Below are 56,240 nucleotides of genomic sequence, written 5' to 3' on the forward strand. Positions count from 1 at the left end.
GCGATCGGTCTGCTCGCACGACGCCGCGACGGACGCCGCAGAGACGTCCGCGGGGATCGTCGCGCCACGGACGCCGCGGAGCTCGGCCCCGGCGGACTCGGCGACCGGGCGACGCTGGTCCAGTTCAGCACCGAGCTCTGCGCGCGGTGCCCGCAGGCGCGCCGCGTGCTCGACGGTGTGGCCGCGCAGCGGGAGGGCGTCGTGCGCACCGAGGTCGACCTGACCCACCGCGCGGATCTCGCCTCCCGTCACGGCATCCTGTCGACTCCGACGACGTTCCTGCTCGACCCGGACGGCACGGTGCGCTCCCGCTTCCACGGCGTCCCCCGCCCCGCCGAGGTCCTCGCCGCCATCGACGAGCTGACGCCGGCCCCCGCGCCGACGGCGAAGGAAAGGAGGGCGGCATGACCGTCCCCGACGGCATCGACCCCCGCGGACCGCGCTTCGCCGCCGCGATCACCTCCGCGCTGCTGCTCGTCGCGACCGCGCTGGCCTTGGCCGACGCGTCAACGCCCGCCGAAGCGTCGTTCGGGTGGTTCGCCTACCAGCCCCTCGCCGATGCGACCTTCGTCCCGACGGTTCCGTGGACGGACCGCGCGACCGAGCCCGGCTTCCTCCTCGCGCTCGTCGTGGCGCTCCTGTTCGCCTGGAGCCTGATCTCGCCCCGCACGCAGCCGTGGGCACTGCTGTTCCGCGCCGCCGTCCGTCCGCGGCTGTCTCCCCCGGCCGACCTCGAGGATCCTCGCCCGCCGCGGTTCGCCCAGGGGGTGGGGCTCGTCGTCGTGGCCGTCGGTCTGGCGCTGCACCTGCTCGGGGTTCCGTGGGCGCTACCCGTCGCGACCGCCGCGGCCTTCGTCGCCGCGTTCCTCAACGCCGTCTTCGGGCTCTGCCTCGGCTGTCAGCTGTACCTGCTCCTGCAGCGCGCAGGGGTCCTGGGGCGCCGCGCCGGAGGTTCCTCGGCCGCTGCCTGATCGCTAGGCTGACAGCACATCTGTCCCCGAACCGGAGGAACCGTCATGCCTGTCACGAGCGAAGCCGCAGCCACCTGGACCGGAAGCCTCACGGAGGGGTCGGGCACCGTCTCGTTCTCCTCGTCCCACCTCGGCACCTTCCCCCTCGACTGGAAGGCCCGCTCCGAGGGCTCGGAGACCACCACGACCCCCGAGGAGCTGATCGCCGCAGCCCACTCGTCCTGCTTCAGCATGGCCCTCTCGCACGCGCTGGCCGGCAACGGCACGCCTCCGGAGCGCGTGGACACGACCGCGTCGGTCACCTTCAAGCCGGGCACCGGCATCACGGGCAGCCACCTCAACGTCAACGCCTCCGTCCCGGGGCTGGACGCCGAGACGTTCCAGCGCCTCGCCGAGGAGGCCAAGGCCGGCTGCCCGGTGTCCCAGGCACTGTCCGGCATCGAGATCACCCTCGAGGCCACCCTCGCCTGACCTCCCTCATCGAGTGGTCAGTTTCTGTGGGTTCGCGCGTCGCCGACCCACAGAAACTGACCACTCGATGCGAGGGGAACACGATCAGCGGGCGGAGCGCTCCATCCGGATCGCGGCGCGCACGCTCGCACGGGCCGCCTTGCGGTCGCCCGCCAGATCCTGCACGATGCCGAGACGCAACCGCGCTCGCCAGTCCTGCGGCGCCGCGGACGCCTCGCTCTCGTACCGCTGCACGAGCCCCGAGGCCTCCGCCTTCACGACCCGTCCGCTGGGCAGCATGTGCACGTCGTCGTCCGGGAGCGTCCCCTCGGCACGCAGCGTACGGGTGAGCCGGTCGGCGGAGAACCCGAACTGGAGCTCGCGCACCAGCGCCCACAGCCCGATCAGCGGCAGCACGACGAGAGCCACGCCCATGAGGACCCCCACCGGCTGCCCCGACACGAAGAGCGCGATCGCCCGCTGCCCGACCAGCACGATGTAGAGCAGGAGGCAGGCGGCCATCAGGGCCACCCCGATGCGGGAGCTCATCCCTCGATTCTAGGCGGGATGCCGCACGTCAGCCGCCGTGGCGACGGAGACCACCGACACCGCTCCAGCGGGCAGGGGATCCCCATCCGTCACCCGGACAGCGGCAGACAGCGAAGCGACAGCGCGGCGACAGGGGCGTCGCGCACGCTCGAGGCATGACGAACTCTCCTACCGACTGGGCCGTGGAGGCCGACGGGCTCGTGAAGGTGTTCGGCGACAACCGGGCGGTCGACGGCGTCGACCTGCGCGTGCGCACCGGCACCGTGTACGGCGTCCTGGGTCCCAACGGCGCCGGCAAGACCACCACCATCAACATGCTGGCGACGCTGCTGCGCCCCGACGGCGGCCGTGGCCGGATCTTCGGCCACGACGTCGTCAGGGAGGCCCACGTCGTGCGCCAGCTGATCGGCGTGACCGGCCAGTTCGCCTCCGTCGACGAGGCGCTGTCGGCCAGCGAGAACCTGATGATCTTCTCGCGCCTGCTGGGCCTCAGCCGCGCACAAGCGCGGGCGAAGTCTGCGGATCTGCTCGAGCGGTTCGGGCTGGCGGAGGCCGCCCGGCGTCCGCTGAAGGCGTTCTCCGGCGGGATGCGGCGGCGGCTCGACCTGGCGGCGTCCCTCATCGCCCAGCCGCCGCTCATCTTCCTCGACGAGCCGACGACCGGGCTCGACCCGCGCACGCGGGGCCAGATGTGGGACACCATCCGGGAGCTGGTTCGTACCGGATCGACCGTCGTCCTGACGACCCAGTATCTGGACGAGGCGGATCAGCTCGCCGACCGGATCGCCGTCATCGACCACGGGCGCGTGGTGGCCGAGGGCACCGCGGACGATCTCAAGGCCTCCGTCGGGACCTCCTCCCTGCATCTGCGGGTCCAGGAGGCGTCCGACATCCACGACGCGCTGAGCGTGATGGAGAGGGTGCTCGGCGCCCGCGCCTCCCTCAGCCCAGAGGCGACCCGGATCACGGCGCCCATGACCGACCCCGATCGACTGGCGGACCTCCTGATCACGCTGCGCGAGGCCGGGATCGGCCTGGCGGAGATGAGCGTGCAGAAGCCGACGCTCGACGAGGTCTTCCTCACCATCACCGGCCGCCCCGCGGCCGACGACACCGACGCGGCAGCCGCCGCGGACAAGGAGCAGGTGCACGCATGAACGCTCTCGCCCCCGTCGCCGAACGCATCGTCCCCGCGAGCGACCGGCGCCTGAAGAACCACGCCGGTCTCGGCCTGACCCTCCGCAACACCGTCACGATGGCGGGGCGCGGCCTGGTGAAGATCCGGAGGACTCCCGAGCAGCTGTTCGACGTCACCCTGCAGCCGATCCTCTTCACCCTGATGTTCACGTACATCTTCGGCGGAGCGATCTCCGGAGACGTCGCCTCCTACCTGCCGGTCATCATCCCCGGCATCCTCGTCCAGACCGTCATCACGACCTCGGTCGTGACGGGCACCCAGCTGCGCGAGGACATGGACAAGGGAGTGTTCGCCCGATTCCGCTCCCTTCCGATCGCGCGCATCGCTCCCCTCTCCGGGGCGCTCCTCGCGGACACCGTCCGCTATGGCATCGCGACCGTGCTCACGTTCACGATGGGCTATCTGATGGGCTTCCGTCCCGAGGGCGGGATCGGCGCGGTCATCGTCGCCGGCCTGCTCGTCGTGGTCTGCTCCTGGGCGGTGAGCTGGATCTTCGCCTTCTTCGGAGTGATCGCCCGGACGGCGTCGAGCGTTCAGGGGATCTCGATGATCATCCTGTTCCCGCTGACGTTCCTCTCGAACGCGTTCGTCCCGGTCGACACGATGCCGACGTGGCTGCAGTGGTTCGTGAACGTCAACCCCGTGTCCCACCTCGTCACGGCGGTCCGCGACCTGGTGAACGCGAGCACGTTCGGCGTGGACGCGTGGATCTCGCTCCTCGGCGCCGCCGTCATCGTCGCGGTCTTCGCGCCGCTCACGGTCCGCGCGTACATGCGGCGCGCCTGAGCACCGCCGTCGTGGGGCCGCGTCGCGAGAGCGGGCGTCCCCACGGCCGCCGCCCACCCTGGCCGTGTCACCCGCCGAGCACGGAGACCGCGCGCGGAACGAGGTCGGCGAGCGGGACGCCGGCGATCGCGTCCTGCGCCCGTGCGACCGCATCGGCCCCCACGATGCGCTCCGCGCGCTCCCGGTGACGACGGATCCGCAGGCTGGGCAGGTCCTGGCGCGCGCCGAGCCTCTCGGCCAGCACCAGGGCCTCCACCGCCCTGGCACTGCGTCCGGGCTGCGTCAAGGCCCAGGAGGACCAGCCCAACAGGACCGTTCCGAGCACCGGCCTGTCCGTGGCCTGAGGACGCAGGCGGTAGCCGGCGACGGCCCGGCCTCGCAGGCGTCGCACCCACTTCTCGATCTCCTCGGCGCCGAGATCCAGCCCCTCCGCGGCCGCGGACACGTATCCGGCGACGGCCATGAGGAACCACGGCGACCGGCGCTGCTGCGGAGAGCGGAACATCCGCATGGCGCGGTCGAGGGCCTCCCGTGCATCGTCCATCCTGCCGGACAGCCGGTACACCTCTCCGAGGCCGTACCACCCCACCGCGGAGATCTCCAGGGCGTCGGCGGTCAGCTCTCCTCCGCGCACGAGGGAGGCGAACACCTCCTCCGCCTCCTCCAGCCGGTCCAGGGCGAGCAGGACGCCGCCGCGGACCCACTCCGCCTGCCGCAGCGGCTCCTCGGCGTCGTACTGGCCGTAGCGGTGGTGCGCCCGCTGGAGCCAGACGATCGCCTCGGCGGGCCGGGCGCTCTGGCTGGCGAGCTGCGCGGCTGAGTCGGCCGCCATCGCCGCTCCCCACGGCTCGTCCAGGGATTCGGCGAGCGCCCACGCGCGTTCCGCGGCGGCGAGCGCCTGGCGCGTCTCACCGAGGTTCTCGGCGAAGTGCGACAGGAGGAGCTCTCCGGCCAGTCGGGCACGGGGATCCGTCACCGTCGCGACACGGCGAAGGACGTCATAGGTGTCCGCCTCCCGCGTCGCGGCCGTCACCGTCGCGCACAGCGCACCCCACACCGGGCTCAGCCGCTCCCCCTCGGTCCTCGCAAGCCCGCGCAGACTCACGATTCCGCGGAGGCCGCGGGGATCGTCGCCGATGAGGCATCCCAGGGTCGCGAGGAGGGTGGCGATCGCCCGTTCGTCCACGGAGACGTCCGCCGACACGCTTCGCGCCGCCGTCAGCATCGGGGCGCCCATCGCCGCGATCTCCGCGTACGAGCCCCGCATGAACCAGGACTGTCCGACGACAGCGTAGATCCGCACGGCTTCGGCATGGCGTCCCTCCGCGAGAAGACCCCGCAGCACGTGCACGAGATTGTCGTGCTCGGCGCCGATCTCCCGCTGCGCCTCGGGGCGCAGACCGCCGGGGAACCGGAGCGCGGGCGGCCCGTGATCGGCGATGAGGGCGAGAGCCCATGCGGTGACCGCCTCCTCCGCCGCGGCCACGGCGCCCGAGCCCGCCTCGGCGAGGCGGACAAGGCCGAACTCGCGAACGGTCTCCAGCATGCGGAACCGCATCCCGGTCCGGTGCTCGCTCGCGACGAGGAGCGACTGCTCCACCAGCCGGTCGAGCAGCTCCGCCGGGTCCTCGACGCCCAGCAGGGCGGAGGCGGCGACGCTGGAGAAGCCGCCGGGGAGCACGGACAACGCGGTGAGCGCCGTGCGCGCCCCGTCGTCCAGGAGGTCCCAGCTCCACGAGATCACGGCCTCGAGGGTGCGATGGCGCTCCGGGGCGGACCGGTCCCCCTTGGTGAGCAGCGCGAAGCGGTTCTGCAGGCGCGCCTCGATCTGCTCGGCGGTCATCGTCCGCACGCGCGCGGCAGCGAGCTCGATCGCCAGGGGCAGGCCGTCCAGATGAGCGCACAATCGGGTCACGGTGGCCAACGACAGCTCGGCCCCCGGCCGGACGGCCCGCGCACGTTCGAGGAAGAGTCGGACGGCCGGCGAGTCGACGGACTCGGCGATCGCCAACGGGGCGAGGGGCAGGACCTGCTCGGCCGCGATCATCACCGGCGCCCTGCTGGTGGCGAGGATCCGCAGCGAGGGCACGGTGGCGAGCAGGTCGCTGCACCATGCGGCGACGCCGCCGATCACCTGCTCGCAGTTGTCCAGCACGAGAAGCGCCTCGCGATCGGCGAGGGCCGCGACCATGCGGGCACGCAGATCCGGACGCGCGCGGGGATCGGAGAGGCGTCCGCCCGGCGCGGTCTCGCTGATGCCCAGGGCGGCGGCGACGGCGGGGCCGACATCCGCGTCGGTGCGGACACCGGCGAGCGGGACGACGACCACCATCGACGCATCGCTCCGCGCGGCGACGGCCTGCGCGAGACGGGTCTTGCCCAGCCCGCCCGGGCCGAGCACGGTCACGAGGCGGGCACGCCGGAGCATCTCCTCGGCTTCTCGCACGGCCTCGTCCCGGCCGATCAAGGCGTTCGGCTCGGCGTCGACGCCGATGCGCACGGAGGCCGCGCGCTCCTTCGGCGCGCCGCGCAGCAGCCGGGCGTTCAGCTCGACGAATCCGTCGCCGGGCGAGCTGCCCAGCTCGTCTCGGAGCCGCCGGACGTATGCGGCGAACACCGCGAGGGCATCCGCGGTGCGCCCTGCCGCATCCAACGCCTCGACGAGGGCGATGTGGAGCGGTTCGTCGCGGGGGCTTCCCACCGCGAGCGCCTCCAGGACCGCGACCGCCTCGGCGGGGCGGCCGGCCCCGCGCAGGGCCTCGGCGCGCGCACGGCGGATCCGATCGCGGAGACCGGCCGCATCCCTGACAAGCGCTTCCGCTGCGGGCACATCGGGCAGATCGGCCGCGGGCTCTCCGCGCCACAGCGCGTCGGCCTCGTCGAGGATGTCGAGGATCCGTCCGTGATCGTGCTCCATCGCCTCGGCCGCCTCGAGCAGTTCCCGGGCACGGTCGAGATCGGTGGCGGCGACGCGTGCGTACCCGCCGGGAACGCTCGCGACGATGTCCGCGCCGCCGTGCGCACGCAACCGGGAGACGAGGGTCTGCAGCGCCGCTCGCGGGTTCTGCGGAGGGCGGTCTCCCCACACATCGTCCGCGAGAGAGGCCAGGGACCGTGACTCTCCCACGCGAGACAGTGCCAGCGTCGCGACGAGCGTCCTCATCGCGGCGCCGCCCACGTCGCGCCCCGCGATCCGGATGGGCCCGAGGACCGCGATCCGGTCGGTCATGCGCTCGGGACGATCCCCAGGTCGATGATGCGCTCGAGCCCCACGATCACGCCGCGCGCGTCCCGCGCGTACGGGAGGGCGAGCCGGATCCCCGGCGCGTACGCCTCCGCGGAGTCGACCGTGTCATGCCGGATGGTGAGCGATTCGCCGGGGCCGGAGAGGATGACCTGCTGCTCGGCCACCACGCCGGGACGCCGCAGGGAGTGGATCGGCACCCCGGCGACCTGCTGCCCGCGGGCACGCTGGTCCACGTGCGGCGCGTCGACGGGACCCTGCCCGGCCCGGGCCTCGGCGATGAGCTCCGCGGTGCGGACGGCGGTGCCGCTCGGGGAGTCGATCTTCGTGTGGCGGTGGGCCTCGATGATCTCCGCCGACCCGAAGAAGGGTGCGGCGATCGCGGCGAGCGCCGAGCCCAGGACCGAGCCCACCGAGAAGTTCGGGATGAACACCGCGCCGGTGCCCGCGGCCTCGACCAGCGGGCGGACCAGCGCGATGCGCTCCTGCGACCAGCCGGAGGTTCCGACGAGCACGTTGACCCCCCGCTCCACGGCGGCACGGACGACATCCACGCTCACCGCCGGAGTGGAGGCGTCGACGACGAGATCCGCCCCGTCGAGCTCGCCGAGATCGCTGCGCGAGGTCAGGACGGCGTGCACGTCGAAGCCGTCCTGCTCGTCGATCACCGAGCGGATGATCGCCCCGAGCTTGCCGGTCCCGCCCACCAGGGCCACGCGCGTGGTCATGTCTCGATTCTATTCAGCGCGGCACGCCGGAGGCCCCCGCCGCGCGGCGTACCGTCGAGGCATGCTCGTGTTCCGTCCTGCTTCCCCCGAGGATCCCGACGCCCAGGAGATCCTGTCCGCGTACTTCGCGATGCGCGCCGCGGAGTTCCCCGGCGGCACGTACTCCCCCGTCGCGCCCTCGCCGTCCGCCTTCACCGAGCCCGTCGGGGTGCTGCTGCTCGCGGAGCACGACGGCGGCGTAGTCGGCTGCGGCGGCATCCGCCTGCTGGAGCACCTGGAAGGACGCGTCTACGAGGTCAAGCACGTGTTCCTTCGTCCGGAGACCCGCGGCCGCGGATGGGGAAGGCACCTGCTCGAGGAGCTGGAACGGCGGGCGCGCGCATGGGAAGCGACCGCGCTGGTTCTCGACACGCACCACACGCTCGCCTCGGCAGGCCACCTCTATCTGCGCACCGGCTTCGTCGAGATCCCGGCGTACAACGACAATCCGAACGCGACGCGGTGGTATCGCAAGGACCTGGTCGGCGATGAGCACTGATCGACACGCGGCCACGCGCGCCTTCTATGACACGGTGGCCGAGGAGTACGCGTCGCTCCTGCCCGACCTCCGATACGAGCGCCCGCTGGAGCAGGCGATGCTCACGGAGTTCGTCGATGCGCTGCCCGACGACGACGCCCCGGTGCTCGATGCCGGGTGCGGCACCGGGCGGATGCTCACGCACCTCTCGGCGCAGGGGGTCACTCCTCTGCGCGGCCTCGACCTCTCCCCCGAGATGGTCGCCCACGCCCGCGCCTCGCACCCCGACCTCCCCGTGGAGGTGGCGGACCTCGCCGCCCTTCCCCTCGACCCGCAGACGGCTCGTGGCGTGCTCTGCTGGTACGCGATCATCCACAGCACCCGCGACGAGGTCGGGGCGATCCTGGACGAGTTCGGCCGGGTGCTCCGGCCTGGTGGCGCGCTGCTCCTCGGATTCCAGGCGGGTGCCGGCGAGCGGGTCGTCGACGGACGCGCCTACGGTCATCCCCTCACGCTGCACGGCGTACTGCACGAGCCGACGGAGATCGCACGCATGCTCGCGCAGCGGGGCTTCACGGTGATCGTCACCGCCCACCGCGCCGCACACGGCGAAGAACGCCACGCCCAGGGGTTCGTCCTGGCCCGGCGCTGAGCACGGTCGCCCCCGGCGACCGACGCCGTCCGGCTCAGACCGGAAGCGGATCGGGCATTCCGGTGCGCAGTTCGAACGGCAGGTGGCTGAGGTCGTTGTGGGCGACCAGGCTCCACGGTCGCCCCTGCTTCTGCGAGATGACCGTGAGGCCGCAGTGCGCCTGGTTCAGCGTCATCCAGCGCCACTCCGGGGCTTCGAGCACCTCGCGGACGAGCCAGGAGATGACGAAGTTGTGGGTGATGAGGACCTCGTGGACGTCTCCCTGCTTGCGCACGAGGAACTCGCTCACCGCGTCGCCCATCTGCGCGCGCCCGGCTTCGATCTCCGCCTCCGTGACCGATCCGAAGAAGGGCTCGAACGCGGCCGGGGTGTCCTCGGTCATCCCCGTGGGCACGCAGTCGAAGAGCAGCGCGGACGGCTGCGCGGTCACGGCGGGGAGGCGCTCGGCGATCGCGCGCGCGGTCTCGGCCGCCCGCAGCAGCGGCGAATGCCAGACCGCGTCCAGCGGAAGCCCCGAGAGCCGGTCTGCGATCAGCTCGGCCTGCCTCCGCCCGCGGGGCGAAAGGGGTCCGTCGTCGACGCCGTGCTCGGCGTCCTGATGTTCACCGTGTCTGACCAGGTAGATGTAATGCGTCACAACCGCTCGCTTCGTCGCCGACGGTTCTGTCGGAGCCCTTCCAGCCTACGTCACCCGGCCTCGGCGGCTCCGGAGGGTTTCGGGATGAGACGCTCTTCCGCCCTCAGCTGGCGGCGCGCGCCAGCTCCGCCAGCTGGGCACGGCTCAGGGCCACGCCCACGCCCTGCACGATCTCGTCGACGTGCTGGATCGAGAAGGCGTTGACGATCGGCGCCACGACGGTCCGCTGGGCCAGCAGCCACGCGATCGACACCGCGGCGACGGGCACCTGCAGTTCCTCTGCCGTGAGATCCAGGGCGCGCAGCACCTTGATTCCCCGGCGGTTGATGTTGCTGCGCAGTTGCATGCCACGCACCCCATGGCGCGCGTCCGCCTTCGACCGGTGCCGCCCGGACAGGAACCCGTGCTCCAGGGCATGCGACGGGGTGACGGCGAGGCCCTGTGCGCCGGCGACCAGCCGGAGGTCGCCTTCGAAGACGGTTCGTCGCAGCATGTTGTACGGCTCGTCGATCGCCTCGATACGCGGATAGCCCGCGGACGAGAGGATCCGCGCCTCGACGAGTCTCTCTGCGGAGAATCCGAACGCGCCCAGCGTGCCGACCTTGCCCGCGTCGACGAGCCATTCCGCCGTCGCGAGGGTGTCCTCCAGCGGGCTGCCGTCGTCCTGGCTCGCGTCGAGGTACAGCACGTCGATGCGCTCGACGCCGAGCCGCGTCAGTGATGCCTCGACGGCGCGCACGAGGTTGACCGAGCCCAGACCGGGGTTGTCCGGATGCGCCCCGACGCGCACGGCGAGGACCGTCCGGTCCCGGCGCCCCCGCGTGCGCAGCCAGCGTCCGATGATGTGCTCGCTGCGCCCCGCGGCGAAGCTGTCCGCCGTGTGCACCGCGTTGCCGCCGATCTCGGCGTACCGATCCAGGATGGCCTCGCTGCTCGCGGTGTCGGTGTTCCACCCGAACTCCGCTCCGCCCAGCATGAGCGGGAAGACCTGCAGTCCGCCTTCCCCCAGCGGAACGCGCACGGCCTCGCCGATCCCGGGGCCGATCACGGGGATCGGCGCCGACGGGTGGACCATCGCTGCGCTCTCCTCCGCGGCCGGGCGCTCGGTGGCGCTGCCGGTGCCGACACTGAAGAGACGCATGCGTTCACCCCCGAATGCGCTGCTGCGTTCGTCGCGCACCCCCCGGTGCGCACTTCCGAGCGTAGGGGAGGCATCGGACACTCCCGTTCATTGCGGCCAACGGCAGGCGAACTTCCCATAACGTTTCGGTCACAACAACGACGAAAGGCCCGTGTTGTCCCCCGTTCGGGGGACAACACGGGCCTTTCCGACGACTCAGTCCTCGGACGGCGCCTCCGCGGCGGCCTCACCCTCGGCGGGGGCGTCGTCGAGCACCGGCTCGAGCGACAGCTTTCCGCGGTCGTCGATCTTCGTGATGCGCACGAGGATCTTCTGACCGACGCCCAGCACGTCCTCGACGTTCTCGACGCGCTTGCCGCCGGCGAGCTTGCGCACCTCGGTGACGTGCAGCAGGCCGTCCTTGCCGGGCAGCAGCGAGATGAAGGCGCCGAAGGTGGCGATCTTCACGACGGTCCCGAGGAACTGCTCGCCGACCTCCGGGTTGGTGGGGTTGGCGATCGCGTTCACCTGGGCACGGGCCGCCTCGGCCGAGGGGCCGTCGGTCGCGCCGATGTAGACGGTGCCGTCCTCCTCGATGGAGATCTGCGCGCCGGTCTCGTCCTGGATCGCGTTGATCGTCTTGCCCTTCGGGCCGATCAGCTCGCCGATCTTGTCGACCGGGATCTGCACGCTGATCACGCGCGGCGCCGTCGGCGCCATCTCGTCGGGAGCGTCGATCGCGGCGTTCAGCACGCCGAGGATCGTGAGGCGCGCCTCCTTGGCCTGCGTCAGCGCGCCGGCGAGCACCTCCGAGGGGATGCCGTCGAGCTTCGTGTCGAGCTGGATCGCCGTGACGAACTCGCTCGTGCCCGCGACCTTGAAGTCCATGTCGCCCAGGGCGTCCTCGGCACCGAGGATGTCGGTGAGGGCCGCGTAGCGGGTCTCCCCGTCGACCTCGTCGGAGACCAGGCCCATCGCGATGCCGGCGACCGGCGCGCGCAGCGGCACACCCGCGTTCAGCAGCGACAGGGTGGACGCGCAGACCGAGCCCATCGAGGTCGACCCGTTCGACCCCAGCGCCTCGGAGACCTGGCGGATGGCGTACGGGAACTCCTCGCGGCTGGGCAGCACCGGCACGAGGGCGCGCTCGGCGAGGAAGCCGTGCCCGATCTCGCGACGCTTCGGCGACCCGACGCGGCCGGTCTCACCGGTCGAGTAGGGCGGGAAGTTGTAGTGGTGCATGTACCGCTTGCTCGTCGTGGGCGAGAGCGAGTCGATCTGCTGCTCCATCTTGAGCATGTTCAGCGTGGTGACGCCCAGGATCTGGGTCTCGCCGCGCTGGAAGATCGCGGATCCGTGCACGCGAGGGATCACCTGCACCTCGGCGTCGAGCGGACGGATGTCCGCCAGGCCGCGGCCGTCGATGCGGACGCCCTCGGTGAGGATGCGCCCCCGGACGATCTTCTTGGTGACGGACTTGTACGCCGCCGAGAACTCGCCCAGCGCGGACTCGGGGAGATCCCCGGCCTCGACAGCGGCGGTCAGCTCGCCCTTGACGCGGTCCTTGATCGCGTCGTCGGCATTCTGGCGCTCCTGCTTGTCGGCGATCTGGTAGACGTCGTTCAGCTCGGCGAGGGCACGCTCGGACACGAAGTCGTAGGTCGCCTGCTCGTACGGAAGGAAGACCGGGTAGACGCCCGGCTCCTTCGAGGCCGTCTCGGCGAGCTTCGCCTGCGCCTCGACGAGCTGCATGAGGAACGGCTTGGCCGCCTCGAGACCCTCGGCGACGACGGACTCGCTGGGCTTGGTCGCGCCGCCCTTGATGAGGTTCCAGCTGCCCTCGGTCGCCTCGGCCTCGACCATCATGATCGCGACGTCCTTCGAGCCGTCGGCCTTGGTCACGACGCGGCCGGCGACGACGAGGTCGAACACGGCCTCCTCGAGCTGCGCGGCGGTCGGGAACGCGATCCACTGGTCGGCGGTGTCGCCGTGACCCGGGATGAGCGCCAGGCGCACACCCGCGATCGGACCGGAGAACGGCAGACCGGAGATCTGCGTGGACGCCGAGGCGGCGTTGATCGCGAGCGCGTCGTAGAACTCGCCCGGAGCGATCGAGAGGACGGTGATGACGATCTGGACCTCGTTGCGCAGGCCGTCGACGAACGACGGGCGCAGCGGACGGTCGATCAGGCGGCAGACGAGGATCGCCTCAGTCGAGGGACGGCCCTCGCGACGGAAGAACGAACCGGGGATCTTGCCCGCCGCGTAGGAGCGCTCCTCGACGTCGACGGTGAGCGGGAAGAAGTCGAAGCCCTCACGCGGGTGCTTGCCCGCGCTCGTGGCGGACAGGAGCATCGTCTCCTCGTCCAGATAGGCGGCGACCGCGCCCTGCGCCTGCTGGGCGAGGCGACCCGTCTCGAAACGGATCGTGCGGGTGCCGAAGCGGCCGTTGTCGAGCACGGCCTCCGTGGCGGTGATTTCAGGACCTTCCAAGAGGTCTCTCCTTCTTTGTTTAGACTCGCCCTCCCGTGTGGAGTGCGAGCATCTCGAAGGAGCGGAGACGGGCAGATATGGGCGCACGGGAAGGACCCGCGTCATCCGCCTGCGCTGGCCACCAGTGGAAGGCCACCCGACGGCCACCCGTCGGGGAGTCCACCACAGGGGACCAGCTTCCTGCCGACCCGCTCCGTGAAGGCTCTCTCGTGGCGAGAGAGCCCTGTTCAGTTGTGGATTCCGCAGAGGAATCCTCGTCCAGCCTAGCAGCAGGCCGCTCAGCCCCACAGGCCGCGGGAACGACCCGCCCCGCGGCGTCCCGCTAGACCTCGGCCCCCTCGCGCATCTGCGCGGAGCGCCCGAGCCACACGTAGTCGTCGTGCTTCGCCCGGCGTCCGTCCCCCGCGGCCTTCCCGCGCAGGCGGCGCCACACCCACGGCAGCGCGTGCCTGCGCCACCACTGGCCCCTGGTCAGCCGCTCGTGCGCGTGGAGGACCTCGTCCAGCGCTCCGAGCGCGTCCGCGTGCGGCACACCGAGAGCGTCGCCGACCCGATAGGCGAGGAAGCGGTGCCCCCGCGAGGACAGGTGGACCAGGTCCTCCCCCCAGTTCGCGCGCTCGCCGAGCTGCGGGACGAGATCGGTGTCGATGAGGATCGCCCCGGTGCGCTCTGCGACCCCGGCCAGGGCGTTCGCGAACGCCGCGAAACGACGCGCGTAGATCGCCGACTCCGCGCGTCGTGGAAGGAACGGCGTGACCAGCACCACGTCGGCGCCGTCCGCCCGCAGCTGCGAGACGGCCTCCTCCAGCCGGCGCGCCAGACGCGGGACGTCGACCCGCTGCTTCACGAGGTCGTTGGCGCCGACGAGGATCGACACCAGGTCCGGCTTCAGCGCCCGCGCACGCGGCAGCTGGACGTCGCACACGTCCTCCACCCGCTTGGAGCGGATCGCGAGGTTGGCGTAGTGGAGACCGCCGCGCGCCGCCAGGAGAAGAGCCATGCGGTCCGCCCAGCCTCTCAGGGAGCCGTCCGGGGCGGGATCGCACAGCCCTTCGGTCAGCGAGTCGCCGAGGGCGACGTAGCGCCGCCACCCCGGAGCCGCCGCGACGCGACGCGACGGAAGCTCCGGTCGCCGCTCGCGCGGGGCCCGCGCCGAGGAGTCCGCCGCGCGCAGGACGGCCGCCTCCTCGAAGTGCGCCAGCAGCTCATCGCACACGGCGGTCCACGAGCGCCCTTCGACCGCGGCCCGGCCGGCATCACCGAAGACCCGTCGCCGCCCCGCGTCGGCGACCAGATCCGAGACCCTGCCGCGGAGCTCGTCGAGATCCCCCGGCCGGTAGAGCCAGCCGTCGACGCCGTGTCGCACGAGGTCCCGCGGCCCGCCCCGCCCCGTGGCGACCACCGGCACCCCGCTCGCCTGCGCCTCCTGCAGCGTCTGCCCGAACGTCTCGCTCTCCCCGGGGTGGACGAAGACGTCGAAGGAGGCCATCGTCTCCGCCAGAACCGTGCCCGACAGGTGCCCGAGGAACGCGGCATCAGGGAGCAGCGCCTGCAGCCGCGGCCGGGACGGCCCGTCCCCCACGATCACCAGCCGGACTCCGGGCATCCCCGAGAGCACCCGCAGGTCCTCGACCTGCTTCTCCGGGGCGAGGCGACCGACGTAGCCGACCACGATATCCCCGTGCGCGGCCGGACGCCGTCGGGACGGATGGAAGCGCTCGGCGTCGACGCCCCGCCCCCATCGGCGCACGCGGTCCACGCCCAGCCGCGCGAGCTGATCCGCCGACTCGGACGACGGGGCGAGGGTGAGGGTCGCCCGGCGGTGCAGTCGCGCGATGTGCGCCTCGGCGAGCGCGGTGGTGAGAGCCACCCCGTAGCGCGCCGTGTACGCCGCGACATCGGTCTGGTAGGCGGCGACGGCGGGCACGCCGAGCCGCTCCGCCGCCAGCACGCCCCGCCATCCCAGCGCGAACGGCGACGCGAGGTGGACGACGTCGGGAGCGAACCGCTCCAGCGCGCGGGTCACCCGCAGGGTGGTGGAGGCCCCGACGCGGACGGAGCGATAGCCGGGAAGCGCCATGCTGGGAATCGCCTCGACCGTGGCATGTCCGGACCGTCGCGGCATCTCGCGCGCCGCGGGGGCGATCACGTGGGCCTCGTGGCCCGTGCGCTCCAGATGCCGGAGGATCTGCAGCACGGAACCGGTCACGCCGTTCATATGCGGGAGGAAGGATTCGGTGACGATCGCTACTCTCACGGTCCCAGGATGGCGGGGCGGATGCGCCCCGGACGCGCGAAGCCGGCCGGATCGCCCAGTGTTCACCGGATGCATGCGCGCCGGACACCGGCTATCCGCCCGTTGGTTTCCGTTCACCCGGCGCGACGACAGTGGATCCGTGCTTCCCGAGGGATTGGATGCCGTGCTCACCGGTCCGTGGGGACTGGCGCTCATGGCGCTGCTGGTCGTGGGCGACGCCTTCTTCGTCGTCGTGCCCGGCGAGATCGCGGTGACGGCGCTCGGCGCGCTCGCGGTGTCGCTCGGCTCGCCCGCGCTGTGGGCGGTCGTCCTCTGCGCTGCGGCAGCCGCCGCCGTCGGCGACGTGGCCTGCTATCTCATCGGACGCGGGGTCGGGGTCGAGCGGTGGCGGTGGATGCGCTCGCGCCGGGTCCGGGCGGCACTGGAGTGGGCGCGCGGCCGCCTGGATCGAGGGACCGCCACGGTGCTGTTCACCGCCCGGTTCGTCCCCTTCGCCCGGTTGGCGGTCAACCTCGTCGCCGGCGCGTCCCGGATCCACCCGCCGCGGTACCTGGGACTGGTGGTCCTCGCGGCGACAGGGTGGGCGGCCTACCAGGCGGCGATCGGAGCGGCGATCGCCGCGATCGTCCCGGGCGGGCCGCTGGTGGCGATCGTGGTGTCCGTGGCGCTGGCGGTCGGGATCGGCCTCCTGATCGACGTCGCCGTCACGGGAGCGCGGCGCGCCCGACGGCCCTCCCCTCCGCGGCGGGGCGAACAGTAGGCTGGCGCGCATGAGTACCGAAGACAATGCCGTCCCCTCTGAGGAGATGAAGCGCAAGTTCAAGGAGGCGCTCGAGAAGAAGAACGCGCGGCACCGCAACGGCGAGGCGCACCTCGACGGCGACTCCGCCGTCCACGCGACCGCGGCCCCGCAGATGAAGCGCGAGTTCCGACGCAAGAGCGGCTGAGACACCGTCGGCGAGGAGGGAGGACCGGTCCGTCCGGTCCTCCCTCCTCTCTGTCTCCGGCGGACGGCGAGCGGCCCGGGTGGCGATCCGCGCACGGGAGGATTAGCGTCGAGCGGGTGAGCACTGCACGATCGACCGCCCGCGGGCGTCACGCGCGCGCCGTCGGGGCGCGCCTGGGGAGCGCGCTCGTGCTCGCGGCCGGACTCCTCGTCGCCGCCCCCGTGGCCGGGCACGCCGAGGACTATCCGACGTGGGAGGACGTGCAGAGCGCCCGCGGCGACGAGCAGGCGACCCAGGCGCAGATCACACGGATCGAGACGGCGCTGAGCGCTGCGCAGTCGCAGGCCGCCACTACCTCGCGGACCGCCCTCGACGCGGCCACCGCCGCGAAGACCGCACGCGCCGAGGCCGACGCCGCGGCCCAGCGCGCCGAGTTGCTCGCGGCGCAGAGCGAGGACGCGGCCCGAGCCCTCGACGAGACCCGGAGCGCATCCGGGGCCCTGGCCGCCGGTCGCTATCGCGCCGAGTCCGCCGCGCCGACCGCCGTGCGGCTGTTCACCGCGGCCGATCCCGATGAGCTCCTCACCCGCCTCGGCGTCCTCGACCGTCTCGACGAGACCTGGGCGACGCTCGCCCGTCGCTCGCAGGCCGATGCCGCCCTGGCTTCGACGCTGCGCGATCAGGCGGCCGAGGCCGAGCGCGCCCGCGCCGCTCTCGCCGCCGACGCGGAGAGGGCGGCCCAGAAGGCCGCAGAGGCGGCGGACACCGAGGCCACGACGGTCTCCGGACTCCGGGGACACGTCGACACGCTCTACGCCCAGCTGGCCGCGCTGAAGGACACCACCGCGGAGACGGAGCGACGGTACTGGATCGGCCAGCAGCTCGAGAACGAGCCGCCGGCGGCGCCCCCTGCCGCTCCGGCCCCGGCGCCCGGAGGCGATCCCGCGCCGGCGCCTGCCCCAGCCCCGGCACCCGCCCCGGCACCGGAGCCCGAACCGGCCCCCGCGCCCGACCCGGAGCCCGCGCCCGAACCGGCTCCGGCACCGCCCGAGGTGATCGTCGATCCCCAGGGCGCCCAGGACTACGCGCGCGGAGCCCTCGCCGGATGGGGGTGGGGCGGGGACCAGTTCGAGTGCCTGGTGCTGCTGTGGAACCGCGAGTCCGGCTGGCGCGCCGATGCCATGAACCCGTCCAGCGGCGCCTACGGCATCCCGCAGGCGCTGCCCGGCGAGAAGATGGCGAGCGCGGGCCCGGACTGGCGGACCAACGGGCGCACGCAGGTGGACTGGGGACTCGGCTACATCGCGGACCGCTACGGCTCCCCGTGCGGTGCGTGGCAGCACTCCGAGAACACCGGCTGGTACTGAGTGACACCGGCTGGTGCCGAGCACTGAGCCATGGTGCCGCCGACAGGATCGCACGGTCGCCGGTGGTAGCGTCGTAGCCGTCCTCAGGGCGGGGCGGAAATCCCCACCGGCGGTGTCGCGGCGTTGTCCGCGCGAGCCCGCGAACGGTCCCCATGGCGGGGACCGCCGACCCGGTGCGAACCCGGGGCCGACGGTCACAGTCCGGATGAGAGAGGACGGAAAGAGGTTCCCTCATGTCCAAGATCGCCATCGTCGCCGCGCAGTGGCACGCCGAGATCGTCGACGAGGCCGTGACGGCGTTCATCGCCCGTCTCGGCGAGCTCGGTCTCGACGACGTCGACGTGTTCCGCGTCCCCGGCGCTTTCGAGATCCCCCTGCACGTGACGCGTCTCGCCCGCAGCGGCCGATATGCCGCCGTCGCCACCAGCGCGCTGGTCGTGGACGGCGGGATCTACCGGCACGACTTCGTCGCCGCCACGGTCGTGGACGCGCTCATGCGGGTGCAGCTCGACACGGACGTCCCGGTGTTCTCAGCGGTGCTGACGCCGCACCACTTCCACGGGCACCAGGAGCACAGCGACTACTTCAGCCGGCACTTCGCCGTGAAGGGGCGCGAGCTCGCCGACGCCGTGTCCGGCACGCTCACCAGCCTCGACGCGATCGGCTGATCGGGGTCCGATACCGACGATCGGGGCGCGGGGTGGGGCCGATCAGCCCCACCCCGCGCCCCGAACCACCCGGGTACGCCCCGCTCACTCTCCGGCGAGACCGCCGAGCAAGTGCCCGAAGGACTTCCCCTGGCCGAGGTACGTCGCCGGGTCGAACGGATCCGCACCGCCCGCCGGCTCCCGGCGGGCGATCGCCTCGGCGAGCTCCCGGGCGCCGCGCTCGACCCGCGAGCTCAACGGAGCGACGTCGTCCGCGTTCGCGCCCCAGTCGCTGGAGGCGGCGAACACGCCCGTCGGCACCGGCTCCGCGTGCAGGTAGGTGAACAGCGGACGGATCGCGTAGTCGATCGCGAGCGAGTGCCGGGCGGTGCCGGCGTTGGCCCCGATGAGCACCGGGGTACCGGTGAGCGCATCGGGGTCGAGCACGTCGATGAACGACTTGAACAGCCCCGAGTAGCTCGTCGAGAAGATCGGCGTGACCGCGATCACCGCATCGGCGGAGACGACGGTGTTGATCGCCGTCTCGAGCGCCGGGGGCGCGAAGCCCGTGAGCAGGTTGTTCGTGATGTCGTGGGCGAGGTCGCGCAGCTCGATCACGTCGACCGACACCTCGATGTCACGCTCCGCCAGGGCCTTGGCCGTCTCCGCCGCGAGGCGATCGGCGAGCATCCGGGTCGACGACGGGTTCGACAGCCCCGCCGAGACGACGGCGATACGACGTGCGTCCATGTCAGTTCGCTCCCTTCGTGGCGGCGGCGCCGAACGCCGACCCCGCGGCCGGCGGAACCGCTCCGCCGTCCTGGTACGGCGACCCGGCGGTGAGGTTGTCCCCGCGGTTCGCTCCCGGGCGCGCCTGGCGCGCCGGGCCGTCGCCGTACACGGCCTTCACCCGCGCGGCGTGCGTCGGGGCGTCGGGCACCGTCGCCGGCCGGTTCTGGGCCAGCTCCTTGCGCAGCACCGGGACCACCTCGCCGCCGAGCAGGTCGATCTGCTCCAGGACGATCTTGAGGGGCAGGCCCGCGTGGTCCATCAGGAACAGCTGGCGCTGGTAGTCGCCGAAGTGGTCGCGCATGGCGGCGTAGCGGTCGATCACCTGCTGAGGCGACCCCACGGTGAGCGGGGTCATCTCGGTGAAGTCCTCCATCGACGGTCCGTGTCCGTAGACCGGGGCGTTGTCGAAGTACGGACGGAACTCGTTCACGGCGTCCTGCGAGTTCGGGCGGATGAAGGCCTGCCCGCCGAGTCCGACGATGGCCTGCTCGGCCGTGCCGTGGCCGTAGTGCGCGTACCGCTGGCGGTACAGCTCGATCAGACGCTGGTAGTGCTCCTTCGGCCAGAAGATGTTGTTCGCGAAGAAGCCGTCACCGTAGTAGGCGGCCTGCTCGGCGATCTCCGGCGTGCGGATCGAGCCGTGCCACACGAACGGCGCCACGCCGTCCAGCGGACGCGGGGTGGAGGTGAAGCCCTGCAACGGCGTGCGGAACTTCCCCTCCCAGTCCACGACGTCCTCCCGCCAGAGCTTGTGCAGGAGCGCGTAGTTCTCGATCGCGAGCGGAAGGCCCTGACGGATGTCCTGTCCGAACCACGGGTACACGGGCCCGGTGTTGCCCCGGCCCATCATGAGGTCCATGCGACCGCCCGAGACGTGCTGCAGCATGGCGTAGTCCTCGGCGATCTTCACCGGATCGTTCGTCGTGATCAGGGTCGTCGAGGTGGAGACGATGAGCCGCTCCGTCTGCGCCGCGACCGCCGCAAGGAACGTCGTCGGGCTGGAGGACCAGAACGGCGGGTTGTGATGCTCGCCGATGGCGAAGACGTCCAGCCCCGCCTCCTCCGCGTGCTTGGCGATCGTGAGGGTCGCCTGGATGCGCTCGGCCTCGCTGGGCGTCTTCCCGCTGACCGGGTCCTGGGTGATGTCGCTCACCGACATCAGGCCGAACTGCATGCCGCTGGTGTCGACGGTACCGATCTGCTCGTTCACTGTTCTCTCCGCTCGGGATGCCTCGGCATCCAGTTCTATTCAGATGAATATAACTGGTGAAACGCGGTGGCCCCCTCATTATTCCCGGCGTGCGGACGGCTCTCAGACCCCGTCCCCGACGGCCGCTAGGCTCGTCGGATGCACGGCACAGCGCGGCCGCCGGCCGCACCCCCGGTCCCCCGCGCCGCGGCGGCCTCCCGCCGGGTCCCGTTCTGGGACAACGCGCGCTTCGCCTGCATCGTCCTCGTGGTCCTCGGTCACGCCGTCCAGCGCCTGACGTACGACTCCGACATCGCCCTCGCGCTGTACCTCGCGATCTACGCGTTCCACATGCCGGCCTTCGCCCTCATCTCCGGGTACTTCTCCAAGTCGGGAAGCCCCACGCGCCGTCAGATGGCCCGGGTGATCACGGACATCCTCGTCCCCTACGTCGTGTTCGAACTGCTGTGGTGGCTGACGAAGTGGCTCGTCGAGGGCCGCGCGGACCCGAACCTGACCCAGCCGTCGTGGACGCTGTGGTTCCTGCTCGCCCTCGGGATCTTCCGCCTCGTCCTGCCTTACCTCGCACTGCTGCGCTGGCCCCTGCTGTGGACCGTCGCGATCTCGATCGGCGCCGGCTACGTCCCGAACGTCGACAGCACGTTCTCCCTGTCCCGGACTCTCGGGCTGCTGCCGTTCTTCGCGCTGGGCTGGTGGCTGCGCGAGCACGACGTGGTCCGCCGCCTCCGGATGATCGAGTTCCGTCCGGTCTGGCTGCGCGTCGTCGCGGCCGTCGTGCTCGCCGCTCTGCTGTTCGCGTGCTGGCGGTGGGTGGACGTGTGGCAGGCCATGGATCTGCGGCACTGGCTCTTCTACGAGGACTCCTACGCGGACCTCGGCGGAGAGCAGTGGTGGGCCGGCGGCGTCCGTCTCGTGATCATGGCGCTGGCGCTGGTGGCCAGCGCGGCGTTCTTCGTGCTGATCCCTCGGCGCCAGACCCGGGTCACGCACTTCGGCCAGTACACGATGTACGTCTACCTGCTGCACTCCTTCGTGCTGTACCCGTTCCGCGAGTCCGGGGTGCTGCGCGAGCTGGAGCCGACGTGGATCTGGCTTCCGCTGGTGGTGCTGCTCTCGATCGCCGTCGCCTTCGCCCTCTCGACCGCACCGGTGCGGTCGGTGCTCCGGCCGCTCGTGGAGCCGCGTCCCTCGTGGCTGTTCGCCGACCGCGCCCTCGCCGCCAAGGAGGGGCATCGCAACGACCCGACCGGTTCGCGGCGTTCCGATCCGGAGACCGATAAGAGCGGCCCGAGCGCGTCTCCGCCCGCCGTTCCCGCCCCGCGGCGGAGCGAACCCGCCGACTAGGCGAAGAGGGCCGCGCCGACGAAGGAGCCTTCGTCCGGCCCGGCGGGGATCGCCCAGATGCCGGATCCCACGTGGCGGATGTACTCGTTCAACAGATCCGTGGACAGCCGGCGCTGGAGCGAGACGAACTGCGCGGGCGAGCGCTGATAGGAGAGGAAGAACAGACCGGCGTCGAGTCTGCCCAGCTCGTTGTTCCCGTCGACGTAGTTGTAGCCGCGGCGGAGGATCCGGATGCCGTCGTTGCGCGTCGGGTGGGCGAGGCTCACGTGCGCGTCGGCGTCGATGGCCGCCGTCGCGAACGACGGCGCGGTGAACTCGTCGCCGCCGGACAACGGCGCCCCGCTCCCCTTCTCCCGGCCGATGATCCGGTCCTGCTCGGCCAGGCGGACGCGATCCCACGTCTCGATGAGCATCGCGATCCGGCGGGCGACGAGGTACGACCCTCCGACCATCCACGACGGCTCGTCCTCCCGGCCGACCCAGACGTGGGCCTCGAGCGCCGCTCGGTCGTCCGCGAGGATGTTGGCGGTGCCGTCCTTGAACCCGAAGAGGTTCCGCGGCGTCGCCTGATCGCTGCTCGTGCGGGAGGTCTTCCCGAAGCCGAGCTGGGACCAGCGCAGCCGGGCGCGCCCGAACGCGATGCGGCTGAGATTGCGGATCGCGTGGACGGCCACCTGGGGATCGTCGGCGCAGGCCTGGATGCAGAGGTCGCCGTCGGAACGCGCCGGATCGAGATCGTCGCCGAGGAACGCCGGCAGGCGCTGAAGCTCCGCCGGCCGCCGGTCCGCGATCCCGAACCGGTCGCCCTCCTCGTTCTCGAAGAGCGTCGGACCGAAGCCGATCGTGATCGTGAGGTGCGACGCGGGCAGGCCCTGCGCCTCCCCCGTGTCGTCCGGCGGCGCCTCGGGAGACCCGCCGACCGCCCCGGTCGCGCTCACCTCCAGTCCCTGGGTCATCCGGGATGCCGCATAGCTCCAGTCCTGGAGCAGGGCGATGAGGTCGTCGCGATCGGCCCTCGGCATCATGTCGAAGGACGCGAAGTGCAGGTGGTCCTGGACCGGGGTCGTGATCCCCGCCTGATGGGCGCCGAAGAAGGCATGCGCCTGCGCGGATCCGGATTCCCCGTCCGCCCGGACCGCCCCGATCGCGGCGACCGCTCCCCCGCCGACGGCGAGCCCGGCCACCCCCGAACCGAGGGCGAGGCCCAGCAGCCCCCGCCGGCTCAGGCCGCGCGGCCGCGGCGGGGTCGCGACGTCGGACTCGACCGCGTCGGTCCCGTCCTCCCCGCTCACCGCCCCGGGTTCGTTCCGCGCGGTCACGTCAGTCGAGCACCGTGGTCGTGAGCTTCGACAGCGGCTCGGCGAGCGCGTTGAGCAGGTCGGTGAACTCGCGCTTGTCGTCGTCGGTGAGTGTCGAGTAGGCCGGGAACCCGTCCGTCAGGGATCCGTGCGCGGCGAGCGAGGCCTCCAGGTCGGCGTACCCGGCCTGGATGTCCTTCACGAGCGCGGTGCCGTCCTCGCCCTGCGCGGCGGCGAAGTCCTGCACGAGCGAGAACGCCATCTTGGACCCTTCGACGTTCGCGGCGAAGTCGTACAGGTCGGTGCCCGACCACCAGTCCTCCTCGCCGGAGATCTTGCCGGTCGCCACCTCGTCCAGCAGCGCGATGGCGCCGTTCGAGATGCCCGCGATGCCCTGCGCGTCCAGGGCCTCGGTGAACTCGTCCGAGTGGACGTAGTCGTAGAGCTCCTGCACGTCGGCGAGGAGCAGATCCCCGAACTCTCCGCGCTGGGTCGTCGTCGACGGCGTCCAGTCCTTGTCCGCGGGAGTCTCCCCGTCCGCGTTCAGCGCGCCCGGCGCGGGAACCCACAGGTCCTTCTCGATGCGGTGGAAGCCCGTCCACTCCAGCCCCTCCGCGACCGCGTCGACCTCGCGGTAGTCGATCCGAGGGTCGAGGTCGCCGAGCGCCTCGGCGACCGGCTCGATCCGCTCGTAGAACGCGCGGACCTGCGGGAACTGCGCGCGGGCGGCGTCGTCGTCACCGGACTGGTACGCGGTGACGAAGCTCTCCACCGCGGGGACGAGCCGGCCGACCTGGTCCTTCACGAACGCCGCGTAGAGGTCCACGGCCTGCTGCTTCTGCTCCGCGTCCTCACCGGTGAGCGCGACGGCCTCCCCGGTGACCGAGAACCCGGCGCGACCGACGCCGTCGCCGATCATGCCGGGCTTGCAGACCGTGACGTAGTCGCCGGGCTGCGCGACGACGGTGAGGCTGCGGGAGGCCCCGGGCGCGATGTTCTCCACCTCGCCCACGATCCGCAGCCCGTCCTCGGCGAGGAGGTAGAACTCGGTGACCTGCTCGCCCTCGTTCGTCACCTCGAAGGCGAGGGTTCCGCTCTTGGCCGTGCTCGCGGAGACGGTGCAGGCGTCGGCGGTCGATGTCACCTCGAGCCGGTCCGCCGCCGTGGCGTCGGCCTTGGCGACGCAGCCGGTGAGGACGAGCCCGAGGATGGCGGCGGCTCCGCCGAGCGCGAGCGCGCGACGAGGGAGAAGGCGGGAGGTGGTCATGCTGCTCCTTGCTGTGCGAGGGAGTCGTCACGGCTCGGTGCGCCCGGGACCGCGACGGCGCCGGCGCGTGGCCGGCGGGAGCGGCGCAGTCCTCGGAGGAACAGCGCGCCGACGATGAGGAGGTACGCCGCCCAGGCGAGCACCTGCAGCCAGGTCATCCGCGGCATGAAGCCCACGGTCGCCTGGAGGATCACGGCGATCGGGCCGTCCGGGGCGATCGCCGTCGAGACGTCGAACGCCCACCCGAACGGGAAGCCCGCGCCGCCGCTGAACGGCCCCGGAAGGACTGCCGCCTCCTGGAGGTCCATGACGGCGTAGGCGAGGACACCCGCGGCGACGATCACGAGGAATCCGCCGGTCCACTGGAAGAAGCGCGAGAGATCGAGCCTCACCGCGCCGCGCGCGAGCAACCAGCCGACGGCGACCGCGCAGAGCAGCCCGCCGACCGCACCGAGGAGGGCCGAGGGGGCGTCGCCGAAGGACTGGACCATCGACCACAGAAGGAGGGTGGTCTCGATCCCCTCGCGGGCCACGGACACGAATCCGACGACGACGAGCGCCCAGAGCGTGCCCGATTCCAGCGCGCGGTCGATCCCGCCCTGGAGGCTCGACTTCATGGTCCGCCCGGCCTTCTGCATCCAGAAGATCATCCACGTGACCATGCCGACGGCGACCAGCGACAGCGTCCCGCCGATGATCTCCTGCGCCTGGAAGGTGAGGGCGTACGCGCCGAACGTCAGCACGGCCCCGATCCCGAGCGCGAGCACGATCGCCGCGGCGACACCGGTCCAGAGCCGGGGAAGGACGTCCGTCCGGCCGAGACGGCGGAGATACGCGACGAGGATACCGACGACGAGGGCGGCTTCGAGGCCTTCACGCAGGCCGATCAGGAACGTGGCGAGCACGGCGGGGACTTTCTCAAGAGATCAGGTTAGGCAAACCTCAGAAAGTGTACATCTCCTCCCCTCGGTCGCGTGCACGCTGCCGAGACCCCCTCTGCACGTCGAAACCCCCTCGGAGGTGAGGGGGTCTCGGGGTGCAGAGGGGGTCTCGGCGGGGACACTCCACAGAGACCGCCCCGCGGTAATCCTCGGCAACATTCCGTCGGCCGCGCGACGGCCGTCCTAGCCTCGACGCATGACCGATCTGACCCTCCCCATCCTCGACCTGTCCCGGCTCGACGACGGCCCGGAGGCGGCCGCCGGATTCCGCGACGACCTGCGCGCGGCGACCCACGACGTCGGGTTCTTCTACCTCACCGGCACGGGCGTGCCCGCCGAGCTCGAACGCCGCCTGCACCGCGCGGCGAAGGACTTCTTCGCCCTGCCGGAGCAGGACAAGCTCGCGATCGAGAACGTGCGGAGCCCTCACTTCCGCGGCTACACCCGCATCGGAGGCGAGCGCACCCAGGGCGAGATCGACTGGCGGGAGCAGATCGACATCGGCCCGGAGCGTCCGGCGGTCGAGGACGGACCGGCGTTCAACCGGCTGATCGGCCCGAACCTCTGGCCGGCGGCCCAGCCCGAGCTCCGCGAGGTCGTCGAGGAGTGGCACGCGCACCTCTCCGGCGTGGCCCGGAAGCTCCTGCGCGCCTGGGCGCTCGCCCTGGGCGCCGAGGAGTCGTACTTCGAGGAGAACTTCGGCGAGCCCTCGACGCTGATCAAGATCGTGCGCTATCCCGGCACGCACGAGCCGGAGCCCCAGCAGGGGGTCGGCGCACACAAGGACTCGGGCGTGCTCACGCTCCTGTGGGTGGAGCCGGGCAAGGGCGGCCTGCAGGTGGAACGCGACGGATCATGGGTGGACGCCCCGCCGGTCGACGGCGCGTTCGTCGTCAACATCGGGGAGCTCCTCGAGTACGCCACCGGCGGCTACCTGAAGGCCACGAACCACCGGGTCGTGTCGCCGCGGGCCCCCGACGAGCGGATCTCGATCCCCTTCTTCTTCAACCCCGCGCTGGATCGGCGCCTGCCGATCATCGACCTGCCCGCCGATCTCGCCGCTCAGGCGCGCGGGGTCACGGAGGACCCGACGAACCCGATCCACAGCCTCTACGGGGAGAACGCGCTGAAGTCGCGTCTGCGCGCCCACCCGGACGTCGCCGCGATCCATCACGCGGACCTCGTCGCCAGCCGGGCCTGATCCGTCTCCGCCGCGGTCATCAGCGAGAGGCGCCGACCGCCGCGTCCACCTCGTCGAGGCTCGCCCCGCGCCGGTCAGGACTGAGACCGAGCGCGATGAGCGTGATCACAATGGTGACGCCCATGTAGATCGCGATCGGCACCCAGCTGTCGAAGGCGTCGAGCAGCGCCAGCGAGATCACGGGGGCGAGGCTTCCGCCGTAGATCCCTGAGAGCTGGTATCCGACCGAGATGCCGGTCGAGCGGATCGGGGTCGGGAAGAGCTCGGCGAGGTAGCTCGCCTGCGGGCCGAACATGAGGCCGTGGCAGAACAGCCCGACCGCCACGGCCAGGGAGGCCAGCGGGATGGTGCCGAGGTTCAGGAGGGGGAAGAAGGCGAACGCCCAGACGAGCGTCGCGAGACACCCGGCGACGTAGAGCGGCTTTCGTCCGAAGCGGTCCGAGAGGTGCCCCGCCAAGGGGATCCCGACGAGCCAGGCCACCGAGCCGACGGCGACGCACAGCAGTGCTTCGTTGCGCTCGAACCCGACCACCTTGACGAGATAGGTGATGACGAAGGTGAGGAACACGTACACGACCACGTCCGGCCCGAATCGTGCGCCCAGCGCGAGCAGGAGCGGCTTCGGGTAGTCGCGGACGAGCGTCCGCACCGGGCGAGGCTCGATCCCCTCGGTCGACGCCGCGACCTTGGCGAACTGCGGGCTCTCCGCGATGCTCATCCGGATGTAGAGGCCGACCAGCACGATGACCCCGCCGAGGAGGAAGGGCACCCGCCAGCCCCAGGCCAGGAACGCGTCCTCGGGGAGCACCCCCGCGAAGACCGCCAGCACACCCGTCGCCAGGAGGTTCCCCAGCGGAGCGCCCGCCTGGGCGAGACTGGCGGTCAGGCCGCGGCGTCGGTCGTCCGAGTACTCGGCGAGCATGAGCACGGCGCCGCCGAGCTCGCCGCCGGCGCCGAGCCCCTGCAGCAGCCGCAGCAGCACGAGGAGGATCGGCGCGAGCACCCCGATGGCCTCGTAGGTGGGCAGCACGCCGATGAGCGCCGTCGCGGTGCCCATGATCGCCATCGTCCAGAAGAGCACCGGCTTGCGCCCATATCGGTCCCCGATCGACCCGAACAGGATCCCGCCGAACGGACGAGCGACGAAGCCGACCGCGAAGGTCGCCAGCGAAAGCAGGGTTCCCGTGACCGGGTCGAAGCTCGGGAAGAACAGTCTGTCGAAGACGATCGATGCGGCAAGGCCGAAGAGGAGGAAGTCGTACCACTCCATGACCGTGCCGAACATGCTCGCGGCCGCGACCCGCGCACGCCGGCCCCGCGAGACGGACGGCGGCGAGGACACGGCGCTCATCGCGGCGCCTCCGGTCGGCGCACCTCGACGGCGAACCCCTCCACCTGTCCGATCAGCTCGACCAGGTCCCGGACCATCGCGCGGTGCAGGGTCTCCCCGCGCTCGGCGTCGCCCCAGGACGGCCGCCCGCTGCTGCCGTCGCCGCTCGCGACGAGCTCGGCCTCGGTCGACGGCCACCACGCCGCGCGGGTCGAGGCGATGCTCGGATCGATCGTCCGCAGGGATTGCGGGTGCGCGGGAGCGGCATCCTCCGGCACGGCGCTCGCGTCGACGAGGTCGGGATGCAGGTGCAGCATGTGTCCGGTCTCGTAGCCGTCCGCGTGGCCGATGAAGGTCCCCACGGTCTGCGCCCAGTGCGCGTACTCGGGCTGGGCGAGGTGGGCCAGGTCGGCGACCACCACGGCCGCTCCGGTGTCGGCGCGCAGTCGCGTGGCGGCGATCGCGAGGGGCGGCAGGTTGGCGAGACGGTGCCCGTTGACGACGATGATGCGGCGGAACCCGTGGTGCAGCAGGGACGAACCGAGGTCCTCGATCAGGTGCGTGAGCGTCTCCGGACGCAGCGTCACCGTGCCGGCGAACCCCATGTGGTGCGGCGACCAGCCGAACCACACGGGCGGGGTCACGATCACGCCGGTCTGCGCGGCGGCGTCCTCGGCCACGGCGATCGCGGTCATCGCGTCCACGCCGAGCGGGAGGTGGCGTCCGTGCTGCTCCGTTGCGCCGACGGGGATGATCGCCGTGTCTCGGGTGGTCAGGTAGTCCGCGATCTCGTCGACGCGCAGCTCTGCGAGACGGCGGGGTTGCTGGGAGGATGTCGGGGAAGCCATTCCCTCAGAGTTCCAGACCGTCCGCCGGCCGAGGAATCGACAGACGCCGAGACCCCGGACGCCCGATTTCGACAATCGTCGCAAGAAGGGACCCCATGCCGTCCGAGCTGCAGTCGGGCATCGAGCGGTGGTCCGCGAGCCTCGCCGCCCCGCTCGCGCTGTTCGACGTCCACGACGAGCTGGTCGTGCACAGCTCGCACCACGGCGAGGTCGACGACGTCCGCCGCGAGTCGATCCTCACCCGCACCCCGGTCGCGGAGATCCGTGCACTGATGCCGTCCCTGCGTCTCGCGGAGCGTCACACGCCGTTCCCGGCGCCGGTTCCCGACGGGCTGCAGATGCTGCCGCGCGTCGTCGTTCCTCTGCATTCCGCCGGTCGTTTCCTCGGGTCGGTCTGGATCAGCGATCCGGAGCAGACACTGATCCACGACCCCCGCCTGGCGGAGGCCGCTACCGAGCTCGCCGGCCTTCTGGACTTCCACCAGCGCCCCACCGCGCGCACGGAGCTGACGCGCCGCCACCGTGCCGCGGCGACCCTGCGCGGCCTCCTCGGCGAGGGCGGGCGCGGGGACGAGGCCTGGCAGGAACTCGGCACGACGACGGGGCGCACCGGCGCGGAGACGACGCTCGTCGTCGCGCATCCCACGACTCCCGCGCTCACCGGAGGCGTGGTCGCACGCAGTCATGGCCGGGACGGCGTCCTCCTGCTGGAGGACGCCGCGCACACGGCCGTCTGGGCTGTCTTGAGCGATGGGGCGCAGACCGCCGAACTGGTTCGCGGGGCCTTGGACATCATGTCCTCCGGGCAGGCCGGCCCGCCGCTGGGCGCATCCGCGCCCGTCGCCTGGGGCGGCGACCTGCGCCCGGCTCTCCGCGAGGCCCGGGACGCGGCCCGCGCAGCCGCGACGTTCACGGAACTGCGCGGGATCGCACACTGGCCGCGGCTCGGCGTGGTCGGTGCCGCGCTGCTTCTCGAGAGGGCCACCCCGCGTTTCTGGGAGTCATTCGAGGCCCTGCGCGGGCTGGCCGCCGTCCCCGCTCCCCTCCGTCGCACCGCGGAGACGTTCCTCGACCTCGCCGGCGACGCGTCGGCGACCGCGCGTGCGCTCGCCACCCACCGGGCCACGATCTACTACCGGTGGGGACGCCTCGAAGCCCTGCTCGGGCATCCGCTCCGGGACGGCGATCTGCGGACGAGCCTGCATCTCGCCCTCAAGGCCCTCCGGCTCCAGGAGGCCGCTCCTCCGCCCGTCGCCTGAACGAACACGCCTTCCGGTCGATTTGGTATACCATTTGACGATCGATCGAAAGAGGGCCGCATGATCATCCGCAACGTCCGTCCGTGGGGCGGTTCCGCCTCCGATGTCCGCCTCGACGGCGACCGGATCGCCGACGTGGTGCCGCATGACGAGACCCGCCCGATCGACGCCGAGGAGGTCGACGGCCGCGGGCGCCTGCTCCTGCCGTCCTTCAGCGACGTGCACGTCCATCTGGACTCGACCAGGATCGGGCTCCCGTTCCGTCCGCACACCGGCAGACCCGGCGTGTGGGGGATGATGATGAACGACCGCGAGAACTGGCGCGACGCCGAGGTGGACCTCCCCACGCGGGTCGCCGGCACGCTGGAGCGGATGATCGCCCGGGGGACGACGCGCGTGCGCACCTATGCCCAGGTCGACGTCGACTGCCGCCTGGAGAAGTTCGACGCCGTCATGGCCGCGAAGGAGAGGTTCGCGACCCGCGCCGACGTGCAGGTGATGACCTTCCCGCAGGCGGGCATCCTCCGGGAGCCCGGCACGGTCGAGGTCCTGGAGGAGTCGCTGAGGCAGGGAGCCGATGTGATGGGCGGGATCGACCCGTCACAGCTCGATCGCGATCCCGCCCGGCACCTCGACATCGTGTTCAGGCTGGCGGAGAAGTACCAGGTGGAGATCGACGTCCACCTGCACGAGCCGGGCGAGCTCGGCGTCTTCAGCACCGAGCTGATCCTCGAGCGCACGCGTGCGCTCGGCATGCAGGGCAAGGTCACCCTGTCCCACGCCTACGACCTGGGGTCCGTCGATGAGGCGACGAGTCGTCGCCTCATCGACGCCTTCGCCGAGCTCGACATCGCCATGACCAGCGTCGCCCCGTCGGGGCACCGCCCGCTCCCCCTCGTCCCCCTGGTGGAGGCGGGCGTCCGCTTCGGACTCGGCGAGGACGGCCAGCGCGACTACTGGAGCCCCTATGGCAACTGCGATCTGCTGGATCGCACGTGGCAGCTCGCCTTCACCAACGGCTTCCGGCACGACGCGCACATCGAGATGTGCCTCGCGATCGCGAGCATGGGCGGCGCGAGCATCATGTCGCACGGAGTCCCGCGCCTCACCGGCGTGGACGACCGCCCGGGCACCGCGGCCGGCGACCGCGCCGACCTGCTGCTCGTGGACGGGGAGACGCCGACGAGCGCCGTGATGGATCGGGGCACCGACCGCACGGTGATCCACGACGGCCGCATCGTCGCCGACGGTCTGGTCGTCCTCGACGCCTGACCGCGCCACCCCGCACACAGAACGAGGGCCGCCCCACACCTGGGACGGCCCTCTCAAGAATGTTCTGCGCGATTGAACGCTGGCTGCTCCGCTTAGCGGCGAAGGCCCAGGCGCTCGATCAGCGAGCGGTAGCGCTCGATGTCGATGTCCTGGAGGTAGCCGAGCAGACGACGGCGCTGACCCACGAGCAGGAACAGGCCACGACGCGAGTGGTGGTCGTGCTTGTGCTCCTTGAGGTGCTCGGTGAGGTCCTTGATGCGCTGCGTCAGCATCGCAACCTGCACCTCGGGGGAACCGGTGTCACCGGGGTGCGTCGCGTACTCTTCGATGATCGCCTTCTTGACGTCTGCATCCAGTGCCATAGAACCGATCCCCTTTCTCCCGTTGCGCGGCGCCCGACGCCTGATGCGTGGGCTCTCTTTATCCGCGGCCGATCTAACGGCAACCTCCAGAGTCTATCAGCCTTCCCGATGTCGCGCCGACCACGTCCGGGACGCCGATAGCCTCGGATGGTGAGTCATCTGATCGACCTTCGTCCGCTGCGCGCCAGCCCCGCCTTCGCCCGGATGTGGATCGGATCGGCGCTGAGCGGCATCGGCGGACAGCTGACGATCGTCACGGTGATGCTGCACGTGTTCGCCCTCACCGGCAGCACCTTCGCCGTGTCCATGATCGCGGTCGCCGGGCTCGTCCCGATGATCCTCGCCGGGCTGTACGGCGGGATGCTCGCCGACGCGTTCGACCGGCGTCGGGTGGCGTTGATCGCGGCCACCGTGACATTCGCGTCCACGCTCCTGCTGGCCGTGCTCACGTGGACGGGGACCGAGACGATCTGGTGGCTGTACGTGCTGAGCATGACCAACTCGGCGGCCAACTCGGTCGGGATGGCCACCCGGACGGCCATCGTGCCCCGTTTGATCCCCCGGGACATGCTCGCGCCCGCGTCGGCGCTGAACGGCGTCTCCTTCGGCCTGACCGTCATGGTCGGCCCCGCCCTCGCCGGTCTCCTGGTCGCGCTCACCGGCTACGGCTGGACCTACACGATCGACGTCGTGCTGATGCTCTCGATGTTCCTCGGTCTGTGGACCCTGCCCGCGCTCCGCCCGGAAGGCGAGATCGTCCGGCCGGGGCTCGCCTCGCTCGTCGACGGCGCCCGGTTCCTCCGGCGGGCGTCCAACATCCGCATGCAGTACATCCTCGACATCATCGCCATGACCTTCGGGCAGCCGCTGGCGCTCTTCCCCGCGCTCGGCACGGTGCTCCTGGGCGGCGGCGCGGTGACGACCGGGCTGCTCACCGCCGCCGTCGCCCTCGGCACGTTCGGATCGAGCCTGCTGTCCGGACGGGTGGTCCAGTACCGGTGGCACGGCCGCGGCATCGCCCGCGCGGTGCAGGCCTACGGCGCTTCGATCGCGCTGTTCGGGGCGATCCTGCTTCTCGGCGTCTGGCTCCCGGGGGCCTCCGAGTCGACACCGAACGTCGGTCTGATCGTCGCGGCCTGCGTCGCCCTCGCGCTCTCCGGCGCCGCCGACAACGTCAGCTCCATCTACCGCAACACGATGATGCAGGCCGCGGTCCCCGACACCATGCGCGGGAGGCTCCAGGGCGTGTTCGTCATCGTCGTCGCCGGAGGACCCCGCCTGGGAGCCCTCTACGCCGGCGCCCTGGCCTCGATCACGACTCTGTGGTTCCCTCCCCTGCTCGGCGGGTTCCTCGTGATCGGGCTGGTCGCGGTGCTCGCCAGGACGAGCCCCCGCTTCCGCGCCTACGACGCCCTCGATCCGGTCCCCTGACCGGACGCACAGCGCGATCCCGGCCACGCATCGGCGGATTTCGGACGAGGCATTCCCTCTCGCCGCTGCGCGTCCGACCCCGTCGCTAGAGTTCCCCCGTGCCCCTCACCGCCCCCGCTCGTCCGCGCACCGCCGCCGTCGCGGTCCAGTTCGTCCTCACCGGGATCGTGTGGGGCTCGAGCTTCCTCTTCATGAAGGTCGCGCTCGAGGGGATCTCCCCCGCGCAGGTGGCGTGGTCCCGCCTGATCCTCGGCGCGCTCGCCCTCGGCCTCTTCGTCGCACTGCGTCGTGAGCGGCTTCCGCGGGCGCGGGGCGTCTGGCTGCACCTGACCGTGGTCGCCGTGACGTTCTGCGTCGTGCCGTTCCTCATCTTCGCGTGGGCGCAGCAGCACGTGAGCTCGGGCCTGTCCAGCATCTACAACGCCACGACGCCGATCATGACCGCGATCATGGCCTGGGCGGTGTTCCGGGTGGAGCGCCTCAGGGCTGTGCAGATCGCAGGCATCGCCGTCGGGATCCTCGGCGTCATGGTCATCATCGCGCCGTGGAGCGGCCTCGATGCGAACCAGAGCGTGGGGGCGCAGCTGGCGATCCTCGGCGCCACGGCCTGCTACGGCTTCAGCTTCGCGTACATGCGCCGTTTCCTGTCCGACACCGGCGTGAGCGCTCTGGTGTTCTCGTTCCTCAACATCGGCCTGGCGGCGGCCGTGATGCTCGTTCTCACGCCCGTGCTGGTGCTGACCCCGGTCCGTCTCGACGGCGCCGTCGTGGTCGCCGTTCTCCTGCTCGGCGTGCTCGGGACGGGGGTCGCGTACGTCTGGAACCAGAACGTCCTGCGAGCGTGGGGACCGACTCGCGCGTCCACGGTCACCTACATCACCCCCGTCGTCGGCGTGACCCTCGGCGTGCTCGTCCTCCACGAGACCGTGAGCTGGAACGAGCCCCTCGGCGCCCTCATCGTCTTCGCGGGGATCCTCATGGCTCAGGACCGTCTGCGCGGGCTGGGGCGACGTCGATCCTGAGGACGCGACGAGACGCACGAAGGGGTGCGGACGCCCGCTGGCGTCCGCACCCCTTCGCCGACGAGATCAGTCCTGCTGCAGAGCGCCCTGCAGGTCCAGGTTGATCGTGATGTCCTTGCCGACCAGGACGCCGCCGGTCTCGAGAGCGGCGTTCCAGGTGAGGCCGAAGTCCTCGCGGTTGATGACCGTGGTCGCGGACGCGCCCGCCTTGTAGTTGCCGTACGGGTCGGTGCCGAAGCCGCCGAAGTCGAACGCGAAGCTCACGGGCTTGGTGATGCCGCGGATGGTCAGGTCGCCGTCGACGAAGAAGTCGCCGTCCTCGACGCGCGCGCCCGTGGACACGAACTCCATGGTCGGGTGGTTCTCGACGTCGAAGAAGTCGGCCGAGCGCAGGTGGTTGTCGCGGTTCTCGTCGTTCGTGTCCACCGAGGTGACGTCGACGCTCGCCTCGACGGTGGCCTCGAGCGGGTTCTCCGGCGCGACGAGCGTGGCGCTCTTGACGCCGAACGTGCCGCGCACCTTCGAGATCATCATGTGCCGGACGCTGAAGGTCACCTCGCTGTGGGCGGGGTCCAGGACCCAGGTGCCTGCACGGTAGCCGGGGATGTCGATCGTCATGGGTGTCTGCTCCTCGTGAAGTCGTCGCCGCGCTCGCGGCACGTGTGATGCAACCTTCCATGCGCGTGAATGTATTCCCGTGCATGGGAAGTTCTTCGTCACGCAGAAGGACCCCGCTCGATCGCAGGGATCGAACGGGGTCCTCGGCGTCGGGCCGGTCAGCCCACGGCGACGAGATCGATGATGAAGATGAGGGTCTTGCCGGCGAGGAAGTGCCCCGATCCGGCGGGCCCGTAGGCGAGAGCCGGCGGGATGACGAGCTCACGGCGCCCGCCGACCTTCATGCCGGGGATGCCCTCCTGCCATCCCTGGATGAGGCCCCGGAGCGGGAACTGGATGGTCTCCCCGCGGCCCCAGGAGGAGTCGAACTCCTCGCCGGACTCGAACTCGACACCCGCGTAGTGGACCGTGACGGTGTCGCCGGGCTTCGCCTCGTCGCCGGTCCCCTCGATGATGTCGCGGATGACCAGCTCGGTGGGAGCCGGTCCCGTCGGTGCGTCGAACTCGGGCTTGGTGCGCTCAGTCATGTCTCCATCCAAGCCGAGGTCGCCCGGAGCGGTCAACGCGGTCGGTGCGCTGAGGGCGAAATCCTCTCCCCGCGTCCGTCCGCCTCCCGGAGCGGACCCGCGCACAGGCCTCTTGACATCGCTCGGCGAGCGGGTGCACCCTGTCTGTAGATCAACTCAGCGCCCGGGAGATACGCAGGCATCGCCGCGACACCGGGCGCTGAGTCTGTCCGCGCTCAGTAGGCGAGCAGCGCAGCCCTCGCGGCCGCGGTCCGGGCCAGAAGCGCCCGCTCGTCCTGCGCCGCGAGCGGATCCGTCCCCGCGATCGCCCGCTGACGGACGGCGGCGAGCGCCGTCGCATCCTTGATGAACCCGCGCATGATGGGACGACGGTCCTCCCGCAGCGACGCCGCCCACGCGAGCGCCGCCTTGCGTCCGTCCCTCGTGGCGAGCATCGTGACCTCCTGCGGGGTGAACCACCCGGCCCGCGCATAGTCGTCGAGACGTGTCCTGGTCACGCGCTCCTCCTCCCTGCGGAGCAGGATGATCGCGATGATGAACCCGATGAACAGCGGCACCTGCAGGGTCGCGTAGAGCGCGAAGAAGTCGCCGAACATCGCCGAGCCGTTCCAGAGGGCGTGCAGCAGGACGGCGCCCAGCATGCCCAGCGCGGCAGCGCCGACCACACTGCCGGCCGCCCGGCCGCGCCGCGCGGCGAGGCCGATGGCGAACCCGGTCACGGCCGTGAACATCGCGTGCGCGAAGGGCGAGAGCAGACCGCGGAGCACGAACGTCATCGTCAACGAGGCGCTGTCCCCCTCGATCATGCTCACGGCGAAGTACTGGATGTTCTCGGTGAAGGCGAAGCCGGCGCCCACGAGGGCGCCGTAGACGACCCCGTCGATCGGGCCGTCGAACGCGCGACGGGCCACCGCGAAGATCAGCAGGACGCCGAGCCCCTTGAAGAACTCCTCCACGACCGGGGCCTGCACCACGCTTCCGAAGCTCTCGCGCAGCGGGCCGCGGATCACGAAGCTCAGTCCGAGGTCGACCAGCAGCGACAGGCCCACCGCCGCGATCGCTCCCCAGGCGAGGGCGAACGCCATCACCCCCTTGGGCTCGGGCTCCCACCGATCGATGAGGTGCACGCCGAACAGCACGATCCCGAGCGGCACGAGGGCGAGGACCAGCCCCACGACCGACGCGGCCGTCCCGAGGAAGGTCACGAAGTAGCCGACCAAGCCGATCAGGACGACGGCGAGGATCCCGAAGAGCCAGATCGAGACGCTCCGCCCCTTGCGAACGGGCACGGGCACGACCGGCACCTGCGCCGGCGGCGCGACGGGTGCCGGAGGTGCGTACCGAGGCTGAGGGTGTTGCGGTGCGCCGTACGTCATGCCTCAGAGCCTAGACGGCGACCGACGCTCCCTCTGGTCCCGCCCCCGGCCCGGTCCGGCGCCGTCGGGTCCGGCCGCTCCTCCGGTAGCGTTGAGGCATGCGGTTCGCTCATCTGCGTTCCCCCGACTCTCCTTCCCCGGTCCTGGCCGTGCTGGACGATTCGGGGGCGATCCTCGTCCCCTCGCTCTTCACCGGAGCCCCGTCGACGCTGCAGCAGCTGATCGACGGCGGATCCGCGCTTCTCGGCACCGTGCGCGACGCCGCGCGCACGTACGGGGGTGAGCGTCTTCCGCTGGAGGGGCTCGCGTTCGCCTCGGCGGTGATCGCGCCGCCGGCCGTGCTCGCGGTCGGCCTCAACTACGCCGCGCACTCCAGCGAACTCGGCCTGAAGACCGACACCGCGCCCACCGTCTTCACACTGTGGCCGAACTCGCTCACCGGTCACGAGCAGACCACCTCCTGGCCGCGGTCGCTGAGCGAGTCCGTCGACTACGAGGCGGAGCTGGGGGTGCTCATCGGCACCGCCGCCAAGGACGTGAGCGCCGACGACGCCCTCGCGCACGTGTGGGGCTACACCGTGGTCAACGACATCACGGCCCGCGACATCCAGTTCGCGGAGGCGCAGTGGTCGCGCTGCAAGTCCTTCGACGGGTTCACGCCGACCGGCCCGGTCGTGGTGACGGCGGACGAGATCCCCGACCCGCAGGACCTCCACATCTGGACGGTCGTCGACGGCCACACCGTCCAGGACGCGACGACCGGGCAGATGGTCCGTTCCGTGGCGACCTTGATCGCCCATCTGTCGCAGTCCCTGACGCTGCTCCCGGGCACGCTGATCTCGACCGGCAGCCCGGGCGGCGCCGGCTACTCGCGGGACCCGCAGATCTTCCTGCGCGACCGCTCCACCGTGACGGTGGGGATCGACGGGATCGGCGAGCTCACCACGCACTGCCGCATCCTGGACTGACCCGCTCCACGCAGAACGCCCCGCCGAGTCCGGCGGGGCGTTCTGCGTGCTCGGGGGATCAGTCGTCCGCGAGGTCCTCGGCCGCGATGACCGGGATCGCGGCGGTGACGGTCTCCAGCCCCGACAGGCGGGCGGGCGAGAGCTGCTTCGTGACGTCCTCGCGCGACATCAGACCGGCCTCGACCACGAGGTCGGCGACGCTGCGGTGCGTGAGCAGGGCGGTCTTCGCGAGCGCCGCCGAGGCGGCGTAGCCGATGAAGGGCGTCAGCGCGGTGATGACCCCGACCGACGATCCCACCATCGCGCCGAGCCGATCCCGGTTCGCCGTGATGCCGTCCACGCAGTTGACCCGCAGGGTCCACATCGCCTGACGCATCCACGTGATCGACTGGAAGATCGAGTGCGCGATCACCGGCTCGAATGCGTTCAGCTGGAGCTGACCGCCCTCGACCGCCATCGTGACCGTCATGTCCGCGCCGGCGACGGCGAAGGCGACCTGGTTCACGACCTCGGGGATCACCGGGTTGACCTTGCCCGGCATGATGCTGGATCCGGCCTGCATCGCCGGGAGGTTGATCTCGCCGAGCCCGGCCTGCGGACCGGAGGAGAGCAGACGGAGGTCGTTGCAGATCTTGGAGAGCTTGATCGCGTTGCGCTTGAGGGATGCGGAGAACGACATGAAGGAGCCGGTGTCGCTCGTCGCCTCGACGAGGTCGTCGGCGGTCACCAGGTCGAGGCCCGAGATCTCCCGCAGGTGGCGCAGCACCGCGGCCGCATAGGCGGGGTGGGTGGTGATGCCGGTGCCGATCGCCGTGGCGCCCATGTTGATCTCGAACAGGAGCGACGCGTTCTCGGTCAGACGCGTGTGGTCGTACCCGAGCGTCGTCGCGAACCCGTGGAACTCCTGCCCCAGGGTCATCGGCACCGCGTCCTGGAGCTGCGTGCGCCCGACCTTGAGCACGTCGTGGAACTCGGCGGCCTTCGAGAGGAAGGAGCGGCGCAGCAGGTCGAGCTCGTCCAGCAGCGCCACGAGGTTGAGGGAGAGCCCGATCTTGACGGCCGTCGGGTACACGTCGTTCGTCGACTGGCTGCGGTTGGTGTGGTCGATGGGCGACAGGAAGTCGTAGTCGCCCTTCTCCCGGCCGGCCATCTCGAGGGCGATGTTGGTGATCACCTCGTTGGCGTTCATGTTGGTCGACGTCCCCGCGCCGCCCTGGATCACGCCGACCACGAACTGGTCGTGGAACTCGCCGTCGATGACGCGCTGCGCGGCGGCGTCGATGAGGTCCGCGCGATCGGCGTCGAGCACACCGATCTCCTTGTTCGCCCGCGCACTGGCCTGCTTCACCATGGCCAGGGCGCGGATCAGGTCGGGGTACACCGAGATCGGGCGCTTCGTGATCGGGAAGTTCTCCTCCGCACGGAGCGTGTGGATCCCCCAGTACGCGTCGGCGGGGATCTCCTTGCTGCCGAGGGAGTCGGTCTCAGTGCGGGTCAGGGCAGGCGCGTCAGCGGCCATGGACACATCCTTGTGGGTGGTGACGAACGGGAGGAAGGGGGATGCGACCAGTCTATCGTCGTGCGCTCAGCGCTCCGGCTTCCGCGAGAACGCCTCCAGCCGCGCCTCGGGGCTCAGCGCCGCCATGCGCGCGACCCACTCCGCGCTGAACGCGTCCACCGTCTCCGCCTCGACGACCGGCACGACGGTGTGCGTGATCGTTTCCGGGCGCACGTGCACGAGCTGGAACGCCTGCGCCGCGTCCCGTCCGTTGACCTCCGGCGCCGGCAGGGCGACGTCCATCGTGTAGCAGGTCGCGGACGCGACGCTCACCGGGATTCCGGCGAACGTCCCGCTCAGCGAGTAGTGCAGGTGCCCGGCGAGGATCCCGCGCACGTCGGTGCCGGCCAGCACCGCGGCGAGCTCCTCCTGATGGCGCAGCTCCAGGATGTCGAAGAACGGCAGGTGGCTCGGGACCGGCGGGTGGTGCATGGCCAGGAGCGTGCCGTGCGGCGCCGGCTCCCGCAGCACGTCGGCCAGCCACGCGAGCTGCTCCGGGTCGATGTCGCCGTGGTGCCATCCGGGAACGCTCGTGTCCACGGCGACGAGACGAAGGCCGCCGAGGTCCCAGACGCCGGTGACCGGCTCCTCCGTCGGCTCCGCGTCGAGCAGATGCGCGCGGAACTCCGGCCGCTCGTCGTGGTTCCCCGCCACCCAGACCACCGGCGCGTTCAGCCGCTCCGCCACCGGCTCGACCGCGGCGCGCAGCCGCCGGTACGCGTCCGGCTCGCCCAGGTCGGCGAGGTCGCCGGTCACGACGATCGCGTCGGGGCGGGCCTCGACCCGCTCGATCGCGGCCAACGTGCGCGCGAGGGTGGCGTCGACGTCGAAGCGATCCCCGAGCCGCGCCCCGCCGGCGAGGAGGTGGGGATCGCTGACGTGGATCAGGGTGTGCGTCGGAGGGGCGTAGCGGCCGAACCGCACTGCCGCGGACTCTCCCGTGGACATGCCGTCAGGCTATCGTCACCCGCGGACGATGAGGACGATCCCCGCGATCACGGCGAGCGCGCACAGCGTGAAGCAGACGTACGCGGCCACCAGGGCGAGACGCTTCTGCCCCTCGGTCAGCGGGCTCTTGCGCGCCGCCTTCTCCGCCTGCTTCGCCGCGCGACGGATCTCCTTCTCCGACACGACCGCGATCGCATCCGTGAACTCGGCGGGCGTGACGACGGGGACCTTGCCGGCACGCACGAGCAGACGCAGCCCGAGCGCATAGAAGCCGACGATCGCGACCGCCCCGACGAGGGCGGCGAGGAACACGCTGACGAAGGCCGACCAGTCGATCTCGACGCTCATCGCTTCTCCTCCCCTTCGGTCGTGCCGTCCCATTCGGCCAGCTCCGCGCGGGCCCGGCGGCTCGCGCCGAGCCGCTCCCACTCCTGTGCGGCGACCTCGGCCTCGGCGAGCTTGCGCGCCGCGCGCTCCGCGGCCTTGCGCGCCGCCTTCACCTCCGGACCCTTGCCGACCGACTTCTCGAGCTTCTTGGCGCGCTTGGCCGCCTTCTCCGCCTCTGCGGCCTTGCGCTCGGCGCGCGCCTGTGCCCGTGCGAGCTCGATCCGGGTGGTCCGCCGGGTCGGCCCGGGGTTCTCGGGGAGCTCCACGGCGAGGCCCGACTCCGCCACATCGCTCATCGCGTTGGCATGCGTCACCGCGTTCTTTCGGGAGCGGAGGTAGAGACCGACGATCACCACGAGCGCGAGGATCGCGTCCACGATGACGCCCGCCGTCCCCAGCCACACCACGATGACGGCCGCGACCGCGCCGACCGCCCCGGCCGCGGGAAGGGTGAGCAGCCACCCGATCGCGATGCGTCCCGCCGTCGCCCAGCGGACCGTCGAGCCACGGCGCCCGAGTCCGGAGCCGATGACCGAGCCGGACGCCACCTGTGTCGTGGACAGCGCGAACCCGAAGGCGCTGGAGGCCAGGATCGTCGCCGCGGTGGAGCTCTCCGCGGCGAAGCCCTGCGCGGGCTTGACCTCCGTCAGCCCCTTGCCGAGCGTGCGGATGATGCGCCATCCGCCGAGATACGTGCCGAGGGCGATGGTCACCGCGCAGGCGACGATCACCCAGAGGTGCGGGTCCGCCTGGGACGAGCTCTGCCAGCCGACGGTGATGAGCGCGAGCGTGATCACGCCCATGGTCTTCTGCGCGTCGTTGGTGCCGTGCGCGAGCGCCACCATCGACGAGGTGAAGATCTGCCCCCAGCGGAAGCCGGAGCGTCCGTCCGGCCTGCCGTCGTACCGGCGGGTGATCCCGTAGGCGACCTTCGTCGCGGCGAAGGCGATCAGCCCGGCCGTGACCGGCGCGATCAGTGCCGGGAGGATCACCTTGGACAGCACCGCGCCGAAGTTGATGCCGGCGAACCCGACACCCACCACGGTCGCGCCGATGAGCCCGCCGAACAGAGCATGCGACGAACTGGACGGCAGACCCAGCAGCCAGGTGAGCATGTTCCAGGTGATCGCGCCGATGAGCCCGGCGAAGATCATCGGCAGGAAGATCTCCGCCTGCCCGCTGATGCTCTCCTCGTTGATGATCCCGTGCGACACGGTCTGCGAGACCTCGGTGGAGAGGAACGCACCGACGAGGTTCAGACACGCCGCGAGCAGGACGGCCGTCTTCGGCTTGAGCGCCCCCGTCGCGATCGGGGTGGCCATCGCATTCGCGGTGTCGTGGAACCCGTTGGTGAAGTCGAAGAAGAGTGCCAGCAGGATCACCAGCACGACGATGAGGGCTGCGGTTTCCACCGTTCTCTTTCGTTGAGTAGTCGCGTCAGTTGCAGGGTTGCCGACGAGATCGGCGTGACGAACGAAGAGTTCACCGTGGGTTCAGCATCCGTTAACGGGCCCGGGGAAATGATCCCACCGAGCCCCGCGGCGGTCAACTCGACCCCGCGCCCGCGTGCCCGGCGGTCGGATAGCGTGGACGGGTGAACTCCGTCGACGCCGCCACCCGCCCGGAACCCCCTCGCGCCGCCCGCCGCGCGCACACCCGAACCCACCACGGCGACGTGGTCGAGGACCCGTACGAGTGGCTCCGCGCGAAGGACGATCCGGAGGTGATCGCCCACCTGGAGGCGGAGAACGCGTACACCGAAGAGCGCACCGCGCACCTCGCACCGCTGCGCGAGACCCTCTTCGCCGAGATCAAGGGCCGCGTGCAGGAGACCGATCTGTCCGTGCCCACGCGTCGCGGCGACTGGTGGTACTACGGCCGCACGGTCGAAGGCCAGCAGTACGGGCTGCAGTGCCGCGCCCGGATCGCGGACGACGGCGACTGGGTCCCGCCCGTGCTGGACCCGCAGATCCCCGTGCCCGGTGAGGAGATCCTGCTCGACGGCAACGCGGAGGCCGAAGGGCACGACTTCTTCTCCCTCGGCGCCTTCGACGTCTCGGACGACGCCACGCGCCTGCTCTGGTCCACGGACTTCGAGGGAGACGAGCGCTACACCGTCCGGGTGCGCGACCTCGTCTCGGGCGAGAGGCTGGCGGACGAGATCCCCGGTACGTCCGGGGCGTTCTTCACGCCCGACGGCACCGGCATCGTCTACACGACCGTGGACGACTCCTGGCGCCCGGACACCCTGTGGCTGCACCGGATCGGAACGGACGTGACCGAGGACGTGCGCCTGTTCCACGAGCCGGACGAGCGCTTCTGGCTGGGTGCGGGCATCACGCGCAGCCGCCGCTTCCTCGTCATCGGGCTCGGTTCCAACATCACCAGCGAGGAATACCTCCTGGACGTGGACGACCTCACCGCTGCCCCGCGGGTGGTCTGGCCGCGGCGCGAGGGCGTCGAGTACTCGATCGACCACGCCGTCGTCGACGGACGGGACGAGCTGCTCGTGCTGCACAACGACGGCGCGCTGGACTTCGAGCTCGTCGCCGTCTCCCCCGACGACCCTCAGGGCGCGCGACGGGTGCTCATCCCGCACACCCCGGGTCGCCGGCTGGAGGACGTCGATTGCTTCCGCGACGTGACGGCGGTGGAGTACCGCCGCGAGGGGACCAGCCGCATCGCGCTGCTGGACGTCGGCAGCGGTGCGCTGGACGAGCTCGAGTTCGCCGAGCCGCTGTACTCGGCGGGGCTCGGCGGCAACCCGGAGTGGGCCGCGCCGACGCTGCGCCTCGGGTACTCGTCCTTCGTCACCCCCTCCACGGTGTACGACCTCGACCTCGCCACGCGTGAGCTCCACCTCCGCAAGCGCCAGCCGGTCCTCGGCGGCTACGACCCGGCCGAGTACGCCCAGGCCCGCGACTGGGCGACCGCCGAGGATGGGACCCGCGTGCCGATCTCCCTCGTCTGGAAGCGCTCGGCCGGATCCCCTGTCGGTCCGGACGCGGTCGGCGACCGTCCCGTCCACCTCTACGGCTACGGCTCGTACGAGCACTCGATCGACCCGGGCTTCTCCGCCATGCGCCTGTCCGAGCTCGACCGTGGCGTGGTGTTCGCCGTGGCGCACGTGCGGGGCGGGGGCGAGCTCGGCCGCCAGTGGTACGAGGACGGCAAGCTCGGCAACAAGCGCAACACGTTCACGGACTTCGTCGTGGTCGCGCGTCACCTCGTCGACGCCGGCATCACCTCGCCCGGCCGCCTGGTCGCCGAGGGCGGCAGCGCCGGCGGTCTGCTGATGGGCGCGGTGGCGAACCTCGCGCCGGAGCTGTTCGGGGGGATCCTCGCCTCTGTCCCCTTCGTCGACGCGCTGACCACGATCCTCGACCCGTCCCTGCCGCTGACCGTGATCGAGTGGGACGAGTGGGGCGATCCGCTGCACGATCCGGAGGTGTACGCGTACATGAAGTCGTACACGCCGTACGAGAACGTGCGCGACGGGGTCGTCTACCCGCCCATCCTCGCCGTGACGTCGTTGAACGACACGCGGGTGCTCTACGTCGAGCCGGTGAAGTGGGTGGCGCGACTGCGCGACGCCGGAGCGACGGACGCGCTGCTCAAGTGCGAGATGGTCGCCGGCCACGGCGGCGTCAGCGGGCGCTACAACGCCTGGCGCGAGCGCGCGTTCGAGCTGGCCTGGATCCTCGACCGCCTCGGCGTCGCCTGACCCGCGGGATGCGGCGCCTCCGGCGGCGCGCGCCTCGCGCCCGGTGATCCGCCCCGCGGGGCGGCGAACGGCGTGAAGTGCGCCCCAGGCCTCGAACGCCGATTCAGGCGATCGCGCGGATTCAGGCATCCATGGGCGCGCCCTGCCTGAATCCGCGCGTTCGCCTGATCCCGCGTCCCTCCCCTTCGCCCTGCACGGCCGCGGGTTGCCGCCGTTCCTCCACAGATCACGTCGCGCCGACCCGAGGACGACGCGCGCTCGGGACGATCGACGGATGCCGACCTCAACTGCCACCGACTGGGTCCGCCGGCGCGGCGGCGCCGTTCACTCGTCGACGCTGCGCGCCGCCGGGTTCACCGACCACCGGGTGCGGGAGGCGGTGGCTCGCGACGAGTTGCGCCGCGTCCGCCGCTCCTGGCTGGTGACCCCGGACTGCGATGGCCGGCGGGTCGTCGCGGCGGCCGCCGGCGGACGCGTCACATGCGTCACCGCTGCCTCGCTCCTCGGGCTGTGGGATGTGGCGTCGCACGACGTGCACGTCGCGCTTCCGCGCACGGCTTCCCGGTTCGACCCGTCCGGACTGCGCGTGCATTGCGCGCAAGGACCTGTCCCGGTGCCTCCGCGCGCCCATGAAGAGCCGATCCTGAACGTCCTCTTCCACGTCGCGTCGTGTCTTCCCCGTGAGGATGCCTTGGCGATCTGGGAGTCCGCGATCCGGCGCGACCGAGTCGACGTCGACGTCCTGGAGCGGGTCAGGTGGCGAACGCGTGCCGCCGCGGATCTCGCAGGACTCGTCGGCTCGCGGTCCGATTCCGGCCCCGAGTCCTCGTTCGTCGCCCTGATGCGCGAGGTCGGAGTGGCCGTCCGGCAACAGGTCTGGATCGATGGCCACCCGCTGGACGGGCTGATCGGCGAGCGACTGGGCATCCAGGTCGACGGCTTCGCCCACCACAGCACGGCGCGAGAACGTCGTCGGGACATCCGTGCCGACGCACGGCTGGCGCTCAGGGGCTACACCGTGCTGCGCTTCGATCCGCACCAGGTGCAGCACCGCGGACACGAGGTGCAGGCGACGGTGCTCACCGCGATCGCGCAGGGCCTTCACCGCGCCTGATCCCACGAGATCAGGCAGACGCGCGAGAACAGGCAGACGCGCGACAACAGGCATCCACGCGACAACACCGCCTAGACCCCACGTGACCGCCTGACCCCACGCCGTGGCCAGCGCCCCACGCCAGAACAGGCAGTCGCGCCAGACCAGGCAGTCACGCGACAACACCGCCTGACCCCGCGCGACTGCCTGAGCCCGCGCCGTGGCCAGCGCCCCACGCCAGAACAGGCAGACGCGCGAGAACAGGCGGGTGAACGCCGTCGTCGCCTGATCCCGCGCGTTTGCCTGAATCGAGGCCGGGAGACGGCGGGACGGAACCAGGGTCAGCCGAAGAGGGCGGCGGCCTCCTCGTAGCGGCTCAGGGGCACGGTGTTGAGCTCGCCGAGGGCCTCGGCGAACGGCACGCGGACGATGTCCGTCCCGCGCAGCGCGACCATCTGACCCCACGCCTCATCGACGATGGCGTCGGCCGCGTGCAGGCCCAGCCGGGTCGCCAGGACCCGGTCGAAGGCCGAGGGCGATCCCCCGCGCTGGATGTGCCCGAGCACCGTGGAACGCGTCTCGATCCCGGTGATCCGCTCGATCTCCGGCGCGAGGATCTCGCTGATCCCGCCCAGACGCGGACGGTTGAACGCGTCCAGGCCCTTGTCGCTGTAGGCGTGCTCCATGCCCTTCAGCGTGAAGCCTTCGGACACGACGACGAGCGGCGCCCGGCCGCGGTCCTGCGCGCTGGTGACGAGGGCGCAGATCTCCTCCATGGACATCGGCACCTCGGGGATGCAGATCACGTGCGCCCCGGCAGCCATGCCCGCGTGCAGGGCGATCCACCCGACGTGACGGCCCATCACCTCCGCGACCATGCACCGCTGGTGGGAGTCCCCCGTGGTACGGAGGCGATCCATCGCATCCGTGGCGATGTTCACCGCAGTGTCGAATCCGAAGGAGTAGTCCGTCGCGCGCAGGTCGTTGTCGATCGTCTTCGGCACGCCGAGCACCTGGATGCCGTCGCCGGAGAGGCGGTTCGCCGCGGCGAGCGTGCCCTCTCCGCCGATCGCGACGATGCCGTCGATGCCGTGCTTCGCGAGCGTGCGCGAGATGTTCTCGGGGCCGCCGCGCTCACCGTCGTACGGGTTCGTGCGGCTCGTGCCGAGGATCGTGCCGCCCACCTTGGAGAGCCCCTTCACCTCGTGCCGGGTCAGCGGGAAGACATCGCCGTCGACCACTCCGCGCCATCCGTCGCGGATGCCGACGAACTCCAGGTCGTAGGTGGTCGTCCCCTTGAGCACGATGCCGCGGATGACCGCGTTCAGGCCGGGGCAGTCGCCGCCGCTGGTGAGGATGCCGATCTTCATGCTGCCGCCTTCGGGTGTTCGGGTGGGGGGATCGGCGCCGTTGCCTCTCCCGACCCTAGCGTCGCGGGCCAGCCGGCGCCATTCGACGGTGCCGAAAACCGGACTTCTTGACGCCGCTTCTCCGCGATTCTCCCGTTCTTGCCGTGGTTGGCCGCTCACGGACCGAAATGACGGGAAGGAATGTGACTTCTTGAGCCGAAACGACCGGAAGGCCCCGGCACGAGGTGCCGAGGCCTTCCGATGCCGGATGCCGTCACTCGCCGCCGAGGGCCTCCCGGACGAGATGCATGAGGGCTGCCAGCTGCACGGACTCGCTCGCCGCCTCGTCCACGGCCTCGCCGTCGAGCGCGCGGGCCGCCAGGCCCTGCTTCTGATCGATGAGCTCCGCGATCTTCGTGTCGATCGTGTGCGCCGCGAGGATGCGCCATGCGGTGACCGGCTCGTCCTGACCGATGCGGTGCACGCGGTCGATCGCCTGCGTCTGCTCCGCGGCCGTCCAGCTGAGCTCGGCGAGCACCACGTTGGACGCGGCCTGGAGGTTGACGCCGACGCCCGCGGCGGTCAGCGAGCACACCGCGATCCCCACCTCCGGATCGGCGTTGAAGTCGTCGATCGCCTGCTGGCGGGCGGGCGTCGACTGGTCGCCGCGGATCGAGACGGCCCGGATGCCTGCGGCGGCGAAGTGCGCCTCGGCCTGGTCCATGACGTCGATGTGCTTCGCGAAGAACACGACCTTGCCGACGGACCGCTGCAGCTGGGCCGCGTAGTCGGCGGCCAGCAGAGCCTTCGCCTGGCCGATCCGGCGCACCATCGTGAAGACGTTGTCCCCGCCGGTGCCCGCGGCCTTCGATTCCTCGAGCTCGTTCTGAGCGACCAGGCGCACGATGTCGTCGTCGATCTCCCCCGCTTCGAGGGTGCCGCCCGTGCCCCGCTCGCCGCGCGCCTCGAGGATGCGGCGGTAGCGCGCCGCGAGCCGCTCGCCCAGCTCGCGCTCCGCCTCGCGGATGCTGCGGCCGTACTCGTCGTCGAGCTGGACGGGAAGGTCCGCGATGAGCTTGTCGGGCAGGTCCGCCGCGACGTCGATCTTCTTGCGCCGCACGATCCCCATCGAGATCACCGCGTCGCGCGCTTCCGGGTAGAAGGCCTTGTCCGCGGGGGTCAGCCCGGTCTCGTCGAGCTTCTCCATGAGCGGCGGGGCGGGCTTGTCGCCCGTGGTCCAGCCGAGGAAGCGCCAGATCGCGTCGAAGTCCTCGACGTCGTTGATGAGCGGCGTCCCGGTGAGCGCCATGAGCAGGGGCGCGCCCCCGGGCGTCGTCTCCCGCACCCGCGAGGCGAGCGCCAGCACGTTCTGCGACCGCTGGGACGAGAGGTTCTTGATGAAGTGCGCCTCGTCCACCACCATGCCGCGCAGGCCGATCGCTCCGAGCCAGGACAGGTGGCGGTCGAGGATCTCGTAGTTGACGATGAAGACGTCGGCGAACGCGTCGATGTCCTGCCCGTCCCCCTGGATGACCGTCGCGCGACGCCGGGGGGTCCAGCGCTCGACCTCGCGCGCCCAGTTCATCTTGACGACGTTCGGGACGACCACGAGCAGCGGGTAGGCGTTCGCGACGGACGCGGCGAGCACCGACTGGGCGGTCTTGCCGAGGCCGGGCTCGTCGGCGAGGAGGAAGGAGCGGTGCCCGGCCCGGACGGCCTCCAGGAACCGTGCCTGGTGGACCATGACCTCGAGCCCCTTGGGAGAGATGTGGTCGTACTCCGGAACCGGGGGCAGCTCCATGGAGGCCGCCTGCCCTCCGGCACCGGTCTCGAACGCCTTGTACAGCGGCCCCATCAGCTCCCAGCCGTCGAGACGTCGCCGCGGGGTCGTCGTCGGTCGCGGCGTCAGGTCCGGGGCGAGGAAGGGGTTGGCCATCAGACGGGACTCCACCGACGGCGGCGTCACCTGACGCTCGGCCAGAGCCGCAGGCACGACGGGTGCCTGGACCGGAGCCACGTCGGTGATGACGAGTTCCTCCGGCGGCAGCTCCGCACCCGATTCCAGCAGCCAGTCGCGCCGCATCCGCTTGGCGACCGGGCTCGTGGCTTGGTCGGCTTCCAGCAGCTGGATGAGGGATGTGTCCCGCGCGGCCGTCTTCGCGAGGATCGTCGCGACGCCGTCCAGGCGCTTGAGGAGCTCGGCGCGCGCGGCGTCGGCGATGTCCTCCTGCGCCTTCACCCGGGCGCGCTCCTCTCGCACGAGGAAGGCGATGACCTGGAACTTCACCCGATTGGTCGGACCCAGCTTGCCCCGCTGTGCCTTGGCCTCGATCTCGCGCACCTTGCGCGCGAGGATCGGGATGAGGGGTGCGTCGTCGTCTCGACGCGACGTCTTCTTCCGCCGAGTGGCGGTCGCCGTGGTCGGCATGCTCCTCCTGAGCGTGGATGCCATCTTCGCCGGATGGCGAACGTACGGATGCCCCGCATGCGGCTCACGCCAGGACAGTGCGGGCGGCGGAGTCCTCTCGCGCACGGATCCGCACACGCGAACCGCGTCGGACCGACGCTCCCGATCGATGCACCGGAAAACGTGGCGCAGGGACCGCGGAGGCTCCGCGGTCAAGTCTACGACATCGGAACGCCCCGACGCCGCAGCGCATCACCGCCCCGCGTCGCCCAGGAGAAGTCGTCGTGCCTGCACGACGTCCGCGGCGATGCTCTCCTTGAGCTGCTCGATGCCGGTGAAGGCGGTCATCCCCCGCAGCCGCTGGGTGAACTCGACCACCGCGTCGTGTCCGTAGAGGTCCAGGTCGTCCTGGTCGAGCACGTGCGCCTCGACCTGTCGCTGCGGCACGTCGTCGAACGTCGGGTTGGTGCCGACGGAGATCGCCGCAGGGTGGCGCAGACCCGTGGTGCGGTCCTCCAGCCACCCGGCGTAGACCCCGTCGGCGGGAGCGAGCGCGTCCAGGGCCGGCTCGAGGTTGGCGGTCGGGAAGCCGAGCTCCCGCCCCCGCTTGAGCCCGTGCACGACCTCGCCGCGGACCGTCACCGGACGACCGAGGACGGCGGCCGCCAACGACACGTCGCCGGCGGCGAGCAGCTCACGGATCCAGGTGGACGACACCCGTCGGTCGAAGCCTTCCAGGAACACGTCCTCGACGAGGTCCACCGTGAAGCCGGACTCCGCGCCCAGCTCGCGCAACAGTTCCGGCGTCCCGGCCCCGCGGTGGCCGAACCGGAAGTCGCGGCCCACGAGGATGACGGCCGCGTGCAGCGCGTCGACGAGGATCGACTGCACGAAGTCGGTGGCCTCCCTCGCCGCGAGCTGCTCGTCGAACGTGAGGACGAGAGTCGCGTCCAGCCCGCACTCGGCCAGGAGCTCGAGCTTGCGCTCCACGGTCACGAGGCTGTCGGGGCAGCGATCCGGACGAAGGATGCTGAGCGGGTTGCGGTCGAACGTGACGGCGACGGTCCGCGCCCCCAACGCCTGCGCGTCCGCGCGGGCGCGTTCGATGACGGCGCGATGGCCGGCGTGGACGCCGTCGAACTTCCCGATCGCGACGACCGTGCGGCCGAAGTCCGCCGGGATCTCGGACGGGTCGCGGAAGACGATCACGCCCGCTCCTCCCCCGCGTGCGCGGACGGGCGGTGCGTGCGCAACCACCACATCCCGAGGATCGGGAGGAACAACGGCACGAGGAGGTAGCCGAGCCCGAACTGCGACCAGACCGTCTGGTGCTGGAAGATCTCCGGCACGAGGAGGCTCAGCGCGCCGACGACGAGGACGCCGGTCATCTCGAAGACGATCGCCACCCACGCCACCGTGTACCAGCCGGGGCGCCCGGCGAGGATCAGCGCGAGCGTCGCGACGATGTAGACCACCGCGGCCGCGGCGGACAGCGCATAGGCGAGCGGGGCCTCGTCGAACCGCTGCACGATCTGCACGAAGGACCGGCCGGTCGAGGCCAGGGCCATCACGGCGTAGACGATGACGAGAACGCGTCCGACGCCGCGCATGCGGCGGGTCGGGGGCGTGTCGGGGCGGGTCGAGACGGTGCTCATATCGCCTTCCATCCTACGGTGCGGGAGGATCGGCGATCCGCGCCTCCGCGCCGCTGACCGGGGGGATCGCGGCGTCAGACCCCGGGGAACGGCGTGGTCCAGATCACCTGCATACGCCAGATCATGACGGCGAGGGACAGGGCGACCACGCCCATGATCACGGTGCTCCAGCGGCTGCGTTCGAGGAGGGCCCAGAGGACGCCGCCGATCGGCAGCAGGACCGCGGAGACGAGATACACCCAGTACTCCAGCGCGTTGCCCAGCGGCGGGTTGCCGACGAACGGCGCGACGATCGCCACGACCACCTGCGCGACCAGCAGCAGCTCCAGCAGGGCCAGCGCGCCGACGGAGAGATCGCTGGGACGACGCCCGGCGAACCCCAGGCCGAGGCACAGCAGACCGCCGCCGATCGCCACCGCGAGCTGGGCGATCGTGAACCCGATGATCATGCGCGTTCTCCCTCCGCCGCGGCGACACCGCCCGGTTCCGGCATGTTCATCGTGCTCTTCAGGTCCGCGCCGCGCGGCTCCACGATCCCCACGAGCGATCCTGCAGGGTCGATGGCCGCGGCGCGCGCGCCGGGGATCCTCTCCCGCTGCCCGACCAGGCGTTTTCCGTGACGCAGATCGCGCGCCTCGTCCGCCGAGACGTCGAGCCGTGGGAGGACGCGAGCCGCCGCGACCGCAGCGGACAGTCGAGGGTGCACGGCCAGCTCGTCGATCCCGCCCGCCTCGGCGACGTCGAACGGCCCCACCCGCGTGCGGCGCAGCGCGGTCAGATACCCGCCGACGCCCAGCCCCCTGCCCAGATCGCGGGCGAGGGCGCGGATGTAGGTCCCGGAGGAGCAGTCCACGATCACGTCGATCTCGATGCCCTCCTCGTCGCGGCGGATGTCGTGCACGTCGAATCGGGAGACGGTCACCTCGCGGGCGGCGAGCTCGACCTCCTCCCCCGCACGGACCCGGTCATACGCCCGACGCCCGTCGACCTTGATCGCCGACACCGCGCTCGGCACCTGCGTGATGGGCCCGGTGAGCGCCTGCACACCGGCGGCGATCCGCGCGTCGTCGGCGGCGGCGAGCGCGGCGGGCGTGGCCGGGTCCGTGATCTCGCCCTCGGCGTCGTCGGTCGTCGAGTGCGCGCCCAGGCGGATCGTGGCGGTGTAGGTCTTGTCGGCTCCCACGATGAACGTGAGCAGGCGCGTCGCCCCCTCCACACCGAGGACCAGGAGCCCGGTGGCCATGGGATCGAGGGTCCCGGCATGGCCGATCTTCCGCGTGCCCAGCGCCCGGCGCGCCCGCGCCACGACGTCGTGGCTGGTCAGCCCACCGGGCTTGTCGACGAGGAGGATTCCGGGGGCGGTCACCTCTCCACCCTATCCGCGCGTGTGCTTCCCTCCCGCCGGGGCGGCGCCCGCGGCCCGGGTTATCGTGGAGGGATGTCCTCCGCCGGTGCCACCGCCCCTGCCGAGGCGGAGCGGACCGCCTCCCTCCTCGGCGACTGGTACCGCCGCCATGCCAGGGATCTGCCCTGGCGGCGGCCGGAGTTCCTCGAGCGCTACGGCGCGTGGGGCGTCCTGGTCAGCGAATTCATGCTCCAGCAGACGCCCGTGAGCCGGGTCATCCCCCATCTCGCGGCCTGGCTCGACCGCTGGCCCACCCCGGACGCCCTCGCGACGGCCACCCCGGCGGAGGTCGTGCATCAGTGGGCGAACCTCGGATACCCCCGGCGGGCGCTCTGGCTGCATCGCGCGGCCGGCGTCATCGCGGCCGAGCACGGGGGGACGGCCCCGCGAGAGGTGGAGGCCCTTCTCGCGCTGCCGGGGATCGGCGACTACACGGCGCGGGCGGTCGCGGTCTTCGCGTACGGCGACCGCCACCCCGTCGTGGACACGAACACCCGGCGCGTCCTCGCCCGCGTGCGGCACGGACGCGCTCAGCCCGGCCCGCCCTCGCGAGGGGATCTGGAGGACATGCGGCGCATGCTCCCGGACGACCGCGAAGCCGCGGCCGTCGTGAACGCGGCGATGATGGAGCTCGGAGCAACGGTCTGCGGGGCCCGCTCGACCGACTGCGGCTCCTGCCCCCTGGCCGATGAGTGCGCCTGGCGAGGGGCCGGGTACCCGCAGGGCGAGGACCGGCGACGCCGGCAGGCGCGCTACGAGGGCTCGGACCGCCAGGCTCGCGGCGCCGCTCTGAGGGCGCTGCGCCACGCTCCGGAGCACCGTCTCCCCGCGGACGCGGTCCTCGCGGACTGGCCGGACCCCGCACAGCGAGACCGGGCCATCGACTCCCTGATCGCCGACGGGCTCGTCGAAGCCGATGACGCGGAGCTGAGACTCCCGCACTGAGTCGCGCGCGGCGCTCAGCCGTGCTGATTCGTCCGGTGCGCCAGCGCGGTGAGCTCGGACCGGGAGCGCACGCCGAACTTGGCGAACAAGCGTCCGATATGGACCTCCACCGTCCGCACCGACAGGCCCAGCGACGCGGCGATCTGGCGGTTCGTCGATCCCTCGGCCACCCGCATCGCCACCTCCAGCTCACGCTCGGTCAGCAGAGGCTCCCAGACGGTGCGACAGGTCCCGAGCGGATCCACCGGCGCGAGATCGATGCCGGAGCCCTCAGGGAGGCGCCGCGGAGCGGGTTCCTCCGCACCCAGGCGTGCGAGCCGCGCCGTGACCGACGCCGCCCAGGCGTCTGCGCCGGCCTCGGCGAACAGAGTGCGGGCGGCACGGAGGTGCCGCAGACCGGCCGAGCGCTCCCCGCGCGCGGCGTTCGCGGCTCCGAGAAGAGCCTCCATCCGTCCGCGTTCGAACGGTGAGCGGACGCGGCGACCGGCATCGGCGGCGGCCGCGTAATCGACGGCTGATCCGCCGTCGACGAGCGTGCGGACGACCGCACGCAGGTGCCGCGCATGCGCCGCGTCCGGAGGCTCGACCGCGGCGTCGACGGTGAGCGGCCCGACCTCGTCCAGCCCGGGGACCGCCAGGCAGGGAGAGGACGCCCCGCGCTCCGACCAGAGCCGGAGGTGAGTGGCCGCCTCGTCGCTGCGACCGGCGAGGTAGGCGGCGACGCCGCGCTCGACCAGACCGTCCGGGCCGGTTCCCGGGGCGAGGCCGGCTGCAAGCGCCTGCGAGAGCGGTCCTGTCCGGCCGTCGACGGCGAGCTCGAGCCGTCGCAGCAGCGTCACGCCGAGGCCGGCGAAGGGGATCTCGACCGGCAGGACCCCGCAGGAAGCGCGCAACAGCTCGGCGGCCGTCCGCACCTCCCCGCGCCAGAAACGCAGCAGTGCCACGGCGACGATCCGGTACGCCTCGGCGACAGGGCTCCGCTCGAGGCCGTCCCAGAGCGCGTCTGCACGCGGCCGTGGATTGCCCGGTGCGAGCAGGAACAGTCCCCCCTCGGAATCCCCCGCGAGAGCCCGGTACAGGGCAGCGCGAAGCGTGTCCGCAGACGGCGCCTCCTCGTCCCGCTCGCGCTCGTAGAGGGCGCACCACGCCGCGGCTGCGTCTCTGATCGTCCCGCCGACGATCGCCAGCGCCGTCGGGTCCCTGGTGAGCGCGAGCAACCGTCGAGACCGCGCTCGTTCGCCACGCTCCGCGCTCAGCGCGGCGCCCACCGCCGCGGCCCGGCTCCACGTGCGCCACCGCTCGGCGCCGTCTTCCGCGGGTCGGTACTCCGCCAGCTCGATCTCCGGCACGGCTCCGTGCAGGAAGGCCGTCGCGGCGAGGTGCTCAGGCAGAGCGTCCAGGGCGATCGCGGGGTCGTCGAGGAGCGGCGAGAGCCACCGGGACGCCTCCTCGGCCCACCCCGCGGCCAGCGCGGCTCTCCCCGCGAGCAGCCGGCAGGAAGCGACATCGGCGGGCGCCGCGTGTCCCGCCGCCTCCCTGGCGACGAGGAACGCCCACTCCGCATCCCCGTCGGTGAGGGCGTCCGCGGCGAGCGTCAGGAGGTCGGGGACGAGGCGCGGGTCTCCGGTCGCATTCGCGCACGCGCGGTGCCACTGTGCGCGACCGCGCTCGCCGACGGCGGCGTACGCGGCTGCCAACCGGTCATGGGCCGCGAGGCGCTCGGCGTGGTCCGCCGAGCCGAGTACCCACGCCCTCAGGCGCTCGTCGGCGAACGCGAAACGCCCCGCGGAGATGGAGAGGTCTCTGCTCAGGCGACTCCCGAGCACCCGATCCGCGCGGCATCCCCCGGCTCGCAGCAGCACCGAGAGGCGGTCGTCCGCACTGAGCGCGGCCAGGAGGAGCGCGCTCCGCTCCTCGGGGCTCCACGTCTCCCTCGCGAAGGGCTCCGCGAGCGCGGGCGTCAGGGGCAGCGGGTGCGGCAACGGTCGCCGACCGGTCGCCTCCGCATGGGTGAGCCGACCGGCGACCTCCACGAGTGCTCGGTCATCGTCCTGCAGCTGCGCCCGAAGCCGCGCCACCACTCTGGGCACCGCGTGCACCCCGCGCGCGTTCAGGACGGCCAGGATCCGCTCGACGTCGGCGGGACAAGGCACGCCGGTGGCATCTGTCACCGCTGCCCGCACCGCGCGCGGCGAACCCGCAAGACCCGTCCCCATCCGCTCCTCGCTCACGCCGTCGTTTGCGAGCCCATTCTAACAATGCATGCCAGCTGATCGGGCGAACGCCTGTGGAAGAGCAGCGTGGGAACCCGGCCCCTCAGCCCTACACGATGACGGCATGCCAGATGACGGTCAGGAACGACGATGCCGCCCACCCCGAAGGGCGGGCGGCATCGTGATCGACTCAGACGTCGTCGCGGTCGTCGTCCACGCGATACGGATCGGCGTCCCCCGCATGCCGCGCCGAGGACGCGAGCTCCGCCACCTCGGCATCACGCTCACGGGCCTGACGGAGCAGATCCGAGATGTGATCCGCGGACTCCGGCAGAGCATCGGGGATGAACTCCAGCGTCGGCACCAGACGGATGTTGAGCTGGCGGCCGACCTCCTTGCGCAGCAGCCCCGTCGCCGAGGCGAGGGCCGCACCGCTGGCGATCCGCTCCTCCTCGCTGCCGAGGACGGTGTAGAACACCGAGGCGTGCTGAAGATCGCCCGAGACCCGGACGTCCGTGATCGTGACGAATCCCAGACGCGGGTCGCGCAGCCCCTTCTCCAACCGCTCGGCGAGGATCACGCGGATCCGATCCGCGAGTCGTGCCTGTCGTTCTCCGGCCATCGTTCTCTCCTGCCCTGTGCCACCGCGGTCGTCGAGCGAGGAGCAAGGAGCGAGACGAAACACCCTCAGATGACCTGAGAGCGTCTCGTCTCGCTTCGCTCGCCCAACGACCTGCCGTCGGATCAGCCTCGCGGCTTCTCCACCATCTCGGTGGTCTCGATCTCGTCGCCGACCTGGATGTCGTTGTACTTGCCGAGGCCGATACCCGCCTCGAAGTCCGTGCGGACCTCGGTGACGTCGTCCTTGAAGCGGCGCAGCGACTCGATGGCGAGGCCATCGGCGATGACGACACCGTCGCGGATGAC

General features: G+C 71.5%; 52 protein-coding genes and 1 riboswitch (2 of these 53 only partly in view). Of the genes, 21 read left to right on the plus strand and 31 right to left on the minus strand.

What is annotated here, in order from left to right:
* The 3 genes in view from K8F61_RS06875 to K8F61_RS06885 are tightly spaced (at most 45 nt apart) and all read left to right on the plus strand, a layout consistent with a single transcriptional unit that may run on beyond the window.
* A protein-coding gene (locus K8F61_RS06875) for a TlpA family protein disulfide reductase (protein WP_231821139.1) crosses the window boundary here: on the plus strand, positions 1-408 show its 3' portion. It extends 54 nt beyond the left edge of the window; only the last 408 of its 462 coding nucleotides appear in the window; its start codon lies off the left edge, out of view; it ends in the stop codon at positions 406-408.
* Positions 405-971 carry a DUF4395 domain-containing protein gene (locus K8F61_RS06880; RefSeq protein WP_231821140.1) on the plus strand — a complete coding sequence of 189 codons (567 nt, stop codon included), beginning with the start codon at positions 405-407 and terminating at the stop codon, positions 969-971. Before K8F61_RS06875 ends, K8F61_RS06880 begins: the two co-directional genes overlap by 4 nt.
* Positions 972-1,016: 45 nt before the next feature.
* Positions 1,017-1,442 (plus strand): OsmC family peroxiredoxin, encoded by a 426-nt coding sequence (locus tag K8F61_RS06885; protein ID WP_067243596.1) that lies wholly within the window; start codon positions 1,017-1,019, stop codon positions 1,440-1,442.
* A gap of 84 nt (positions 1,443-1,526) precedes the next feature.
* Here the strand turns inward: K8F61_RS06885 and K8F61_RS06890 are convergent, their stop codons facing one another.
* A complete protein-coding gene (locus K8F61_RS06890) occupies positions 1,527-1,970 on the minus strand; it encodes a hypothetical protein (protein ID WP_067243598.1) in 444 nt (147 codons plus the stop codon).
* A gap of 155 nt (positions 1,971-2,125) precedes the next feature.
* On the opposite strand from K8F61_RS06890, the gene K8F61_RS06895 reads away from it, so the two are divergent.
* Together K8F61_RS06895 and K8F61_RS06900 are read left to right on the plus strand one after the other, a co-directional pair.
* The gene (locus K8F61_RS06895) at positions 2,126-3,127 is read left to right on the plus strand and encodes an ATP-binding cassette domain-containing protein (RefSeq protein WP_231821141.1); all 1,002 of its coding nucleotides are present in this window, start codon (positions 2,126-2,128) and stop codon (positions 3,125-3,127) included.
* Positions 3,124-3,954: an ABC transporter permease gene (locus K8F61_RS06900; RefSeq protein ID WP_231821142.1), complete on the plus strand. Its 831-nt coding sequence runs from the start codon at positions 3,124-3,126 to the stop codon at positions 3,952-3,954. The genes K8F61_RS06895 and K8F61_RS06900 overlap by 4 nt, the downstream gene beginning before the upstream one ends.
* A gap of 67 nt (positions 3,955-4,021) precedes the next feature.
* On the opposite strand, the gene K8F61_RS06905 is transcribed toward K8F61_RS06900, so the two are convergent.
* Together K8F61_RS06905 and dapB are read right to left on the minus strand one after the other, a co-directional pair.
* A complete protein-coding gene (locus K8F61_RS06905) occupies positions 4,022-7,183 on the minus strand; it encodes an ATP-binding protein (RefSeq protein ID WP_231821143.1) in 3,162 nt (1,053 codons plus the stop codon).
* Positions 7,180-7,926: a 4-hydroxy-tetrahydrodipicolinate reductase gene (gene dapB, locus K8F61_RS06910; protein WP_231821144.1), complete on the minus strand. Its 747-nt coding sequence runs from the start codon at positions 7,924-7,926 to the stop codon at positions 7,180-7,182. The genes K8F61_RS06905 and dapB overlap by 4 nt, the downstream gene beginning before the upstream one ends.
* 61 nt (positions 7,927-7,987) lie before the next feature.
* Between dapB and K8F61_RS06915 the strand changes: the two genes are divergently transcribed.
* Together K8F61_RS06915 and K8F61_RS06920 are read left to right on the plus strand one after the other, a co-directional pair.
* Positions 7,988-8,464 (plus strand): GNAT family N-acetyltransferase, encoded by a 477-nt coding sequence (locus K8F61_RS06915; RefSeq protein ID WP_231821145.1) that lies wholly within the window; start codon positions 7,988-7,990, stop codon positions 8,462-8,464.
* On the plus strand, positions 8,454-9,095 hold the full coding sequence (locus K8F61_RS06920; protein ID WP_231821146.1) for a class I SAM-dependent DNA methyltransferase: 642 nt from the start codon (positions 8,454-8,456) through the stop codon (positions 9,093-9,095). The genes K8F61_RS06915 and K8F61_RS06920 overlap by 11 nt, the downstream gene beginning before the upstream one ends.
* Before the next feature lie 34 nt (positions 9,096-9,129).
* Here K8F61_RS06920 and K8F61_RS06925 read toward each other — a convergent pair whose 3' ends face one another.
* From K8F61_RS06925 to K8F61_RS06940, 4 genes are all read right to left on the minus strand, one after another.
* Positions 9,130-9,732, minus strand: coding sequence for a histidine phosphatase family protein (locus K8F61_RS06925; protein WP_067243616.1), 603 nt, complete (start codon positions 9,730-9,732; stop codon positions 9,130-9,132).
* 103 nt (positions 9,733-9,835) lie between these two features.
* Positions 9,836-10,873 carry an aldo/keto reductase gene (locus tag K8F61_RS06930; RefSeq protein WP_067243656.1) on the minus strand — a complete coding sequence of 346 codons (1,038 nt, stop codon included), beginning with the start codon at positions 10,871-10,873 and terminating at the stop codon, positions 9,836-9,838.
* A gap of 195 nt (positions 10,874-11,068) precedes the next feature.
* Positions 11,069-13,345, minus strand: coding sequence for a polyribonucleotide nucleotidyltransferase (locus K8F61_RS06935; RefSeq protein ID WP_067243618.1), 2,277 nt, complete (start codon positions 13,343-13,345; stop codon positions 11,069-11,071).
* 322 nt (positions 13,346-13,667) lie between these two features.
* Complete coding sequence (locus K8F61_RS06940; RefSeq protein ID WP_231821147.1) at positions 13,668-15,602, minus strand: GDSL-type esterase/lipase family protein; 1,935 nt, start codon at positions 15,600-15,602, stop codon at positions 13,668-13,670.
* 139 nt (positions 15,603-15,741) lie between these two features.
* Here K8F61_RS06940 and K8F61_RS06945 point away from each other — a divergent pair, with 139 nt between their 5' ends.
* The 4 genes from K8F61_RS06945 to K8F61_RS06960 all read left to right on the plus strand — a co-directional run bounded on the left by K8F61_RS06945 (position 15,742) and on the right by K8F61_RS06960 (position 18,584).
* Entirely contained in the window at positions 15,742-16,362 is a 621-nt protein-coding gene (locus tag K8F61_RS06945; protein ID WP_231821148.1) for a DedA family protein, read from the plus strand.
* A 10-nt stretch (positions 16,363-16,372) separates the two neighbouring features.
* Positions 16,373-16,549 carry a DUF5302 domain-containing protein gene (locus tag K8F61_RS06950; protein WP_169797652.1) on the plus strand — a complete coding sequence of 59 codons (177 nt, stop codon included), beginning with the start codon at positions 16,373-16,375 and terminating at the stop codon, positions 16,547-16,549.
* A gap of 116 nt (positions 16,550-16,665) precedes the next feature.
* Positions 16,666-17,916 (plus strand): aggregation-promoting factor C-terminal-like domain-containing protein, encoded by a 1,251-nt coding sequence (locus tag K8F61_RS06955; RefSeq protein WP_231821149.1) that lies wholly within the window; start codon positions 16,666-16,668, stop codon positions 17,914-17,916.
* A gap of 75 nt (positions 17,917-17,991) precedes the next feature.
* Positions 17,992-18,137: riboswitch (FMN riboswitch) on the plus strand.
* 12 nt (positions 18,138-18,149) lie between these two features.
* The gene (locus tag K8F61_RS06960) at positions 18,150-18,584 is read left to right on the plus strand and encodes a 6,7-dimethyl-8-ribityllumazine synthase (protein WP_231821150.1); all 435 of its coding nucleotides are present in this window, start codon (positions 18,150-18,152) and stop codon (positions 18,582-18,584) included.
* A gap of 84 nt (positions 18,585-18,668) precedes the next feature.
* On the opposite strand, the gene K8F61_RS06965 is transcribed toward K8F61_RS06960, so the two are convergent.
* Together K8F61_RS06965 and K8F61_RS06970 are read right to left on the minus strand one after the other, a co-directional pair.
* Complete coding sequence (locus tag K8F61_RS06965; RefSeq protein ID WP_067249732.1) at positions 18,669-19,313, minus strand: FMN reductase; 645 nt, start codon at positions 19,311-19,313, stop codon at positions 18,669-18,671.
* Between the two features lies 1 nt (position 19,314).
* Entirely contained in the window at positions 19,315-20,529 is a 1,215-nt protein-coding gene (locus K8F61_RS06970; protein WP_231821520.1) for an LLM class flavin-dependent oxidoreductase, read from the minus strand.
* A 174-nt stretch (positions 20,530-20,703) separates the two neighbouring features.
* Here K8F61_RS06970 and K8F61_RS06975 point away from each other — a divergent pair, with 174 nt between their 5' ends.
* Positions 20,704-21,909, plus strand: a complete 1,206-nt coding sequence (locus K8F61_RS06975; protein ID WP_231821151.1) for an acyltransferase family protein — start codon at positions 20,704-20,706, stop codon at positions 21,907-21,909.
* Here K8F61_RS06975 and efeB read toward each other — a convergent pair.
* Genes efeB through efeU form a run of 3 tightly spaced genes read right to left on the minus strand, consistent with a single transcriptional unit; the run spans position 21,906 to position 25,379 of the window.
* On the minus strand, positions 21,906-23,201 hold the full coding sequence (efeB, locus tag K8F61_RS06980) for an iron uptake transporter deferrochelatase/peroxidase subunit (protein ID WP_418888087.1): 1,296 nt from the start codon (positions 23,199-23,201) through the stop codon (positions 21,906-21,908). The two genes, K8F61_RS06975 and efeB, sit on opposite strands and share 4 nt — an antisense overlap.
* A gap of 28 nt (positions 23,202-23,229) precedes the next feature.
* A complete protein-coding gene (gene efeO / locus K8F61_RS06985) occupies positions 23,230-24,474 on the minus strand; it encodes an iron uptake system protein EfeO (RefSeq protein WP_231821152.1) in 1,245 nt (414 codons plus the stop codon).
* Positions 24,471-25,379 carry an iron uptake transporter permease EfeU gene (gene efeU, locus K8F61_RS06990; RefSeq protein WP_231821153.1) on the minus strand — a complete coding sequence of 303 codons (909 nt, stop codon included), beginning with the start codon at positions 25,377-25,379 and terminating at the stop codon, positions 24,471-24,473. The genes efeO and efeU overlap by 4 nt, the downstream gene beginning before the upstream one ends.
* Positions 25,380-25,611: 232 nt before the next feature.
* Between efeU and K8F61_RS06995 the strand changes: the two genes are divergently transcribed.
* Positions 25,612-26,616 carry an isopenicillin N synthase family dioxygenase gene (locus K8F61_RS06995; protein WP_231821154.1) on the plus strand — a complete coding sequence of 335 codons (1,005 nt, stop codon included), beginning with the start codon at positions 25,612-25,614 and terminating at the stop codon, positions 26,614-26,616.
* A 19-nt stretch (positions 26,617-26,635) separates the two neighbouring features.
* On the opposite strand, the gene K8F61_RS07000 is transcribed toward K8F61_RS06995, so the two are convergent.
* Positions 26,636-27,967, minus strand: a complete 1,332-nt coding sequence (locus tag K8F61_RS07000; protein ID WP_067249715.1) for an MFS transporter — start codon at positions 27,965-27,967, stop codon at positions 26,636-26,638.
* Positions 27,964-28,794 carry a creatininase family protein gene (locus K8F61_RS07005; protein ID WP_231821155.1) on the minus strand — a complete coding sequence of 277 codons (831 nt, stop codon included), beginning with the start codon at positions 28,792-28,794 and terminating at the stop codon, positions 27,964-27,966. Before K8F61_RS07005 ends, K8F61_RS07000 begins: the two co-directional genes overlap by 4 nt.
* A gap of 95 nt (positions 28,795-28,889) precedes the next feature.
* Between K8F61_RS07005 and K8F61_RS07010 the strand changes: the two genes are divergently transcribed.
* Entirely contained in the window at positions 28,890-30,053 is a 1,164-nt protein-coding gene (locus K8F61_RS07010; protein ID WP_231821156.1) for a helix-turn-helix domain-containing protein, read from the plus strand.
* 60 nt (positions 30,054-30,113) lie between these two features.
* Positions 30,114-31,325, plus strand: coding sequence for an amidohydrolase family protein (locus K8F61_RS07015; protein ID WP_231821157.1), 1,212 nt, complete (start codon positions 30,114-30,116; stop codon positions 31,323-31,325).
* A 92-nt stretch (positions 31,326-31,417) separates the two neighbouring features.
* Here K8F61_RS07015 and rpsO read toward each other — a convergent pair whose 3' ends face one another.
* Positions 31,418-31,687: a 30S ribosomal protein S15 gene (gene rpsO / locus K8F61_RS07020; protein WP_029145701.1), complete on the minus strand. Its 270-nt coding sequence runs from the start codon at positions 31,685-31,687 to the stop codon at positions 31,418-31,420.
* 147 nt (positions 31,688-31,834) lie between these two features.
* Between rpsO and K8F61_RS07025 the strand changes: the two genes are divergently transcribed.
* Positions 31,835-33,118 carry an MFS transporter gene (locus K8F61_RS07025; RefSeq protein ID WP_231821158.1) on the plus strand — a complete coding sequence of 428 codons (1,284 nt, stop codon included), beginning with the start codon at positions 31,835-31,837 and terminating at the stop codon, positions 33,116-33,118.
* A 98-nt stretch (positions 33,119-33,216) separates the two neighbouring features.
* Positions 33,217-34,140, plus strand: coding sequence for a DMT family transporter (locus K8F61_RS07030; RefSeq protein ID WP_418888078.1), 924 nt, complete (start codon positions 33,217-33,219; stop codon positions 34,138-34,140).
* 66 nt (positions 34,141-34,206) lie between these two features.
* Here the strand turns inward: K8F61_RS07030 and K8F61_RS07035 are convergent, their stop codons facing one another.
* The 3 genes from K8F61_RS07035 to K8F61_RS07045 form a co-directional block, all read right to left on the minus strand.
* Positions 34,207-34,758 carry a YceI family protein gene (locus tag K8F61_RS07035; RefSeq protein WP_067247676.1) on the minus strand — a complete coding sequence of 184 codons (552 nt, stop codon included), beginning with the start codon at positions 34,756-34,758 and terminating at the stop codon, positions 34,207-34,209.
* Between the two features lie 158 nt (positions 34,759-34,916).
* Positions 34,917-35,285 (minus strand): FKBP-type peptidyl-prolyl cis-trans isomerase, encoded by a 369-nt coding sequence (locus tag K8F61_RS07040; protein ID WP_067247673.1) that lies wholly within the window; start codon positions 35,283-35,285, stop codon positions 34,917-34,919.
* Between the two features lie 215 nt (positions 35,286-35,500).
* A complete protein-coding gene (locus K8F61_RS07045; protein ID WP_067247670.1) occupies positions 35,501-36,661 on the minus strand; it encodes a PrsW family intramembrane metalloprotease in 1,161 nt (386 codons plus the stop codon).
* 98 nt (positions 36,662-36,759) lie between these two features.
* Here K8F61_RS07045 and K8F61_RS07050 point away from each other — a divergent pair, with 98 nt between their 5' ends.
* Complete coding sequence (locus K8F61_RS07050) at positions 36,760-37,629, plus strand: fumarylacetoacetate hydrolase family protein (protein ID WP_219084645.1); 870 nt, start codon at positions 36,760-36,762, stop codon at positions 37,627-37,629.
* Positions 37,630-37,687: 58 nt separating this feature from the next.
* On the opposite strand, the gene K8F61_RS07055 is transcribed toward K8F61_RS07050, so the two are convergent.
* From K8F61_RS07055 to K8F61_RS07070, 4 genes are all read right to left on the minus strand, one after another.
* Entirely contained in the window at positions 37,688-39,148 is a 1,461-nt protein-coding gene (locus K8F61_RS07055) for an aspartate ammonia-lyase (RefSeq protein WP_067247663.1), read from the minus strand.
* A gap of 66 nt (positions 39,149-39,214) precedes the next feature.
* Positions 39,215-40,135 (minus strand): phosphodiesterase, encoded by a 921-nt coding sequence (locus tag K8F61_RS07060; protein ID WP_231821159.1) that lies wholly within the window; start codon positions 40,133-40,135, stop codon positions 39,215-39,217.
* 15 nt (positions 40,136-40,150) lie between these two features.
* Positions 40,151-40,483, minus strand: coding sequence for a peptidase (locus K8F61_RS07065; RefSeq protein ID WP_067247657.1), 333 nt, complete (start codon positions 40,481-40,483; stop codon positions 40,151-40,153).
* Positions 40,480-41,934 carry an inorganic phosphate transporter gene (locus tag K8F61_RS07070; RefSeq protein WP_084344651.1) on the minus strand — a complete coding sequence of 485 codons (1,455 nt, stop codon included), beginning with the start codon at positions 41,932-41,934 and terminating at the stop codon, positions 40,480-40,482. Before K8F61_RS07070 ends, K8F61_RS07065 begins: the two co-directional genes overlap by 4 nt.
* A 182-nt stretch (positions 41,935-42,116) precedes the next feature.
* Here K8F61_RS07070 and K8F61_RS07075 point away from each other — a divergent pair, with 182 nt between their 5' ends.
* Both K8F61_RS07075 and K8F61_RS07080 read left to right on the plus strand, forming a co-directional pair.
* Entirely contained in the window at positions 42,117-44,246 is a 2,130-nt protein-coding gene (locus tag K8F61_RS07075; RefSeq protein ID WP_231821160.1) for a S9 family peptidase, read from the plus strand.
* A 274-nt stretch (positions 44,247-44,520) separates the two neighbouring features.
* Positions 44,521-45,360, plus strand: a complete 840-nt coding sequence (locus K8F61_RS07080) for a DUF559 domain-containing protein (RefSeq protein ID WP_231821161.1) — start codon at positions 44,521-44,523, stop codon at positions 45,358-45,360.
* A gap of 320 nt (positions 45,361-45,680) precedes the next feature.
* Here K8F61_RS07080 and K8F61_RS07085 read toward each other — a convergent pair whose 3' ends face one another.
* The 6 genes from K8F61_RS07085 to truB all read right to left on the minus strand — a co-directional run bounded on the left by K8F61_RS07085 (position 45,681) and on the right by truB (position 52,116).
* The gene (locus K8F61_RS07085; RefSeq protein WP_067247646.1) at positions 45,681-46,709 is read right to left on the minus strand and encodes a 6-phosphofructokinase; all 1,029 of its coding nucleotides are present in this window, start codon (positions 46,707-46,709) and stop codon (positions 45,681-45,683) included.
* Positions 46,710-46,962: 253 nt separating this feature from the next.
* Positions 46,963-49,116, minus strand: coding sequence for a DEAD/DEAH box helicase (locus K8F61_RS07090; protein WP_231821162.1), 2,154 nt, complete (start codon positions 49,114-49,116; stop codon positions 46,963-46,965).
* 231 nt (positions 49,117-49,347) lie between these two features.
* The gene (locus K8F61_RS07095) at positions 49,348-50,304 is read right to left on the minus strand and encodes a bifunctional riboflavin kinase/FAD synthetase (protein ID WP_219084638.1); all 957 of its coding nucleotides are present in this window, start codon (positions 50,302-50,304) and stop codon (positions 49,348-49,350) included.
* Positions 50,301-50,705 (minus strand): hypothetical protein, encoded by a 405-nt coding sequence (locus tag K8F61_RS07100; protein WP_174522544.1) that lies wholly within the window; start codon positions 50,703-50,705, stop codon positions 50,301-50,303. Before K8F61_RS07100 ends, K8F61_RS07095 begins: the two co-directional genes overlap by 4 nt.
* A gap of 119 nt (positions 50,706-50,824) precedes the next feature.
* Positions 50,825-51,199, minus strand: coding sequence for a hypothetical protein (locus K8F61_RS07105; protein WP_067247634.1), 375 nt, complete (start codon positions 51,197-51,199; stop codon positions 50,825-50,827).
* Positions 51,196-52,116 carry a tRNA pseudouridine(55) synthase TruB gene (truB, locus tag K8F61_RS07110; protein WP_231821163.1) on the minus strand — a complete coding sequence of 307 codons (921 nt, stop codon included), beginning with the start codon at positions 52,114-52,116 and terminating at the stop codon, positions 51,196-51,198. The genes K8F61_RS07105 and truB overlap by 4 nt, the downstream gene beginning before the upstream one ends.
* 72 nt (positions 52,117-52,188) lie before the next feature.
* On the opposite strand from truB, the gene K8F61_RS07115 reads away from it, so the two are divergent.
* Positions 52,189-53,100 carry an HhH-GPD family protein gene (locus tag K8F61_RS07115; protein WP_231821164.1) on the plus strand — a complete coding sequence of 304 codons (912 nt, stop codon included), beginning with the start codon at positions 52,189-52,191 and terminating at the stop codon, positions 53,098-53,100.
* Positions 53,101-53,114: 14 nt separating this feature from the next.
* Here the strand turns inward: K8F61_RS07115 and K8F61_RS07120 are convergent, their stop codons facing one another.
* The 3 genes from K8F61_RS07120 to infB all read right to left on the minus strand — a co-directional run.
* Positions 53,115-55,253 carry a helix-turn-helix domain-containing protein gene (locus K8F61_RS07120; RefSeq protein WP_231821165.1) on the minus strand — a complete coding sequence of 713 codons (2,139 nt, stop codon included), beginning with the start codon at positions 55,251-55,253 and terminating at the stop codon, positions 53,115-53,117.
* Between the two features lie 250 nt (positions 55,254-55,503).
* Positions 55,504-55,935: a 30S ribosome-binding factor RbfA gene (rbfA, locus tag K8F61_RS07125; RefSeq protein ID WP_067247622.1), complete on the minus strand. Its 432-nt coding sequence runs from the start codon at positions 55,933-55,935 to the stop codon at positions 55,504-55,506.
* Between the two features lie 122 nt (positions 55,936-56,057).
* Positions 56,058-56,240: the 3' portion of a translation initiation factor IF-2 gene (infB, locus tag K8F61_RS07130; protein WP_231821166.1), read on the minus strand. It continues 2,571 nt past the right edge of the window; only the last 183 of its 2,754 coding nucleotides appear in the window; its start codon lies beyond the right edge, outside the window; the stop codon is at positions 56,058-56,060.

Source organism: Microbacterium resistens (assembly GCF_021172025.1).
GTDB lineage: Bacteria > Actinomycetota > Actinomycetes > Actinomycetales > Microbacteriaceae > Microbacterium > Microbacterium resistens.

Bases quoted from the DNA above. Each gene is read 5' to 3' on its own strand.
- K8F61_RS06880 (WP_231821140.1), top strand. From the start codon at position 405: ATGACCGTCCCCGACGGCATCGACCCCCGCGGACCGCGCTTCGCCGCC.
- K8F61_RS06885 (WP_067243596.1), top strand. From the start codon at position 1,017: ATGCCTGTCACGAGCGAAGCCGCAGCCACCTGGACCGGAAGCCTCACG.
- K8F61_RS06890 (WP_067243598.1), bottom strand. From the start codon at position 1,970: ATGAGCTCCCGCATCGGGGTGGCCCTGATGGCCGCCTGCCTCCTGCTC.
- K8F61_RS06895 (WP_231821141.1), top strand. From the start codon at position 2,126: ATGACGAACTCTCCTACCGACTGGGCCGTGGAGGCCGACGGGCTCGTG.
- K8F61_RS06900 (WP_231821142.1), top strand. From the start codon at position 3,124: ATGAACGCTCTCGCCCCCGTCGCCGAACGCATCGTCCCCGCGAGCGAC.
- K8F61_RS06905 (WP_231821143.1), bottom strand. From the start codon at position 7,183: ATGACCGACCGGATCGCGGTCCTCGGGCCCATCCGGATCGCGGGGCGC.
- dapB (WP_231821144.1), bottom strand. From the start codon at position 7,926: ATGACCACGCGCGTGGCCCTGGTGGGCGGGACCGGCAAGCTCGGGGCG.
- K8F61_RS06915 (WP_231821145.1), top strand. From the start codon at position 7,988: ATGCTCGTGTTCCGTCCTGCTTCCCCCGAGGATCCCGACGCCCAGGAG.
- K8F61_RS06920 (WP_231821146.1), top strand. From the start codon at position 8,454: ATGAGCACTGATCGACACGCGGCCACGCGCGCCTTCTATGACACGGTG.
- K8F61_RS06930 (WP_067243656.1), bottom strand. From the start codon at position 10,873: ATGCGTCTCTTCAGTGTCGGCACCGGCAGCGCCACCGAGCGCCCGGCC.
- K8F61_RS06950 (WP_169797652.1), top strand. From the start codon at position 16,373: ATGAGTACCGAAGACAATGCCGTCCCCTCTGAGGAGATGAAGCGCAAG.
- K8F61_RS06960 (WP_231821150.1), top strand. From the start codon at position 18,150: ATGTCCAAGATCGCCATCGTCGCCGCGCAGTGGCACGCCGAGATCGTC.
- K8F61_RS06965 (WP_067249732.1), bottom strand. From the start codon at position 19,313: ATGGACGCACGTCGTATCGCCGTCGTCTCGGCGGGGCTGTCGAACCCG.
- K8F61_RS06970 (WP_231821520.1), bottom strand. From the start codon at position 20,529: ATGCAGTTCGGCCTGATGTCGGTGAGCGACATCACCCAGGACCCGGTC.
- K8F61_RS06975 (WP_231821151.1), top strand. From the start codon at position 20,704: ATGCACGGCACAGCGCGGCCGCCGGCCGCACCCCCGGTCCCCCGCGCC.
- efeO (WP_231821152.1), bottom strand. From the start codon at position 24,474: ATGACCACCTCCCGCCTTCTCCCTCGTCGCGCGCTCGCGCTCGGCGGA.
- K8F61_RS06995 (WP_231821154.1), top strand. From the start codon at position 25,612: ATGACCGATCTGACCCTCCCCATCCTCGACCTGTCCCGGCTCGACGAC.
- K8F61_RS07000 (WP_067249715.1), bottom strand. From the start codon at position 27,967: ATGAGCGCCGTGTCCTCGCCGCCGTCCGTCTCGCGGGGCCGGCGTGCG.
- K8F61_RS07005 (WP_231821155.1), bottom strand. From the start codon at position 28,794: ATGGCTTCCCCGACATCCTCCCAGCAACCCCGCCGTCTCGCAGAGCTG.
- K8F61_RS07010 (WP_231821156.1), top strand. From the start codon at position 28,890: ATGCCGTCCGAGCTGCAGTCGGGCATCGAGCGGTGGTCCGCGAGCCTC.
- K8F61_RS07015 (WP_231821157.1), top strand. From the start codon at position 30,114: ATGATCATCCGCAACGTCCGTCCGTGGGGCGGTTCCGCCTCCGATGTC.
- rpsO (WP_029145701.1), bottom strand. From the start codon at position 31,687: ATGGCACTGGATGCAGACGTCAAGAAGGCGATCATCGAAGAGTACGCG.
- K8F61_RS07025 (WP_231821158.1), top strand. From the start codon at position 31,835: ATGGTGAGTCATCTGATCGACCTTCGTCCGCTGCGCGCCAGCCCCGCC.
- K8F61_RS07035 (WP_067247676.1), bottom strand. From the start codon at position 34,758: ATGACGATCGACATCCCCGGCTACCGTGCAGGCACCTGGGTCCTGGAC.
- K8F61_RS07040 (WP_067247673.1), bottom strand. From the start codon at position 35,285: ATGACTGAGCGCACCAAGCCCGAGTTCGACGCACCGACGGGACCGGCT.
- K8F61_RS07045 (WP_067247670.1), bottom strand. From the start codon at position 36,661: ATGACGTACGGCGCACCGCAACACCCTCAGCCTCGGTACGCACCTCCG.
- K8F61_RS07050 (WP_219084645.1), top strand. From the start codon at position 36,760: ATGCGGTTCGCTCATCTGCGTTCCCCCGACTCTCCTTCCCCGGTCCTG.
- K8F61_RS07055 (WP_067247663.1), bottom strand. From the start codon at position 39,148: ATGGCCGCTGACGCGCCTGCCCTGACCCGCACTGAGACCGACTCCCTC.
- K8F61_RS07060 (WP_231821159.1), bottom strand. From the start codon at position 40,135: ATGTCCACGGGAGAGTCCGCGGCAGTGCGGTTCGGCCGCTACGCCCCT.
- K8F61_RS07065 (WP_067247657.1), bottom strand. From the start codon at position 40,483: ATGAGCGTCGAGATCGACTGGTCGGCCTTCGTCAGCGTGTTCCTCGCC.
- K8F61_RS07080 (WP_231821161.1), top strand. From the start codon at position 44,521: ATGCCGACCTCAACTGCCACCGACTGGGTCCGCCGGCGCGGCGGCGCC.
- K8F61_RS07085 (WP_067247646.1), bottom strand. From the start codon at position 46,709: ATGAAGATCGGCATCCTCACCAGCGGCGGCGACTGCCCCGGCCTGAAC.
- K8F61_RS07090 (WP_231821162.1), bottom strand. From the start codon at position 49,116: ATGCCGACCACGGCGACCGCCACTCGGCGGAAGAAGACGTCGCGTCGA.
- K8F61_RS07100 (WP_174522544.1), bottom strand. From the start codon at position 50,705: ATGCGCGGCGTCGGACGCGTTCTCGTCATCGTCTACGCCGTGATGGCC.
- K8F61_RS07105 (WP_067247634.1), bottom strand. From the start codon at position 51,199: ATGATCATCGGGTTCACGATCGCCCAGCTCGCGGTGGCGATCGGCGGC.
- K8F61_RS07115 (WP_231821164.1), top strand. From the start codon at position 52,189: ATGTCCTCCGCCGGTGCCACCGCCCCTGCCGAGGCGGAGCGGACCGCC.
- rbfA (WP_067247622.1), bottom strand. From the start codon at position 55,935: ATGGCCGGAGAACGACAGGCACGACTCGCGGATCGGATCCGCGTGATC.